Origin of the sequence: Nonomuraea roseola, from assembly GCF_039535395.1 — a bacterium.
Classification (GTDB): Bacteria; Actinomycetota; Actinomycetes; order Streptosporangiales; family Streptosporangiaceae; genus Nonomuraea; species Nonomuraea roseola.
Genome location: NZ_BAAAXC010000015.1, coordinates 3,808,218 through 3,855,209, shown reverse-complemented (window position 1 = coordinate 3,855,209; position 46,992 = coordinate 3,808,218). Strand labels below are relative to the sequence as shown.

General features: G+C 62.3%; 58 protein-coding genes, 7 tRNA genes and 1 pseudogene (1 of these 66 cut by a window edge). 29 read left to right on the top strand and 37 right to left on the bottom strand.

The genetic code is table 11. The annotated features are described in order from the left end of the window. Positions 1-125: 125 nt before the first annotated feature. A complete protein-coding gene (locus tag ABFX55_RS41745) occupies positions 126-1,673 on the top strand; it encodes a recombinase family protein (protein ID WP_346128989.1) in 1,548 nt (515 codons plus the stop codon). A 155-nt stretch (positions 1,674-1,828) separates the two neighbouring features. On the opposite strand, the gene ABFX55_RS41740 is transcribed toward ABFX55_RS41745, so the two are convergent. Both ABFX55_RS41740 and ABFX55_RS41735 read right to left on the bottom strand, forming a co-directional pair. Further along, positions 1,829-2,098 carry a hypothetical protein gene (locus ABFX55_RS41740; protein WP_346128987.1) on the bottom strand — a complete coding sequence of 90 codons (270 nt, stop codon included), beginning with the start codon at positions 2,096-2,098 and terminating at the stop codon, positions 1,829-1,831. After that, positions 2,095-2,640: a hypothetical protein gene (locus tag ABFX55_RS41735; RefSeq protein ID WP_346128985.1), complete on the bottom strand. Its 546-nt coding sequence runs from the start codon at positions 2,638-2,640 to the stop codon at positions 2,095-2,097. The genes ABFX55_RS41740 and ABFX55_RS41735 overlap by 4 nt, the downstream gene beginning before the upstream one ends. Positions 2,641-3,033: 393 nt before the next feature. Here ABFX55_RS41735 and ABFX55_RS41730 point away from each other — a divergent pair, with 393 nt between their 5' ends. Next, the gene (locus tag ABFX55_RS41730) at positions 3,034-3,354 is read left to right on the top strand and encodes an HNH endonuclease (RefSeq protein WP_346128983.1); all 321 of its coding nucleotides are present in this window, start codon (positions 3,034-3,036) and stop codon (positions 3,352-3,354) included. A gap of 42 nt (positions 3,355-3,396) precedes the next feature. Here ABFX55_RS41730 and ABFX55_RS41725 read toward each other — a convergent pair whose 3' ends face one another. Next, on the bottom strand, positions 3,397-3,642 hold the full coding sequence (locus tag ABFX55_RS41725; RefSeq protein WP_346128982.1) for a hypothetical protein: 246 nt from the start codon (positions 3,640-3,642) through the stop codon (positions 3,397-3,399). Between the two features lie 557 nt (positions 3,643-4,199). Here ABFX55_RS41725 and ABFX55_RS41720 point away from each other — a divergent pair. The 25 genes from ABFX55_RS41720 to ABFX55_RS41600 all read left to right on the top strand — a co-directional run bounded on the left by ABFX55_RS41720 (position 4,200) and on the right by ABFX55_RS41600 (position 24,382). Then, a tRNA-Leu gene (locus tag ABFX55_RS41720) sits at positions 4,200-4,272 on the top strand. Positions 4,273-4,322: 50 nt separating this feature from the next. Further along, positions 4,323-4,410, top strand: a tRNA-OTHER gene (locus ABFX55_RS41715). Between the two features lie 4 nt (positions 4,411-4,414). Further along, positions 4,415-4,487, top strand: a tRNA-Asn gene (locus ABFX55_RS41710). A gap of 99 nt (positions 4,488-4,586) precedes the next feature. Next, positions 4,587-4,666: transfer RNA gene (locus ABFX55_RS41705), tRNA-Ala, on the top strand. Positions 4,667-4,895: 229 nt separating this feature from the next. Next, positions 4,896-4,969, top strand: a tRNA-Met gene (locus ABFX55_RS41700). A gap of 74 nt (positions 4,970-5,043) precedes the next feature. Further along, positions 5,044-5,117 (top strand) — tRNA-Asp (locus ABFX55_RS41695). Then, positions 5,111-6,286: a hypothetical protein gene (locus ABFX55_RS41690; RefSeq protein WP_346128981.1), complete on the top strand. Its 1,176-nt coding sequence runs from the start codon at positions 5,111-5,113 to the stop codon at positions 6,284-6,286. Before ABFX55_RS41695 ends, ABFX55_RS41690 begins: the two co-directional genes overlap by 7 nt. Positions 6,287-6,326: 40 nt before the next feature. Continuing rightward, positions 6,327-6,400: transfer RNA gene (locus ABFX55_RS41685), tRNA-Ala, on the top strand. Positions 6,401-6,535: 135 nt separating this feature from the next. Continuing rightward, entirely contained in the window at positions 6,536-6,949 is a 414-nt protein-coding gene (locus ABFX55_RS41680; protein ID WP_346128979.1) for a phage terminase small subunit, read from the top strand. A 215-nt stretch (positions 6,950-7,164) separates the two neighbouring features. After that, positions 7,165-8,718, top strand: a complete 1,554-nt coding sequence (locus ABFX55_RS41675; RefSeq protein WP_346128977.1) for a terminase TerL endonuclease subunit — start codon at positions 7,165-7,167, stop codon at positions 8,716-8,718. A gap of 13 nt (positions 8,719-8,731) precedes the next feature. After that, on the top strand, positions 8,732-10,156 hold the full coding sequence (locus ABFX55_RS41670; protein ID WP_346128975.1) for a phage portal protein: 1,425 nt from the start codon (positions 8,732-8,734) through the stop codon (positions 10,154-10,156). Beyond that, positions 10,156-10,890 (top strand): hypothetical protein, encoded by a 735-nt coding sequence (locus ABFX55_RS41665; protein ID WP_346128973.1) that lies wholly within the window; start codon positions 10,156-10,158, stop codon positions 10,888-10,890. The genes ABFX55_RS41670 and ABFX55_RS41665 overlap by 1 nt, the downstream gene beginning before the upstream one ends. A 53-nt stretch (positions 10,891-10,943) precedes the next feature. Then, a complete protein-coding gene (locus ABFX55_RS41660) occupies positions 10,944-11,525 on the top strand; it encodes a hypothetical protein (protein WP_346128971.1) in 582 nt (193 codons plus the stop codon). Between the two features lie 19 nt (positions 11,526-11,544). After that, positions 11,545-12,435 (top strand): hypothetical protein, encoded by an 891-nt coding sequence (locus ABFX55_RS41655; RefSeq protein ID WP_346128970.1) that lies wholly within the window; start codon positions 11,545-11,547, stop codon positions 12,433-12,435. A gap of 973 nt (positions 12,436-13,408) precedes the next feature. Then, positions 13,409-13,714: a hypothetical protein gene (locus ABFX55_RS41650; RefSeq protein ID WP_346128969.1), complete on the top strand. Its 306-nt coding sequence runs from the start codon at positions 13,409-13,411 to the stop codon at positions 13,712-13,714. Then, the gene (locus ABFX55_RS41645) at positions 13,711-14,094 is read left to right on the top strand and encodes a hypothetical protein (protein ID WP_346128967.1); all 384 of its coding nucleotides are present in this window, start codon (positions 13,711-13,713) and stop codon (positions 14,092-14,094) included. Before ABFX55_RS41650 ends, ABFX55_RS41645 begins: the two co-directional genes overlap by 4 nt. Position 14,095: 1 nt before the next feature. Next, a complete protein-coding gene (locus ABFX55_RS41640) occupies positions 14,096-14,674 on the top strand; it encodes a phage tail tube protein (RefSeq protein WP_346128965.1) in 579 nt (192 codons plus the stop codon). A 145-nt stretch (positions 14,675-14,819) separates the two neighbouring features. Beyond that, positions 14,820-15,095 (top strand): hypothetical protein, encoded by a 276-nt coding sequence (locus tag ABFX55_RS41635; protein WP_346128963.1) that lies wholly within the window; start codon positions 14,820-14,822, stop codon positions 15,093-15,095. Between the two features lie 406 nt (positions 15,096-15,501). After that, positions 15,502-18,483, top strand: a complete 2,982-nt coding sequence (locus tag ABFX55_RS41630; RefSeq protein WP_346128962.1) for a phage tail protein — start codon at positions 15,502-15,504, stop codon at positions 18,481-18,483. 84 nt (positions 18,484-18,567) lie between these two features. Further along, positions 18,568-19,437 (top strand): phage tail family protein, encoded by an 870-nt coding sequence (locus ABFX55_RS41625; protein WP_346128960.1) that lies wholly within the window; start codon positions 18,568-18,570, stop codon positions 19,435-19,437. Continuing rightward, the gene (locus ABFX55_RS41620) at positions 19,430-20,644 is read left to right on the top strand and encodes a siphovirus ReqiPepy6 Gp37-like family protein (protein WP_487047406.1); all 1,215 of its coding nucleotides are present in this window, start codon (positions 19,430-19,432) and stop codon (positions 20,642-20,644) included. The genes ABFX55_RS41625 and ABFX55_RS41620 overlap by 8 nt, the downstream gene beginning before the upstream one ends. Before the next feature lie 2 nt (positions 20,645-20,646). Further along, on the top strand, positions 20,647-21,858 hold the full coding sequence (locus ABFX55_RS41615; protein ID WP_346128956.1) for a hypothetical protein: 1,212 nt from the start codon (positions 20,647-20,649) through the stop codon (positions 21,856-21,858). Positions 21,859-21,865: 7 nt separating this feature from the next. Further along, a complete protein-coding gene (locus ABFX55_RS41610) occupies positions 21,866-22,921 on the top strand; it encodes a hypothetical protein (RefSeq protein ID WP_346128954.1) in 1,056 nt (351 codons plus the stop codon). A gap of 231 nt (positions 22,922-23,152) precedes the next feature. Continuing rightward, a complete protein-coding gene (locus ABFX55_RS41605) occupies positions 23,153-23,872 on the top strand; it encodes a C40 family peptidase (protein WP_346128952.1) in 720 nt (239 codons plus the stop codon). A 285-nt stretch (positions 23,873-24,157) separates the two neighbouring features. Then, positions 24,158-24,382, top strand: coding sequence for a hypothetical protein (locus ABFX55_RS41600; RefSeq protein WP_346128951.1), 225 nt, complete (start codon positions 24,158-24,160; stop codon positions 24,380-24,382). A gap of 69 nt (positions 24,383-24,451) precedes the next feature. On the opposite strand, the gene ABFX55_RS41595 is transcribed toward ABFX55_RS41600, so the two are convergent. Together ABFX55_RS41595 and ABFX55_RS41590 are read right to left on the bottom strand one after the other, a co-directional pair. Next, positions 24,452-24,724: a hypothetical protein gene (locus ABFX55_RS41595; protein WP_346128949.1), complete on the bottom strand. Its 273-nt coding sequence runs from the start codon at positions 24,722-24,724 to the stop codon at positions 24,452-24,454. A 4-nt stretch (positions 24,725-24,728) separates the two neighbouring features. Further along, positions 24,729-24,917: a hypothetical protein gene (locus ABFX55_RS41590; RefSeq protein WP_346128947.1), complete on the bottom strand. Its 189-nt coding sequence runs from the start codon at positions 24,915-24,917 to the stop codon at positions 24,729-24,731. Between the two features lie 385 nt (positions 24,918-25,302). Here ABFX55_RS41590 and ABFX55_RS41585 point away from each other — a divergent pair, with 385 nt between their 5' ends. Then, a complete protein-coding gene (locus ABFX55_RS41585) occupies positions 25,303-25,554 on the top strand; it encodes a GntR family transcriptional regulator (protein ID WP_346128945.1) in 252 nt (83 codons plus the stop codon). Between the two features lie 577 nt (positions 25,555-26,131). On the opposite strand, the gene ABFX55_RS41580 is transcribed toward ABFX55_RS41585, so the two are convergent. From ABFX55_RS41580 to ABFX55_RS41435, 31 genes are all read right to left on the bottom strand, one after another. After that, positions 26,132-26,644 carry a hypothetical protein gene (locus tag ABFX55_RS41580; protein ID WP_346128943.1) on the bottom strand — a complete coding sequence of 171 codons (513 nt, stop codon included), beginning with the start codon at positions 26,642-26,644 and terminating at the stop codon, positions 26,132-26,134. Between the two features lie 127 nt (positions 26,645-26,771). Beyond that, positions 26,772-27,191, bottom strand: coding sequence for a hypothetical protein (locus tag ABFX55_RS41575; protein WP_346128941.1), 420 nt, complete (start codon positions 27,189-27,191; stop codon positions 26,772-26,774). 123 nt (positions 27,192-27,314) lie between these two features. Then, positions 27,315-27,788 (bottom strand): DUF6011 domain-containing protein, encoded by a 474-nt coding sequence (locus ABFX55_RS41570; RefSeq protein WP_346128939.1) that lies wholly within the window; start codon positions 27,786-27,788, stop codon positions 27,315-27,317. Between the two features lie 124 nt (positions 27,789-27,912). Further along, positions 27,913-28,557 (bottom strand): hypothetical protein, encoded by a 645-nt coding sequence (locus tag ABFX55_RS41565; RefSeq protein ID WP_346128938.1) that lies wholly within the window; start codon positions 28,555-28,557, stop codon positions 27,913-27,915. Positions 28,558-28,690: 133 nt separating this feature from the next. Continuing rightward, the gene (locus tag ABFX55_RS41560) at positions 28,691-29,455 is read right to left on the bottom strand and encodes a DUF2637 domain-containing protein (RefSeq protein WP_346128936.1); all 765 of its coding nucleotides are present in this window, start codon (positions 29,453-29,455) and stop codon (positions 28,691-28,693) included. 139 nt (positions 29,456-29,594) lie between these two features. Then, on the bottom strand, positions 29,595-29,981 hold the full coding sequence (locus ABFX55_RS41555) for a hypothetical protein (RefSeq protein WP_346128934.1): 387 nt from the start codon (positions 29,979-29,981) through the stop codon (positions 29,595-29,597). A 103-nt stretch (positions 29,982-30,084) separates the two neighbouring features. Continuing rightward, entirely contained in the window at positions 30,085-30,768 is a 684-nt protein-coding gene (locus ABFX55_RS41550; RefSeq protein WP_346128932.1) for a hypothetical protein, read from the bottom strand. A 298-nt stretch (positions 30,769-31,066) separates the two neighbouring features. Next, positions 31,067-31,330 (bottom strand): hypothetical protein, encoded by a 264-nt coding sequence (locus tag ABFX55_RS41545; RefSeq protein ID WP_346128930.1) that lies wholly within the window; start codon positions 31,328-31,330, stop codon positions 31,067-31,069. A gap of 407 nt (positions 31,331-31,737) precedes the next feature. Beyond that, positions 31,738-31,923, bottom strand: coding sequence for a hypothetical protein (locus ABFX55_RS41540; RefSeq protein WP_346128928.1), 186 nt, complete (start codon positions 31,921-31,923; stop codon positions 31,738-31,740). Positions 31,924-31,940: 17 nt separating this feature from the next. Then, positions 31,941-32,195: a hypothetical protein gene (locus ABFX55_RS41535; protein ID WP_346128926.1), complete on the bottom strand. Its 255-nt coding sequence runs from the start codon at positions 32,193-32,195 to the stop codon at positions 31,941-31,943. A 119-nt stretch (positions 32,196-32,314) separates the two neighbouring features. Beyond that, positions 32,315-32,491 carry a hypothetical protein gene (locus tag ABFX55_RS41530; protein WP_346128924.1) on the bottom strand — a complete coding sequence of 59 codons (177 nt, stop codon included), beginning with the start codon at positions 32,489-32,491 and terminating at the stop codon, positions 32,315-32,317. After that, positions 32,488-32,688 (bottom strand): hypothetical protein, encoded by a 201-nt coding sequence (locus ABFX55_RS41525; RefSeq protein WP_346128922.1) that lies wholly within the window; start codon positions 32,686-32,688, stop codon positions 32,488-32,490. The genes ABFX55_RS41530 and ABFX55_RS41525 overlap by 4 nt, the downstream gene beginning before the upstream one ends. Positions 32,689-33,050: 362 nt before the next feature. Further along, positions 33,051-33,302 carry a hypothetical protein gene (locus ABFX55_RS41520; protein ID WP_346128920.1) on the bottom strand — a complete coding sequence of 84 codons (252 nt, stop codon included), beginning with the start codon at positions 33,300-33,302 and terminating at the stop codon, positions 33,051-33,053. 100 nt (positions 33,303-33,402) lie between these two features. Next, positions 33,403-33,993: a hypothetical protein gene (locus ABFX55_RS41515; RefSeq protein WP_346128919.1), complete on the bottom strand. Its 591-nt coding sequence runs from the start codon at positions 33,991-33,993 to the stop codon at positions 33,403-33,405. 65 nt (positions 33,994-34,058) lie between these two features. Beyond that, the gene (locus ABFX55_RS41510) at positions 34,059-34,784 is read right to left on the bottom strand and encodes a metallophosphoesterase (protein ID WP_346131401.1); all 726 of its coding nucleotides are present in this window, start codon (positions 34,782-34,784) and stop codon (positions 34,059-34,061) included. Positions 34,785-34,876: 92 nt separating this feature from the next. Continuing rightward, on the bottom strand, positions 34,877-35,161 hold the full coding sequence (locus ABFX55_RS41505) for a hypothetical protein (protein WP_346128917.1): 285 nt from the start codon (positions 35,159-35,161) through the stop codon (positions 34,877-34,879). Beyond that, positions 35,158-35,340: a hypothetical protein gene (locus ABFX55_RS41500; protein ID WP_346128915.1), complete on the bottom strand. Its 183-nt coding sequence runs from the start codon at positions 35,338-35,340 to the stop codon at positions 35,158-35,160. The genes ABFX55_RS41505 and ABFX55_RS41500 overlap by 4 nt, the downstream gene beginning before the upstream one ends. Positions 35,341-35,389: 49 nt before the next feature. Next, entirely contained in the window at positions 35,390-35,560 is a 171-nt protein-coding gene (locus ABFX55_RS41495) for a hypothetical protein (protein WP_346128913.1), read from the bottom strand. Positions 35,561-35,671: 111 nt separating this feature from the next. Then, positions 35,672-36,001, bottom strand: a complete 330-nt coding sequence (locus ABFX55_RS41490) for a toprim domain-containing protein (protein ID WP_346128911.1) — start codon at positions 35,999-36,001, stop codon at positions 35,672-35,674. A gap of 142 nt (positions 36,002-36,143) precedes the next feature. After that, the gene (locus tag ABFX55_RS41485) at positions 36,144-36,527 is read right to left on the bottom strand and encodes a CHC2 zinc finger domain-containing protein (protein ID WP_346128910.1); all 384 of its coding nucleotides are present in this window, start codon (positions 36,525-36,527) and stop codon (positions 36,144-36,146) included. Positions 36,528-36,534: 7 nt separating this feature from the next. Beyond that, positions 36,535-36,882, bottom strand: coding sequence for a hypothetical protein (locus ABFX55_RS41480; protein ID WP_346128909.1), 348 nt, complete (start codon positions 36,880-36,882; stop codon positions 36,535-36,537). After that, entirely contained in the window at positions 36,882-37,658 is a 777-nt protein-coding gene (locus tag ABFX55_RS41475; protein ID WP_346128907.1) for a DUF7275 domain-containing protein, read from the bottom strand. Before ABFX55_RS41475 ends, ABFX55_RS41480 begins: the two co-directional genes overlap by 1 nt. Before the next feature lie 6 nt (positions 37,659-37,664). Further along, positions 37,665-38,042, bottom strand: coding sequence for a hypothetical protein (locus ABFX55_RS41470; RefSeq protein ID WP_346128905.1), 378 nt, complete (start codon positions 38,040-38,042; stop codon positions 37,665-37,667). A gap of 104 nt (positions 38,043-38,146) precedes the next feature. Continuing rightward, positions 38,147-38,512 (bottom strand): hypothetical protein, encoded by a 366-nt coding sequence (locus tag ABFX55_RS41465; RefSeq protein ID WP_346128903.1) that lies wholly within the window; start codon positions 38,510-38,512, stop codon positions 38,147-38,149. A gap of 6 nt (positions 38,513-38,518) precedes the next feature. Then, the gene (locus ABFX55_RS41460) at positions 38,519-38,701 is read right to left on the bottom strand and encodes a hypothetical protein (RefSeq protein WP_346128901.1); all 183 of its coding nucleotides are present in this window, start codon (positions 38,699-38,701) and stop codon (positions 38,519-38,521) included. A gap of 267 nt (positions 38,702-38,968) precedes the next feature. Next, positions 38,969-39,748, bottom strand: a complete 780-nt coding sequence (locus ABFX55_RS41455) for a DnaB-like helicase C-terminal domain-containing protein (RefSeq protein ID WP_346128899.1) — start codon at positions 39,746-39,748, stop codon at positions 38,969-38,971. Next, entirely contained in the window at positions 39,748-40,227 is a 480-nt protein-coding gene (locus ABFX55_RS41450) for a hypothetical protein (RefSeq protein WP_346128898.1), read from the bottom strand. The genes ABFX55_RS41455 and ABFX55_RS41450 overlap by 1 nt, the downstream gene beginning before the upstream one ends. A 27-nt stretch (positions 40,228-40,254) precedes the next feature. After that, the gene (locus ABFX55_RS41445; protein WP_346131399.1) at positions 40,255-41,097 is read right to left on the bottom strand and encodes a RecB family exonuclease; all 843 of its coding nucleotides are present in this window, start codon (positions 41,095-41,097) and stop codon (positions 40,255-40,257) included. Between the two features lie 67 nt (positions 41,098-41,164). Then, on the bottom strand, positions 41,165-41,443 hold the full coding sequence (locus ABFX55_RS41440; RefSeq protein ID WP_346128897.1) for a hypothetical protein: 279 nt from the start codon (positions 41,441-41,443) through the stop codon (positions 41,165-41,167). A gap of 250 nt (positions 41,444-41,693) precedes the next feature. After that, positions 41,694-42,164, bottom strand: a complete 471-nt coding sequence (locus ABFX55_RS50080) for a winged helix-turn-helix domain-containing protein (protein WP_428834782.1) — start codon at positions 42,162-42,164, stop codon at positions 41,694-41,696. A 147-nt stretch (positions 42,165-42,311) separates the two neighbouring features. Next, positions 42,312-43,247 carry a hypothetical protein gene (locus ABFX55_RS41435; protein WP_346128895.1) on the bottom strand — a complete coding sequence of 312 codons (936 nt, stop codon included), beginning with the start codon at positions 43,245-43,247 and terminating at the stop codon, positions 42,312-42,314. Between the two features lie 199 nt (positions 43,248-43,446). Here ABFX55_RS41435 and ABFX55_RS41430 point away from each other — a divergent pair. Then, positions 43,447-45,472 (top strand): annotated as a pseudogene (locus ABFX55_RS41430) (thioredoxin domain-containing protein). Here ABFX55_RS41430 and ABFX55_RS41425 read toward each other — a convergent pair. Continuing rightward, positions 45,452-46,992 carry the 3' portion of a transglycosylase domain-containing protein gene (locus ABFX55_RS41425; protein WP_346128893.1) on the bottom strand. It continues 628 nt past the right edge of the window, so only the last 1,541 of its 2,169 coding nucleotides appear in the window; its start codon lies off the right edge, out of view; the stop codon is at positions 45,452-45,454. The pseudogene ABFX55_RS41430 and the gene ABFX55_RS41425 overlap by 21 nt on opposite strands.

Genomic DNA, 46,992 nt, shown 5'->3' with positions numbered 1-46,992 from the left:
GTGTCAGCCTATTCACTAATGCGTGTACTATCCACTTTGCAAGTTGGTGGAAGGAATCACGCATGTCACCTGCCGAAACTCTGGCCGATCTAGCCGAGAGAGGCACCCCCGCAGGACTCCCACGCGTGGCCGAGGTGATCGAGCGAGGCTTAGTCTGCCTCATCGCCTACGCCCGCATCTCAGACACCAGAGCAGGCAAGAACGAGACAACCGGCGTCACCACCCAGCACGCCAGCAATCGCGCCAGAGCGCGGCGCCTAGGGCCGCAATACCTGATCGTTCGCCGGTACACCGATAACGACCTGTCCAGCGCGAAGGACGAATACCGGCCTGACTATGAGTCGATGCTGAAGGACCTTCAGCGCGGGCAGACGGAAGACGGCTATCCGGTGCACGGCGTCATCTGTACCGAAGAGGACCGCATCTACCGCCTACCTGTGCAGTGGCAACGGTTCGTCTCGGCGTTCCGGTCACGCCCTGGGCGCCACTTCTCCGACTCTGCCGGGTATCAAGACCTGTACGCCGAGGGCGCCGAGGTTCGCGGCCTGGTCAATGTCGCTATCAGCATGGGCGAGATCCGTAAGAAGAAATCGCGGGCTCGACTCTGGCACGAGGGGCTAGCCATGCGGGGAATCCCGCACACGGGCGGGCGCCCCTTCGGCTACTCAGCAGACGGGCGGACCCTCGACCCCGAGGAAGCCCCCATTCTTCGCCATGGAATAGACATGTGCGTGGCTGGGGCGGCCTGGGCGACGATCACCGGCATGTTCCAGGCGTCCGGCATCAGCACACGCCGGGGCGGCCCCTGGCAGGTTCAGACCGTCAAGCAGATCATCTCGAACCCTCGAAACGCGGGCCTGCGCGTGATCGATGGGGAGGTCTACCGCGATCCCGAGACCGGCGAATACAAGGTCGGCGACTGGGACACGGTCTGTTCCGTCGAGGAACTGGAACTCGTGTGGAAGCGTTACCGGCCACGCATTCGCAAGCCGAACCGGGACGTGCTGCCGATCGAGGGCGAGGCGAAGGAACCGCGACGGCGGAAGACCGATGGCAGCGTAGACAAGGCATACAAGTACCTTCTGAGCGGCCTGCTTCGGTGCGGAAGGATCGACCCTGAGACGGGGGCGCCGTGCGGCGGGAAGCTGCGCGGCTCGACGAACACGCGGGGGCGCAAGCTTCACGTATACGTCTGCCCTCCGCCTAGTCAGGGCGGATGTAGCGGGCTGGGAAGGTCCGGCCCACCGATAGACGAACTGATCGAACGTCTCGCGATAGCCAAGCTGAAGGAACGCGCCGCGAGGGCCGTCCCGGAAGGGGAATGGCCTAAGAAGGCGATCCTCAAAGAGATCAAGGACAAGCTGGACACTCTCGGCGCACGATGGGTCAAAAGCGAGATCACCGATGAGCGATACTTCGCCCTGTCCGCGACGCTAGAAGCGCATCTCAAGGAACTTCAGGCCGAGTATGACGCGTGGTCCAAGGCTCGTGCCGTCAGGCGGGAGAGCGCGACTGACATCGAGTTCCGGTGGCACAACATCATGGATCTTCGGCAGAAGCGGAAGACTATCGACGAGATGTTCTCAGCCATCATCGTGTCTCCCGTAGGCAAGGGAAAGCAGGGGAACAAGATGCATGCGATTCGTCCCGTGTGGCGCCCCGAGATGGGCTGAAAAGCCCGTAGGGGCTCAGTCCGAGAACTGAACCCCTACGATCTTCCCTAAGCGCTCCCACTTCGCTTCTGTCCACTGCGGGGAGCGCGCTAGCTGTTCTGTGACCCACTCGTCTACGGGCGTGGTTGGCGCCGGGGGCGCCTGTGTGGCTACCGTCACGCGGCTTCCCTGGCGCTCAGCACAGCGAACGCGATGTCATCACGCGAATACTGCTCAACCTCGCGATGAAGAACCGTCGTCACCACCGCGCCCTTAAGGGCGAGAGCGATACGGCCAGCCTGGCGAATCTCGCATTGCTCGCCCTTGTCCATGCGGTTGTAAACCACTTCGGGAGACAAGAGCGCGGCGCGAACTTCATCGGCCGTAACCAGCATGTCAAGAGCGCGGCCCGCCGCGTGCTTCGTCATGACGTAGTCGCCGATCACCACAAGCCACCTTCCCCAAGCGCCTCTTCGTTGCGCTTCTCATCGAGCGTCATAACCAGGCCCTTGAAGTTGGGGCCAACCTTCCCGAACACGGCGCCGAACTCAGGCACCGCGACAAGGTGCGCGCCGCGCCCCGTAGCATCGGGCCGAACCTTGTTGAACAGAGTCATGAACGACGGGTTGAGCAGTAGCCACGGTTCATGCTTCTCGGCGATGACGAACAGATCAGCGAGCATCGCCCATTCAGGCCGGAACGGCTTGTTGACCGCGAGCGCGGTAGCCGACGCCGGGTTGTTCTCGTCAATGGCGCCGTGCAGGATCACGCCCTTACCGGACTCCACCGTGATACGGGAGAACGTCTTACGCGTGCCGTCCTTACGGGCGCGCTTCGCCAACAGAATCAGGTCTTCGCGAGTGATCTCAACGGATTCGACAGCGCCCCCCTCGGGGACGTCCACCGCGCACCGGGCGACACCGGCCGTGTACGTGTCCGTGACAGTGATCGTGAGCGCTTCGAAAGGGTCAGCCTCGACCAGCGCCACGGGGACAGGGCTCTTGTTCGGAAGCCACGCTTCCGCGTTGCTCAGAGCCTTAGACAAGTCCCCAGAGGGGACCGTGAGTGTTGCCATGCCGATCAACCTAGCGCGACAACCAACTTGCAAACAACTTGCAAAGCTGTGACGAAGGTCACACGCCTCTAGTGTGTACCGAACGGCCGATGTAACACGTATACAAGGATAGGAAAACCCCTTGGGGGGGTAGGGGGGGCAGCTAATAAGAACGCTGCCCCTTCAAGGGCAGCTAGCTAACAAGCCAAACCAAAGAGCGTCATTCGCCCCAAAAGCGAATGACAGCTAACAGAAAACAACTAGCTTGCTAGCTGCTCGCATAACAAACATGCTCGCTTTTAAGTACGCGCGTAGGCGCGCGAGGACATGCCGAGAGCAAAGCAGATCTGTTCCACCGCGAGATGCCTTAAGCCCGTTACCTTCCGAGGTAAGTGCGAGATCCATGCCCCGCCGTCATGGGACGGCTGGACTAGACGGCACGATCTTCCATCGAACTGGACAACCCTTCGCCTAAGGATTCTCCGTCGAGACAAGTGGACTTGCTACGTATGCGGTAACGACGCCAACGAGGTTGACCACATCGAACGCGGTAGCAATCACGACCCGTCGAACCTGGCTGCTATCTGCAGCCGATGCCACAAGGCAAAGACCGCTAGAGAGTCACAGGAAGCCCGTAGACGCAAATAAGCCCTCGCCTTTCGGCGAGGGCTTAGCGCTTTGGTTCTACGGCTAGAGCACAACCAGCGAAACCAGGTCTCGGTAAGAGACAAGCATTCGCCACCCGTGCGGGTGCATGAAGTCAAGCTCACCCGTGTACCTGTCCACCTTGGTCGGACCCTCAAAGGTCCGCTCGTGGAACTTGCCCACGCGCCACGTGTCAGCGACACGGTAGGTGATGGCGACACGGGCGCCGCCCTTCACCAGCTCGACCACATCGGTACGCGTCCACTTGCGCTCGCCCTGAACGATGCTCACTGTCTCGCCCCTCTCGTTGCTTCCTGCTGACACGGCATAGCTAACCATGCCGTGTACACGCTTTGCAAGTTGGTTCTCTCCTCGTCTCGACGCTAGCTCACTCACAGTGATTGCTAGTTGGTTGCCATACCGGGGGTACCCCCATGGTTCAGTTAATGGAGAACAGTGGAGGGGCTGGCACTCGCAAGGTGTACGGGTCTGGGACATCGCGCCGTTGCTTTGCTGTCACCGTGTGTGACATGCAGTTTCGTGCTGATTCTGACTGTCGAGAAGTGCGTGTTTTTCGGTCCGGGGTTACAAGCTGGTTTGCAAGTTGGTAGACCGGTAGATTGATTGATGTGCGGGGGCGACGGCCCCCGGCCTGAAGGGCGACGGTCCTAGGGTCCGGACGGGAGTCCGGCATAGTCGCCTAGTTCAACGGTAGAACGCTCCTCCGGGAGCAATCCCCGGTTCGACTCCGGGGGGCGACTCAGAGAGAGATGGTAAATCCGCCATGCGATGGCGGTCCCTTGATGCAACGTCTGATCATCGTCCGGCCGGACGGGGGCATCTCTCAAGCCGTTCTAGCCCAATGGTAGAGGCACCAGTCTTAGGAACTGGACAGTCAGGGTTCGAATCCCTGGGACGGTACAAGAGGTTTCGTCGCTGGCATGACAGGCCGGTTGGCGAGACTTCAGGGATGGGGTGTATCTGCATTCCGGCCCCAACTGGCGGCCTTGTCAGCCGCAAAGAGGGCGGGTGGTGACGGTTCAAATCCGTCCATCCCAATCAATGGCCTATAGCTCAATTGGTTGAGCGCCGGATTGTTAAACCGGGGGTTCTAGGTTCGAGTCCTAGTGGGCCAGCGCAAGAGGGAAAGGCCCGGTCCATTCCGGGGGAAGCCTAGCGGCGGCGCCGCTTAGCTAGGCGGCTGGTGTACGGCTGCACGTCCCTCATTGCAGCATTGGCGATTAGCTCAGTCAGGTAGAGCGCCGGTCGGGTCGCGCCCGGACGGAGGTCCTAGGTTCAAATCCCTGATCGCCAGCGAGAGCCGTAGTTCGGGTTCAAATCCCGACGCGTGGGCTTTCATCCCCTCGCGTGGTGTAACGGAAGCACGCGGCTCGTACTTATCTAGCGCCTGGAGGGTCCGGGCACAGGGCTCCGCTAGAGGCAGAAGATGCACGCTCCGTAGTGGCCGGCTCTTTGGCCGCGGTTCGAGGAACCGCAGGTCAGAGCCTTGTGGCACTTTGCCGGCTGCTGCGGAGAGTGATCAAAGCGGGATGGTGTAGCGGCCGATCACAGCGGCCTCATAAGCCGCCAATCGCGGGTTCGAATCCCGCTCCCGCCACAAAGCGGGTTCGCCTGCGTCGGCCTTGCTAGCCGACGTGGCCGATAGAGCGTGTACACGCTTCCCGCCTACATGCTCACGTAGCTCAGTGGGTTAGAGCGCCGCCCTGTCACGGCGGAAGTCGCCAGTTCAAATCTGGTCGTGAGCGCGCAAGGTTCCACAACGAGAGGCAGTTACTTGTCCGAGCGTAGTTTTCCCTTTGACGGCAGCGTTGGCTATCTCAGTGATGAGGATTGGAGCCAGCTAGCGCGTATCTGGCAGGAAGACGGCGTTATTGCCGCCACGCACGGCGGCACTGAACTAAAGGTTAAGAGCGGTTCGGTTCCTGACGAAATTATCGTCAGTGCTGGTCGCGCCCACATTCGCGGCTTCTACTACGTGAATGACGCTGACCTGGGCCTGGTGCTCAACCTGAACACCGGCACTTCGGCGCGCTACGACCTGGTTGTGCTGCGTCTAGACGTTTCCCTCAACACCGTTACTGCGGTGATCAAGGAAGGCGTTCCGGGCTCGCCCGAGCCTGTTCTTACGCAGAACGAGAGCGTGTTTGAGATTCCGCTGGCTCGCCTGACTGTTCCGGCGAACTCGGCTCCTGTCTCGACCTTCGTTGACCGGCGCCAGTTCATCGGCCGTCGCATCCAGGTCACCGACAACGGTTGGTATCTCGCGCCTGGCAACATCTACTACCAGCCTGTTTCCGGCCGGTTCTACATGAACGACGGCGTTGGCAACGGTCAGCCGATCGCCCGCGTTTCGGATACGCGCGTTCACTTCTGCACGTCTACTACGCGCCCCAATGACCTCGCCGATGGCCAGCTCATTTATGAGACCGACACCGGCAACATGCTGGTATTCCGTTTTGGTGCTTTCCAGCTCGTCAACGGTAAGCCGCCTATGGCGGTTCTGAGGCATTCTATCGAGCAGGGCGCAGCGGCGAACGTTGGCGCGATTGTGTCGTGGGATACCGAAGACGTGGACAACGTTTCTGGTCACACGCCCATTGGCAGCGCCAATTCCAAGTACACGGTCCAGCGTGCTGGCTGGTACCGGGTGACCATCAACGCGTCTTGCTCTCCCGTCTCGGGTGGTTACCGTCAGCTTGCGGTTCGCAGGAACGGCAACATGAACGGGAACGTTATCGCGCAGGCGTTCCCCACGAGTTCGACTGTTGTGCCGCTTAGCGCTTCGGGTCTGATGAAGCTCGCCGTTGGTGATTACCTCGACGTCGAGTTCTTCCACACGGGCTCTGGCGTGTGCAACCTGTACGGCGGCGCCGCGACTCGGTTTGAAATCGAGTGGGTTTCCCCTCTCGTCTAATCAGTAGAAGGGGTAGGGCCAACGCCCTGCCCCTTTTATCGTCGCCGTAGTGCTAACTGGCATAACACGCCCCTCGCGAGGGGGAAACGGGAGTTCGATTCTCCCCGGCTGACGCTCAACCGAAGGGCAAAACATGGTGTGGCAGATGCTCGGGTTCCTTGCTGCGCAAGCTGCTGGAGTTGTCGTCTTCTGGTGGCTACCCGGTAAATACGGGAACCATCATTGGCGCTGATCTGAAAGGAGGTGGGTGTGGCTGGACAGGGGCCAGCACCGAAGGACAACCGCGTAAGGCGTAATGCGGATTCCGTCGATACCATCACGCTCGCCGAGTCGCCAACGGATGTTCCTCGACTTCGCGGATACGCGAGGTACAGCGCAGCCACGCGCGCATGGTGGGACACGTGGGCGAACTCGCCGCAGGCTGCGGTGTTCGCGCCTACGGATTGGATGCGGCTTTCCATGCTTGCTCCGCTGGTTGAGCAGTACCACGAGGAGCCCAAGACTGCGCTATTGGCCGAGATCCGGCTTAACGAGGAGCGGCTAGGCGCGACCGTGGCTGATCGCCAGAGATTGCGCATGAAGATCGAGGGTCCGAAGGAAAACAAGCCCAAGCTTGCGCCTGTCCGGGATATCGCCGATAGGCGTAAGAGCTTGGAGGACTAATGCCTGCTGCGAAGTTCGCGAGTGTCATCAACGTAACCCGTCTACCGGACGGGTTTTTTAGTTTCACGATCGACGGCCACGCGTTCCCGTACGCGGTTCAGCGTTTCGAGACTGGCCTTGAGCCTGGCACGGACGGCCCTTACCTGATCGTTCGGATTCCCGCTGATCGGGTGGAGATCATTCACCAGGCATACGACTACGACTAGGAGGGCAGGGTGCCGTACGCCCCTGACGGGCGGTGGACGGCCCCTGAATTCTCACTCGGCTATCAGGTCATTGACTGGATAGAGGCTTACCTCGTCCATGGCCCTGGCGACGTTCAGGGCCAGCCGATCGTCATGGATCGCGAGTATTCACGGTTCATCGTTGACGCGTACGAGGTGGATAGGCGGGGCCGTAGGCGCGTCACACGGGCGTTCCTGTCCCGCCCTAAGGGCAGGGCTAAGTCCGAGCTTGCGGGCATGCTCGTGTGCGCTGAGGCGCTAGGGCCGGTCCGGTCTGACGGGCTCGACGCGAACGGCCAGCCGGTAGGCCGACCGGTCACGTACCCATTCATTCGCTGCCTCGCGACCGAGGAAAGCCAGGCCGGTAACACATACGACAACGTTCACTTCATGCTGTCCGAGGGGCCCGTCTATGACGCGTATCCCGGCCTTGATGTGAACCTGGCAAAGGTCAATATCCCCGGTGGTGGAGAGATCGTCCCCTCGACCGCGTCCAGCGCATCAAAAGACGGAGGCAAAGAGAGTTTCGGGGTGTTCGACGAGACGCACCTTTACGTAAGCCCCGAGCTTCACAGCATGCACAAGACGGTGTCCCGAAACCTTCTCAAGCGGAAGATCGCGGAACCGTGGGCGCTCGAAACCTCAACCATGTACGCGCCCGGTGAGGGCAGCATTGCTGAGCAGATGCACGGGGACTTCATGAAGGTTCTTGAGGGTCTGCTAGAACACCCCGGTTTGCTGTTCGATCACCGCGAGGCTCCGCAGGTTTCCATCAAGAACAAGGCCGAGCTTAAGAAGGCTCTGCGCTATGTGTACGGCCCTGCGGCCGAATGGATGGACCTTGACCGGATGGTCATCGAGCTTCAGACCATGCAAGAGCACGAGGCGCGACGCTACTTCCTTAACCAGCCTACGGCTACGGCTGATCAGGCGGTGGATAAGGACGCGTGGGACGCGATCGAGGTAGAGAACGACATTAAGCCTGGCGATCAGATCGCTATTGGCTTTGACGGCTCGCTTCGGTACGACGCGACTTCGATCGTAGGCATTCGCCTTTCTGACGGCCTGATCTTCCCCATCCGGATCTGGGAGAACCCGCACACTTCCGAAGACTGGGAAGTCGATGTGCTGGAAGTCGATGCCGCGATGGCTAAGGCTTTCGCGGAATACAGAGTCGAGTGGGTCTATGCGGACCCTGCTTACTGGCAAGACATTGTCGGCCGGTGGGCCGTCGAGCATGGCGACAAGACGGTGTTCGAGTTTTGGACTCACCGCGATACCCCGATGGCGAACGCCGTCGAGCGGTTCCGTACCGGTATCCAAACGCGGCAGATCTTTCACGTTGGTGACAAGACGCTAACGCGCCATGTGATGAACGCCAGGACGCGCGAGGTACGCGCGGGCGCCGTTCTCCGTAAGGAATCCAAAAAGTCTAAGAACCACATTGACGCTTGCATGGCCGCTGTTCTGGCGGTTGAAGCGCGAGCCGACGCGATAGCGGATGGGCGGCTGCGTAAGAAGCGCTACCGCGCCATGAGCTATTGATTAGGGGAACCCTTTGACCTTCATTGATCCAGCGCCGAGAACGCCCATGGAATGGGTGTTCCACCTAGAACGCGAACTAGCCGTGCAGTCCTCCAGAGCACAGCGGTTTGACGACTACTACGAAGGTCGTCAGCAGCTTTCGTTTGTGCAGGCAAAGTTTCGCGAGGCGTTCGGCGCGATGTTCGATGGCTATTGGGCTGACAACTTCTCAAGCCTGATCGTGGACTCTGTCGCTGAGCGCCTGGGCATCGACGGCTTCAGGTTCACGGAAGACCCGGAAGCGGATGCCGATGCCCTCGACATCTGGCAGCGCAACGGCCTCGACGCCGACTCCGACGCAGCGCACACGGATGCGCTAGTCCATGGCGCCTCTTTCGTGACCGTGTGGGGCGATGCTGACGGCGAGCCGGTCATCATTCCTGAGAACTCTCACGAGATGGTTGTTTCGTATGTTCCGGGTTCCCGCCGTCTGATCAGGGCCGCGCTTAAGCGGACCCTCGACGAATGGGGCGACGTTCACGCAACCCTCTATCTCCCCGACCGCGCCTACATGACGACGTACGCCGAGGGACACGAAAACTGGGGCACTCCCCGCGAGGCGGCCAATCCGCTAGGGCGTGTTCCTGTCGTGCCTCTACTCAACCGGCCGAGGTTGAACGGTAAGGCTCACTCTGAACTAGCGCGGACTATCCCCCTTCAGGACGCCGTGAACAAGGTGATGGTTGATGCCTTGATCGCTAGCGAGATGGGCGCCTTCCCTATGAGGTGGGCGACAGGTCTCCCGATGGAGGAGGACGAGAACGGCAAGCCGGTGCCGCCGCCGTTCCAAGTCGCGCTAGACAAGATGATTCACAGTGAGAACCCCGACACGAAGTTCGGTCAGTTCTCTGTTGCCGACTTGAGCAACTATGTGCGCCTGGTTGAGGCGCTTATCCAGCACATTGCTTCGGTGTCGAGACTGCCTGTGCATTACATGCTTGTGCAGTCTGGTCAGCCGCCGTCTGGGGCGAACATCAAGTCGGCGGAAGCCGGGTTGGTGGCGAAGGTGCGGCAGCGTCAGCGCACGTACGGCGAAGCGTGGGAGAACGTGATGCGCCTGGCGTTCGCGGTCAAGGGTGACCCCCGCCAGAAGGCGCACAAGGCGGAAACGATCTGGCGTGACGCGGAGTACCGCAGCGAGGCCGAGCACGTTGACGCTCTCGTCAAGCTCCGTTCCCTGGGTGTGCCACAGCGGCAGCTCTGGGAAGACGCGGGCTATAGCCCTTCGCAGATCGAGCGCTTTGAGGCGCTTCAGGCGCAGGAGTTGCTTGATGCGTCCATGCGCTCTGAGCTGGGGATTCTCCCCTCTGGGGAAGAGCCGGCCGATTCCGCGGGCGACGACTCGAACACTCTGCGTGAGAGCGGCGAGTCGCGTAAGGCCATAGCCGAGGCGGCCTAATGACACTCGTCGCTGACCTCGACCAGGCGCGGCGGGCACAGTCCCGAACGCGTCAGCAGCTCCGCTCAAACCTGGTGCGGACGGTCCTCGCCATGTGGCGGGGACTCGGCTCATGGGACCGCAAGGACATCCCCCGCTTTGCCCCTCGCGCCGCGCGCCTGGTGCGTGCGGGGCAGCTCCAAGAGGCGCGTCTAACTCTCGGCTACCTCGACAGGGTCTCCCGCATCCGTACGGGGCGCCCGTCCCCCACGGTGCGACTCGACAGGGTGCCCGGTAGGGCGAACGGCATCGACCTTCAGGACGTGTACACGCGCCCGTTCGTGTGGACATGGACAGAGATGGGCCAGGGCAAGCCGATGGCGGACGCCGTCGATCTGGCCGCGTACCGGCTACAGAGATCCGTTGAAACGGATCTCGAGTTGGTGGGCAGGAACACCGCTCACACCGTGATCGAGGCCGACAGGCGCGTAATCGGATATAAGCGGGTTCTGTCCGACAAGCCGAACCATTGCGATCTGTGCGTGCTTGCTTCAACGAACACGTACAAGCGCGGTGATCTCATGCCGATTCATCCGGCCTGCGGTTGCACGGTTGAACCCCTCTACCTAGACGGCAGCAACGCCGAAGCGTCTATCGATCGACGGATCGAAGAGGCGTACGAGCGCGCCGCTAGGAACACACGAATTGCCGTGTCTGATCACGGCGAGTACGGCCCCTATCTACAGGCGGCCTAACCTTCCCTCCCCCGACATGGGGGTTTCTTTTTCCGACATGGAGTCATCTTTTCATGGGTGAGCAGAACAACCCCGGTATTGAGCAGCCGAACGCCGACGCCAACAAGCCCGACACGGGCGCGGAGACGGTTGATGTTGCTGCACTGACGGCAGAGCGGGACAAGTGGCTTCACTTTGCCCGGCAGCATGAGGACAAGTGGAAGGCACTTTCGGCCGAGCTGGACGCGGTTAAGCAGTCTCAGATGTCCGACACGGACAGGGCTATTGAGGCGGCTAAGGCGGAAGCCCGAAAGGCGACCCTTTCTGAGGTGGGCGGAAAGCTCACCGTTGCCGAGTTGACCGCACGCGCCGCTAAGGCGGGCGTGACTCTGCCTGATCCGAAGTTCATCAACCTTGCCGCCTTGATGGGCGGGGACGGCGAGCCTGACGGCGACGCTATCGACGGGTTTATCGGCACTCTTCCGAAGCCCTCAACCGCGCCTGCCTTTGCTCAGGAAGTGCTGAACAACGCCGGGAACCGCGAGGCGAATAAGCCTCGACAGCTCACCCGCGCCGATCTCCAGACCATGAGTTACGACGAGATCGAGAAGGCTCGCAAGGCGGGCCAGCTGAACGACCTACTTGGAATTATGTAACCCTTAGGAGGGTTCCCCTTTGGCTATTTTCCCCGAGCCTGGTAACCGCGAGTCTCGCTTTATCCCCGAGGTCTGGACCGCTGGTGTCTGGACTGAGATGCGAGACAAGCTCGTTGTTGGTTCAGACCTGGTTTGTAACCGCGACTATGAGGGCGAGATTCGGGATGCTGGCGACTCTGTCCGCATTCCGACTGTGACCGATCCCAGCATTGAGGACTATGATCCCGCGCTGGGCTTCTCCGGTGATCCGCAGGAGATGACCGGTGGTAAGCGGACCTTCGAGATTGAAGAGTCCAAGGCTTTCCGTATCCGGGTTGACGACATTCACAAGGTTCAGTCGCTCATTGGCGGCAAGTACATGCACGAGGGCACCTCGCGCGCTGGCCGCAAGCTAGCTGAGGCTTCTGACGCCTACGTTGCCGCGAAGCTTGTTGCTGCCGCTACCGCTGAGGCTGCCAAGCCTGGTCGCGGTAACCACCTTATCGACATTAACCTCACTGCCGCTCCCGACGTCCTTTACGGCCAGTTCGTAGACGTTAAGGTCGCTCTCGATGAGACCGAGACGCCGCTTGATGGTCGGTATGCGATTGCGTCGCCTGCCCTGCACGGTCGCCTACTTCGCGATGAGCGGTTCATTGACGTTTCTAAGTTCGGCAGCAATGAGCCGATCTCGAACGGTGTCGTTGGCAAGTTCCTTGGCTTCTACATCCACCTAACGAACGCGCTTCCGACCGATGTTCACCTGATCGCCGGTCACCGAATCGCGACCACGTTTGCCGACCAGATCGTTAAGACCGAGACCTATCGTAGCGAGAAGTATTTCGCCGACGTGGTTCGTGGTCTGCACGTCTACGGCGCGAAGGTGATGCGCGCCGAGCACATCGCAGTGGGCAAGGTCATCCTTCCGTAAGCCGCAAGCCCGCCCCTTCGGGGGCGGGCTTTCTGTCTCCCCAGGGAGGTTTCATTTTGCTTGCTGAGCTTGCCGATATTGAGGCAAGGCTAGGACGGACGCTTACGCCTGATGAGGCGAGGGCGGTTACCGAACTAATTGGGGACGTGTCGGGCCTAGTGACGGCGTACTGCCGTAGGGACTTCACGGCGCATATCAACGACGTGATCGAGCTTGAGGGCAACGCGGAACGTGAGCTTGCGCTACCAGGCTCGCCCATCACCGAGGTGTTCCGGGTTGAAGTTGACGGCACCGAGATCACTGAGTTTAAGCGTGTGCGTAATTCGCTGTGGCGCCGTTGGGGCTGGCAGAAGTGTCTAGGCGACCCTGAGCCTTCCCGAGTGGTTGTCACCTACTCGCACGGAGAGAACAAGGTCCCAAGTGACGTTAAGGCGATCGTGTGCAACGAGGTGATGCGCGTCCTGGGAAGTACTCCCGGACAGACGTCCGAAACTCTCGGCGATCACGCTATTACCTGGTCTTCCGATGGCGGCTCTGTGTCGCTCTCTAAGGGCGCGAAGATTAGCCTTAGCCGCTTCCGTCGCCAGACGGGTACCGCGCCGCTTAGACGGTCCTAGGGGGCCGTCCGTGCGGCTCTACAGGGACGCGGTTACGGTGCTTCGCGCCGAGCTGGTCACGTCAGGCTATGGACAGGGACGGGACTGGGCTAACGCCCAAACCGTGTACACGGCTCTTACCGCGAGTGTGCAGCCTGCCGGAGCGCGCGACGCGACCGGCCGGAAGCCTGACGAAGATCTCAGCCGCGAGACGGCTATCCACACGCATCGCGTGTACACGCCTGGTCAGGCGGACATCCGCGCAAGCGACAGAGTGCAGTACGGCGGACAGCTCTACGAGGTGGTTGGTTCCCCGTGGGTGTGGGCGCCGGTTACCGGCTCCCCTGCGTACACGCTCGCACTGATCAGGCGCGTTGATGGCTGACGTAGAAATCAACCTCGACAAGGCGGCACTAGAGGCCCTGGTCTTCGATAAGCGGGTGGCGAAAGAGCTACTTGTAACCGCGAAACAGGTTGGCCTTACCGCCTACAACATCGCGCCTAAGCGGTATCCCCTCCACGAGTATGCGGCTTCCATCAAGGAAGAGATCGAGATCACGGACAAGGGTCCTGTTGCGTACGTTCACGCCGACACGGACGCCGTAAAGATCGAGTTCGGTACCGAGGACACGCCGCGATTCCGCCCTCTGGGCAAGGCGCTGGAACGGAACCGAATCAAGTGATCTATGACCCCCTACAGGTGGGGCTAGACCTTCTGCGTTCTGAGATTGCCAACGTGCCGGTTACTGCTGACCTGGTCGGCCACAAGACGGGCAACCCCCGCCTAGTGGTTTCCCTAGTCGGCATAACCGTCGCGTTCAAGCATCGCCTCGACCGCGTGTCATTCGACATTGACGCGTACGGGCCTAACAGGAATGCCGCGCTCATGCTCGCCATGCGGGCGCGCCATGTCCTGCTACAGGTCGGCCCTAAGTCGAGTTTCAACGGCGTTGCGATCAGCGACGCGGAAGAGAACCTAGGCCCGCAGGACCTAGCGGACGGCGTTAGCCGCGAATACCGCTTCGTGTTCTCAGTCTCCCTGTACATGTTTCTAAGGAGTTAGCTTGTCCGCTGTCGATGGCGACCTAATTAAGTTTGCACCTAACGGCCGTGTCCTGACGGCTGCTGCGAAGACGCCTCTACCGACCATTCCCGCCACGGTTGCCACCGCGTTTGATGACTCAACCCCTATCGCTGGTTGGACTGATCTCGGCTATGTGACCGAGGAGGGGGTTACCATCACGCCGACGCTCACCACGTCGGCGTTTAACGTGTGGCAGTCGCAGGCCGCAGCTAAGGTCACCGTTACCGCTGCTGGCCTTAACTTCCAGTTTGCTCTAGCGCAGTTCGACAAGGAATCGACGGAGCTGTTTTTCGGTGGCACGTGGGGCGCACCTACGGCCGGTATCACGAAGATGTCGCTTCCGTCTAACCCCGCTCTGCGTGAGAAGGCGTTCCTAATTCTGTGGGGCGACCTTGACGACGTGAACGGCCTCTATGTTCCGCGAGCGATGATCTCTGACCGCGACGGCCTGTCGATCGGTAAGACCGATCCCTCGATTCTGAACATGACGTTCGAGTCCCTAGACCACTCGGGGAACCTGGCGGACATCATCACGACTGCCGACATGGGCACCGCTTAAGCAACCCCCCTTCCCGTCACTCTCCGCGCTGGCCGGCAACATGCCGCATCGCGTTGACCTGCGGTTCCTTCAACCGTGGCCAAGCAGCCGGCGACTGCGGAGGGTGATCACTGAGATTCCAACACGGCTGTAAGGAGTTCCACGCATGACTAAGGCTAGGGCCGCAAAGGCGGAAGCGACGGGCGAGAGTGTTCCTGTCGAGTACGACGGCGCCGTGTACACGGTTCCGACTCCGATGGATTGGCCGCTTGACGTTCTAGACCTACTTGAGGTCAACAAGATTATTGGCGCTCTCAAGCTCGTCATGGGTGCCGACCAGTACGAGGAGTTTCGTACGTCGAAGCCTCGCACGCTTTCGGACGCCACGAAGCTTTGGGAGTCGGTTGCAGCGGCCAGCGGTTTCGGTAACGCGGGAAACTAGTGTGGCTCGCCCGGACACTGGGCGAGCACTTCGACGCGGTCGAAGCTGACCTTCACCGCTATTACCAGATAGACCTATTGGACTTGTACCGGGGGAAGCTTTCCGTACGGAAGCTGATAGCGCTCCTTTCAGGGCTCCCCCGAGGGTCTGCCCTGCACATCGCCACTGAAGGCGACGCAGCTACGTGGAGCACATCCGATTACCTCCTAGCTAACGCCGTTGATTACCTCGCTATCGGCAACTGGCTGTTCGTCTCCGCGAACTCTAAGAAGGGCGCCCGTAACCCGCGCCCCGAACCCGTGCCCCGTCCGGGTTCGCAGAAGAAAACCCAAGAAGAACCTAGGCGCTTCGCTTCCGCAAAGGAGGTGAGCGCCTTTTTGGCGCGCGTCACAGGAAGGTAAGCGGCTTGGCACAGACGAGAGTTGGTGAAGCATATGTAGAGATCCATCCCCGCCTGGCTCGGAACTTCGCTTCCCAGCTTCGTAAGCAGCTCGAAAAGCAACTCAAGCCGCTTGCTTCCGATGTCGGCCGGAACATCGGTGCTGGCATCAGTGACCAGCTAGGAAAGACGCTCGGCAAGGAACTCGGGAACCACCTCGATACGGCCCTTGAGGGCATCGGCGACAAGCTCGGCGAGTCCGTGGGCGAGTCCTTCGGGCGGCGCTTTCAGAAGCAGCTCAACGACTCCATGCGCGGGGTTCGCATCGAGGGCGGCCCGCAGGTTGGGCAGCAGCTCGGCGAGCAGGTGGGCAAGAGCTTCAACGAGTCCACCAGGCGGCATTTCGCGCAGGCTGGCCGAGACGTCGAGGGCACCCTAGGCAAGAGTCTGCTTAGCGCTGCGGGCGGCGCCGCTGGCCTGGCGGCGAACCTGGGCAAGGCTGCTGCTGGCGCTGTGGGGATGGCTGGCGCCGCGAGCGTGGCTGCTGGCGCGCTCGGCGTTGCCGTGCATCAGACGCTCCTACTGACGGCGGCTCTTGCCCCGGCTGCTGGCGCGCTCCTGGCGCTGCCTGCCGTCCTGGTCGGCGCCGCTGGCGGCATCGCTGTTCTCAAGCTCGCGCTCGGCGGTTTGGGCGAGGCTTGGAAGGCCGCGCTTGCCGGTAATGACGAGGCGTTCGCTAAGGCCCTAACGGGCATGGCGCCCGCCGCCGTCGAGGTTGCGTTCGCGCTTCGTGACCAGCTTGTACCGGCAGTGAACGGCCTTAAGCAGGTTGTCTCTGGCGCGTTCCTGGGACCGCTAGTGGACGACATTCCGAAGCTTGCGGAAGTGCTTCGGGGGCCGCTCAAGGATTCGCTCGCTGGCCTGGCAGCAACGTTCGGCGAGATCGGTTCGAGCGTCGCGGACTTCGTTACCCGCAGCTCTACCGTTGCCGCGCTCGCGGGCATGTACGACCAGCTTCGAGGGGCGATCGAAACCGTTCACCCCGCCATCGTTCCGCTACTAGACGCGTTCCTTGGGCTGTCTGTTGTTGGTGGCGGGTTCCTGGCGAGTTTCGCCCCGTCCGTGAGGGACGGCGTTCTTCGCCTAGCCGAACTGACAACGGCTTTCGTGGACTCTGGCCGTGCCCTTGAGGCAATGCAGGCAGGGTTCCGGGTCTTCGGTCAGCTCTGGCAGCTACTCAAGGACGTCTTCGGGATTGTCTCTGCCGTTCTCGATGCGGTGGAAAAGGCCGGTGGAAACGCGCTAGGCGTTCTCGGCGGACTCGTCGGGCGGCTCCGTGATTTCGTGGAGTCCGCCAAGGGTCAGGACATCCTTGTCGAGATTTTCACGGCGCTAGGCCGTATCGGTTCTGCCCTGCTTCCGGTTATTGAGGCGCTTGCTGGTGGTATCGCTTCGCTCGCTCCGACTATTGCTCAGCTCGCGGAACTAATCGGCCCGATCCTGACGACCGCCGTTAACGCCCTGGCGCCCGCGCTCGCCGAGCTAGGTCCCGGCCTGGTTGCCGTGTTCGTCGAACTCGGTAAGGCTGTCACGACCCTTGCGAATTCCGGCGCGCTAACGCTTATCGCGCAGTCGCTCGCAGCGATCCTAATTGCTGTGGCGCCGATTCTGCCGCCGCTCGCGCAGCTTATCGCGCTACTGGTGCAGGGTCTCGCTTACGTCATCGTGAACTACGTTGCTCCCGCCCTTTCTCAGTTGGTCACGTGGATTTCCGAGGCGGTCACCTGGCTTCAGGGCGAGGGGCTTTCCGAAGATTCATGGCTATCGCGCACGCTAATGTTTTTGTACGAGACGGTAGCTCCTCTGTTCCAAGAGGCTGGCGACCTCATTAGCAAGGTCTTCGCTGACATTCTTGCGTGGTTTCAGGAAAACCAGGCGACCGTGCAGGGCTGGGGCGAAAAGATCCAGTCCATCGTTTCCACTTTGGGCGAGATAATCAGTGGCGCTTTTGAGCTGATCTCGATTGCTTGGGGCGTTTTCGGCGAGCCGCTGCTTGACGCGGTCGGGGCTGTCTTTTCCGGCATTCTCGGCGTCGTAGACGGCGCACTAACCGGCATTCACGGGATTATCGAAGCCGTCCTAGGCGTCATTACGGGCGACTGGGATCGAGCCTGGGAAGGCGTGAAGACGCTTTTTGAGGGCGTCTGGGACATTATCGTTTCCATTCAGGAAACCGTGGGCGAGCTGATCAAGAGCATCATTTCGGTTTTCCTCGGCGACATCGACGCCGAATGGGAATCCCTGTGGAGTTCCGTGCGCTCATTTTTTCAGAGCACTTGGAACTCAATTGTTTCTTGGGTGCAGGCCGCTGTCCGCAACGTGATCGCAGCCGTTGGTTGGCTAGCGGAACTGCCAGGCAAGATCGGCCAATGGTTCGGCCAGGCGGCAAGTGCTGGAGTTGCGCAATTCAACGCGCTACTGAATTGGTTCAACCAAATTCCAGGCTGGTTCGGTCAGCTATTCGCTAACGCGGGATCGTGGCTGTACAACGCTGGCCGCGAAATCGTGAACGGTCTTTGGAACGGCATTGTTTCCCTCTGGAACTGGGTGGTTTCCCAGTGGAATTCCATGGTGGACGGCCTAATCAAGATCGTGAAGGACATCCTTGGAATCAAGTCGCCGTCGAGGGTCATGCACGAAATGGGCGTGTTCCTTGGGCAGGGCCTCGCGGGCGGCATTGAGGCTTCGAGCAAGCTAGTCAACGACGCCGCTACCGCTATGGCGGATGGCGTGGTGGACGCGTGGGGAAACCCCGAGCTTTCTATCGCCGCATGGGATGCCCCGTCTATTGCCGGTACGGCTCCCCCGAGGGGGAGTTTCCCCAGTGATGGCGATTGGGGCCCCGGCACGACTGTCTATGACGTGACCGTTAACGCGGCGCCCACGATTCCCACGGAACGAACGATTGTCAACGCGTTGGGTATGGCCGACGCACTATATGGAGTATAGGAGGGGTGGCAAGCTTTGACTGATTGGCCTCGCACCATTGTTGAGCTAGCCACCCCTGCCGATGTAGCGGCAGGAGTAGGGGGCGTGTACACGTCCTCGTTCAACCTGACGTCTGGCGATGACGGCATCTCTGTGCTTCCGGGGATGAAGGGCTTTGACGCACCTTCATACACGCTCAGCTATGACGAGATGCCCGCCCTTGACGGCGGGTACGCCCGCCATACGCGGGCGACGTCACGGGAACTGTTCGTGCCGATCTACCTTGAGGGCGACGACCGGCAAACCCTGCTCACGCGGAAGCGCGCCCTTCTAGCCGCGCTGAATCCGACCCTTGGGGCTTGTCGTCTCACCTTCACCGAGGGCGATGGGTCTAAGCGTTTCATTAACGCCTATTACGTTGATGGCGCGCAGGGTTCCGAGGGCCAGGACGAAGCGGGGTTCGTGTGGACCAAATATGGCCTCATCTTCCGAGCCCTCGATCCCTACTTCTATTCGGGTACTGCGCAATCAATCAGGTTCTCTGCCGGGAACGTCGAGGTGAATCCGTTCTTTGGTGATCCGTTCCTGGGGCGCCCGTTCATTAACAGGGCGCATAGTCTCAACGGCTCGTCAAACATCACTGTTACGGGCGATGTAGATATGTGGCCTACGTGGACGATTCACGGCCCCGCGTCCACTATGACGTTTACCCGGAAGGTGCCAGGCCAGCCTGACAGGGCGTTCACTCTGAACGCGAACCTAACTGCTACTCAGGCTTTGGTGGTGGATACGCGACCGCGCTCTAAGTCTGTGAGGGACGCGGCGACGGGCGAAAACCGGTGGGGGCTGCTAGGCCCTTCCCCGCACTTGTGGCCCATCTCCCCCGGCCCTAATGAGGTGGTTATCGCTGTCGCCGATGTCGGCGCTGAGACGTCGGTGAACCTTACATACATGCCGAGGTATCTAAGTGCCTAAGTTTCTAGTGGAAGCGCGTGACAGCTTCTATGGACGCGTGGGCGTGGTCGAGCAATACACGTCCCTCGACGTTATTAGCCGCTTCAACGCGGTTGGCGCTTGGAGCCTCACCGTCCCGGCTGACTCAAACGAGGCAGTGATCCTGCGCGCAGGCGGCGGCATCATCGTGTGGATTGACGGCGTTCCCCGGCCGGTCATGTCCGGCCCTGTCACGAGCATCACGCACACATGGTCAGCAGAGCAGCCCGGCAAGGGCCAAGTCGTGTACACGGGCGTCTCTGACGAAACGCTCCTGTGGTCGCGCATCACGCTCCCTGTGCCAGGCGCCACGGTGGAGAACCAGACTGCCGACCGGTACACCTTCACCGGCACGGCGGCGGCTGCGCTCCGGCAGCTCGTGGACGTCAACGCTGGCCCTTCGGCCCGTGCGGACAGGGTCATTGACGGCCTGGACGTCCCGGCCTACTCGTTCGGGCGTTCGCTGACCATTGGCACGCGCTTCGATGTGCTCGGGGTTGCGCTTCAGGACATCGCCGCGTCTGCGGGCATCGGCTGGAAGCTTCGCCAGGGGACGTCTGACCGGCTCGTGTTCGAGCCGTACACGCCTCGCGTCCACGATGACGGCGGGGTGGTGTTCAGCCCCGAGGCGGGCACGCTGGCCGCCTACACGTACCGGCTGACGGCGCCTACCGCGAGTCGTCTGGTGCTCGCCGCTCAGGGCGAGGGACGCAATAGGTGGCTCAAGCAGTACGACGACACGTCTAGCACGCCTACAGAGTGGTTTAGAACGCCGCTGGAACGGTTCGTGGATCGGCGTGACGTGCCCGTGGCTCGTGGCGCCAACGGCTCGCCCGTGAACCCCGATGATCCGGCGCAACCCGCAGACCCCGCCGCGCTCGCCCAGCTCGACCAGGCGGCGGCAGAAGCGCTCGCAGAGTCACAAGCGCTCGGCGAGCTGTCGGTTACCCCGATCGACTCGGAGCACTTCCGATACGGCGTGCATTACGAAGTTGGCGACGTCGTTTCTGTCGATGTGCGCGGCGACATCATCACGGATGTTCTCCGCGAGGTTCGCCTGTCTGACGGCGGCGACGGGCCGCGCGTTTCCCCTGTCATCGGAACCGCTGGGGCATCGGCAACCCCTGGCTTGTATCGGGAGGTTCGGCGTATCTGGAATTCGATCAGGAAGCTTGAGGCTAGAAGGTAACCATGGCAGAGCGTTCTTACCCGTTCGACGGCGGCGACGGGGCATTCATCAGCGAAGCTGATTGGGAAGCGATGGCTTCCGTTTGGCAGGATGACGGCATTATCGGAGACCCTTCCGGCGCTCAGCTTTCGATCACGTCGCAGGGTGTTGCCGGGACTTTGACGGCGGTTGCTGGTAGGGCCGTGATTCGCGGTTTCCACTACTCGCTAGATGCGAATATGGGAGTCAGTTATACGCTGAACACGCACGCTAGCCTCTCGCGCCCTGATCTGGTTGTGCTGCGTTTGGACAGGGGCCTGAACAAGGTTGCCGTCGCTGTTAAGGAAGGCGTTCCGGGCGGTTCGACGCCGACGCCGACGACGTCGGAAACCGTGTATGAGATGCCGCTAGCGTCGGTGTCAGTTCCGCCGAACTCGGCGCCGGTTGTCCAGTCGGGCATCACTGATGTACGCGGGTTCGTGTCGCGCGGGGTTCGTGTCGTGCGGAACGGCGCCGTTCCTACGGAGCCGGGAAGCCTCTACTACAGCAGCTCTAGCGGTCGGGTGCGTGTCGTCACGCCTAAGGCCGGTACGCCTGGCGTGATGGAGGACTACGCGCTGCCTCGTGGCGGCGAGGTGGCGCCCCTGTCTGCTGCCGGGTCTGAGCAGTACCCCATCGGCGCCCCCCAAGGCACGATGGTTTGGGACAGCGTCGCTCAATCCCTCATGGTGCTGAACGGCTCTGGCGCATGGGTTGCGGTTGGCGCTGGCGGCGGCGGCCCTGCTCCCGGTACCCCGTATAGCGCGTTCAAGCGGCGTGGTACGGACCTCGTTGTTACTGGTTCGACCGCTGTAGAAGATCCCCTTCTGAAGATCAGCATTCAGAAGAACGATGTCTTCCATTTCGAGGGGGCTCTCTTCTACCGTGGCGCGGCTAACAACGCGGCCTCAACTCTTCAGTTGAATCACCCTGACGTTGGTGCGGGTTCGATCACTACCGGGTTCGATTACCACGATGGAACGACCACGACCCCTCGACGTCAGGTTCATACCACTGCCGTTCCGGCGCTGGGGGCATATGGCGCCCCGGTGGCTGGAACCCTTTACCTGTGCCGCGTGTTTGGGACGTTCTCTAACACGACCGGGTCGTTTGGCGACCTTTCCTTCACGTACACGCTCACGTCGGGAACTATCACGATCCTGAAGGGCAGCTACCTCAAGGTATCAACCGCTTAGGAGACTGATGGCTGAGAAGAGTTACCCGTTTGATTCGGGTGAAGGCGCGACCCTCAATGAAGATCAGTGGTCGTATATGGCTTCGGGTTGGCAGGATGACGGCGTAGACGCGCCGACGCCTGCGAACACGTCTCTGAAGGTCGTGACGACTGGCCAGCCGTTCACCCTTCTGGTGAAGGCCGGTCATGCGAAGGTGGCGGGCTTCCACTACCACCTAGACGCGGATAAGACGGTTCTCTTCGAGGAGAACACGTCAGCCAACCTGCGCGTTGATCGCCTGGTGTTGAGGCTTAACCGCGACTCCAACACTGTGACGCTCGCGGTTAAGAAGGGGCCAGGCACGGGCACTACCGTGCCCCCTGCCGTCGATCGCTCGTGGGCGTCACCCGAGGTGCCGCTAGCGAACTTCATCGTTCGTGCGAACTCTGACACGGTTGCCCCGGCCGACCTGACGGACGCTCGGGAGTTTGTTTCGTCAGGCGTTCAGATGCTTTCTCCGGCGAATGCCGCGTCGGGTTCGCGGCAGCTTTCAGAGGGGCAGATCGGGTATGACCCGACTGCTAGGAAGTTCTATGCGCAGGCGAGCGCGAGCAAGATTGAGATCGGCGCTCAGCCTGATCTGTCGCCGTACCTGACGGCGAGTTCGGCTCAGACTACGTATGTCGCTAAGTCGGCTCTGAGCGGGCTTGTGCGCGCGGAGTCTGCGATTCGGATTAGTAATGTCACGCTGGCGTCGCCCTGGAAGGCGGTCAACTTTCAGGTTTCCGCATGGGCTCGCGGGCCTATGGCCATGATTTCGGGCGGCGTCTGGTGGGATCAGGGCGGCGCCCTGGCAAAGGGCCAATCTGCCCGCATAGGAACGATCGCTGACACGTGGGCTCGACCGTGGCAGGGTTTCCCGATCACGGGAATCATCTACGACTCTAACGATACGTATTCCGGCGTTGCGATCCTTCAGGTACTCAGCAACGGCGAGTTGTGGTTTAACAGTGGCAGCGTTCCGTTGCGGTCTACTTGGCAGACTGTCTATTTCAACGGCTCTTACATATTGGATCAGTACTAATGGATGATGAGCCGGGTTTCAAGGTAACGGTTCGCGAAGTTTTCGAAGAGATGCGGGAGCTAACCCGAGGGGTTCAAGAGCTAACGCAAGAGCTGAAGGAATCCCGCAAGACTGACGCCGACCACGAGGGGCGTCTACGCGTAGTAGAGCGTTGGATGTGGGGTTTGCCTGTGGCAATCGTCGGGATGGTCGTTGCGAACATCGCAGCATTCATGAAGTAAGGAGTTCGAGATGGCTACCGCTTCCGGTATCCGAAGCGTTGCCCGTGCCGAGATCGGCTATCGGGAAAGCGGACGCAATCACACGAAGTACGCCGACCAGGTGAGCGCCCTGCGTTGGGCGCAGAATCAGCCTTGGTGTCACACGTTCGTGTCGTGGGTGTTCCAGAAGGCTGGCGCCGCGAACCTGGCGCCGGTTACCGCGTCGTGCCTCGCGGGCGTGGCCTGGTTCAAGAACCGTGGCCGGTGGCACTCGACGCCGAGGGTCGGCGACATCGTGTATTACGGCCCCAGTGGCGGAACGCACGTGGAGATCGTGACTGGCGTCACGGACACGCACATCAAGACCGTTGGCGGGAACACTTCGGGTTCCTTGGACGGCACCTATTTCAACGGCGATGGCGTCTATGAGAAGGACGTCCCCCGCTCGTCGCCCCGCATCTACGGCTATGGGCGTCCGGCCTACAGCGCGCCCGTGAAGCCCGGCGAGAAGCCGTCAGGCGTGAAGGTGCCGACGTTCCCCGGTGTCCTCAAGCCCGGCTCTGTCGGCTCGGCTGTGCGCGTGCTTCAGAAGCGGCTACGCGATCGAGGCTGGCGCATCGAGGTGGACGGCATCTATGGCGACGACACAGAAAGGGTTGTGGAGATGTTCCAGCGAGAGAAGGGCCTAGATCGTGACGGCGTGGTTGACCGCGACACGTGGCGCGCGGCCTGGCTGCGCGAGGTGACGTGATGATTCATCGCGCGCCTAAGGGGCGCGTGCGGCAGCTCGGCGCTGTGGCTGTCGCCCTGGGCGTCGTTGTCGGCGCCGTTGTGGGGCTTCTGGCGCTGGGGCTCATGTGGCTGGCAAGCCTCTAGCTCGCGCCGTGTACACGCCCTGACGTGACGATCTGTGACTAACTTGCAAAGTCCGCGAGTCGCGTCGTTGCAGGTCACCGCGTTCCGCGGAACTGCCGGCGACTCCGCGCAGTAACCAATTGGGGCGGCTTGCCCCCTTGCTATGAGAGGTTGGAAAGACATGACTGAGGACAACAAGCGAGCGCTACGCACTGCCCTACAGACTCTTGTGGGTGTGGCGGTTGCGCTGCCGTTCATCGTGGACGCGTCCGGCGTTCCCGAGACGCTGCCCGCCGTCGCGGGCGCCCTGGCGGTTGCCGGTGGTTTCGCTCGTGTGATGGCGCTTCCGGCCGTGCAGGCGCTTCTACCGAAGTGGCTGCGCACTGACGCGAGCGCGTCTGAGTGAGCTTGTGAGCGCATAAGAGAAGCCCCCTAAGGTCATTGGACCTTAGGGGGCATTTCGTCGTTCCAGGGCCTATGCGCGCCTCTCGAAAGCGCGGCGTCGTGGCACGGCTGACGACCGGTTGCGTTCCCAATAGTCATCCATGGGTTTATGGGCTCGCGCGGCCTGCTCGTCCAATTGCGGTATCAGGTCATTGAGATCCCACGCGAGGATGACCGGCAGTACGCCACGCTCGTACTCGCCCACAGAGGGGACCGTCCAGCGTGCCGCCGCGACCCCGATTGCAAGATCGGGGAAGAACTCCCATTGAGCGCCGTACTTCGCTTTCATTTCGTCAAGCGTCATCGGGCTAGCTCACCGCCTTGAGGTGCGCCCGCTTGCGGGCTTGGCGGGTAGCCAGTTGGACGGGCGTAAGGCCCTCGATACGGGCAATTCGCCGACGCAGCGCCGGAGCATCGAGGCCGCACACAAGGTTGTCTTTGTTCGTTTGGGGGTTGATCCGCATCGCGATGTAGCCGCCGCCCGCGCCGTCCATCACGACCCATCCCTCTATCAGGAACGGCTGGGGGAGGTCCCAACGCACTTTGGATCACCGCCTTTCGCGGTCGTCCGTCCATAGGGGTTGATCACGGGTGAACTCCATGTGCTTCCTCGTACTCGAGAACCTTCCGGCGAAGCAGCTCTAGGGATCGGTGCTGCATGACGACCCCGCTCCGCTTCGTGCGCGCCTGCCAGGCGCCCCGCCCTGTCTCGTCGATCGCTACGTGCCAGCGCTTCAGCAGTTCACCCCACTTGCGGGGGGCCGTCGTCTCTGTCAGGCGATGCATTACCGCAGCATACGACAACCTTCCTAGTCCTTCCTAGTCCTTCCCATGGGTACCTGTGGGTAGGACTGCGAACCTTTGCGTTCCTAGCGTGGTCATGTGGACTTTGAGCCTGACCAACTGCGATGGGAAGCCGTGCGCGATGAGGTGCGGCGCCGCATCGCTGCGGGCATCTACAAGCCCCGTCATCCCATCCCTGGGGAACCGCGTCTCGCCGAGGAGTTCGGCATGGCCAAGGGGACGGCCCGTAAGGCGATTAACGCCTTGCTTGAGGCGGGGGACGTGTACACGGTCCTAGGAAAGGGCACGTTCGTCAGCCCCCGGCCTGACCTCGTCGACGAACCCGAGTGACCCGGTTTTGATCACTCTCCGCGCTGGCCGGCAACATGCCGCATCGCGTTGACCTGGGGTTCCTTCAACCGCGGCCAATCAGCCGGCCGCTACGTTGCGTGATCTAGCCCCCCGGCTTGGCTCCCGGCTGCTAGGTTCGGCTCCTCTTCTGATGTACCCGTTTCACCTCGTGAGCCGTGCGTGATGCTGCACGACGGCTACAGGCCCGCCCTCATGCCAGTGAGGGCGGGCTCTCTGCTGTCAGCCCCTTGAATGGTCGGCTTGGACCGATACAGTTCCCCGCCATGAGCCATCCGCAGCATCCCCAGCACGGCCAGCAGCCGCACGGCTACGGCCCTCCACAGCATCCCCACTACCCTCCCCCGGCCTACGCACAGCCCCCGATGCCGTACCAGGCGCGGCAGGCCGTCACAAAGCCCGCGTGGACTATCGGCCAGATTCTTCTAGTGCTCTGCACGTGCGGGTTCGCTCTGCCGTTCGTGTGGTTAGCTCGGCGGCGCAAGACAACGATCACGCGTTACCGGTGAAACACAAAAGCCCCCGCCGTAGCGGGGGCTTTCTGCGTTCTAGCGGAGGATCACCAGCCGGGGCCGTAGTGGCTCGGACCCTCGCAAAGCCATTCGCTCAGCCCGTGAACGCACGTCGGGTAGAGCACTTCCAGGATGCGCCCGTACTCTGCACGGATCGGGGCCTGGTCGATCTGGTGGAAGGCGCAGTAGGAGCCCTTCCGCTCCATGAAGTTGAGGGCCTGGTCCTCCGTGGCGAACCCCACGAGGAAGCTACGGCGAAGCTCGCAGACATGAACGTCAAGCCAAATGCGGGCTTCCGGCTCCCCCGCGATCCTCGCGAATACCGGGTCATTGACGACGGTTCCCGCGATCTCCCATGCAACGCTCTCCGCGTCGCGGAAGTCGTGCGGCAGCTCGGCGCCGAGAGCGCGATACATCGCCTCCGTGAGACGCCCGATACGGACTGGGACGAAGCTCTTACCCGCCTGGTAGAACTCTTCCCAAGCGTCATTGAGAAGCGGCGCGATCTCCATAACCTTGGCGTAGTCGGCGTGCGGGTAATTGCCCCATTCGATGCTCACTGTTGGTTCCCTTTCGTGTTTCCCTGCTGACACGGGAAACACTACAGGCCGTGTACACGCTTTGCAAGTTAGTTGTCCTCGGCAAAAGGAAAGCCCCCGCCGTAGCGGGGGCTTCTCTGCGTTGGGGTTACGCCTTCAACTCCTGTCGGTAGTCCACCCAGAAGGAGAACGGGGCGCGGCGCTCGCCCTTCGACTTGAACAGTGCCACAAGCGCCTCACATGCTTCAGGGCGAGTGTTCGCGGTAATGCCGTACTTCTGGACGGCCCACGCGGTGAACTCGCGGTCTTCGGCCTCGTGGCGCTCCCTGCGCTTGCGCTCCCCTTCGCGGCGGGCTTCCGCCTGCACGGCCTTGATGTCCGCCTTGACCTTCCCCTGAGTCCAACCGGCAGCCTTAGCGGCGCAGTCAACACCGAAGTACTCGGCGTCAAGGTCGTTTCCTTCAGCGTCGAGGGCAATCATGATGACCGTCATCTTGAGTTCGACGCGCCCGCAAAGGTCGCACGTGGTGACGTCATCAGTGGTTCCGTGAACCCGGTAAGCCTTCATGGTTTCTCCCTGGACTGCGCTTCCTGCTGACCCCCTGAAGGTAGCAAAGCGTGTACACGCTTTGCAAGTTGGTTGTCAGACAGAGAGAAAGCCCCGCCGTAGCGGGGGCTCCCTTGTCGAGGGCTAGAACTTGTCGGCGCAGACGGGGCCGATACCCGCGTCAATGCTGTCTTGCTTCGTCAGCTCGCGACGACAGACGCAGCACGAGCCGGTTTCCCGGCCGAACGCCTTAGCTTCGTCGAGCGTCAGAAGGTTTTCCGGCTTCAGGCGACCGGCAATGCCGGGCGCGTAGTCGGAAGTGACCTTTCCCGATTCGGTCTGGTAGATCTCGACGGCGTAGAGCCGTCCGCCCTTCGACTCCCGGACCTCATAGAACTTGCCGTCGAGCTTGTAGAAACCGGGCTCGACAGTGGCCCTGATCGGCTTCGCGGCGGCGGGAACGTCCATCGCCTTAAGCCACGTAATGAGATCGCTGGCGAGCGCCTTAGTCAGGTCATCAAAGCTGGCCTCGATCACCTCCGCGTCAAGGCCGCGCTCGGCGGCGAGCTTCCGAATGAACACCTTCTGAGGCTCGGTAACCGCGTTCTTAACCGGCATCGCTGTCTCCCTTGGCCGTGCTTTCCTGCTGACGAGGGAAACGTTAGCCCGTGTACACGCACTTTGCAAGTTGGTTGCTGTAGGCAAAGAGAAAGCCCCCGCCGTTCTGACGGGGGCTTGTCTATCAGGCGTCGAGGAACAACCAGCGAAGGAACGCCTTCCTGTCGTCGATCGCGCCCCTCCCATAAAGCTCGTCCGCCATTTGGAAACCGATGTTCATGATGACGCTGTGCTCTGTGCTGCCCTTGCCGTGAACGGCTTCCGCGAACTCGGCGCGGGGACGAAGGACGTTCCGAAAGGCCGTCAGCGTCACGTCTTCGGTGGTGAAGGTGGCGGGCGCGGGCGCCTCGACGGCAGGGGCCGCGTCACGCCACTGGACGGCGGCAGGCGCCTCGACGGGCGCGGCCTCGACCACGGCGACCGGGGCGACCGGCCTAGCGGGCTTCCCGCTCGTGGCGGTCTTGCGGAAGACAACCTTCGTGATCGCTGCCTTGCGGGCGCCGTACTGGTGGGCCGTCATGGTCGAGTCTTCGGCGAAGTACTCGTCATCAAGAGCCTCAATCGCAACCAGGTAGTAGGCCGCGAGGGTTCCGCCCGTGGTCGGGGTTTCGCCCTTGCGAACGTCGAGCACGAACCCCCGAAACTCGTCGTCGATGTCGTCGATTTCCAGGAGCCGCGTAAGGCCACGGGCCTTGAGGGCGTTAACGGCTTCCTGAAGGGTCCAACCGCCCGTGCTGTTCGGAATCGTCATGCTGAGGCTGGTTTCCATTGTGTTCCCTTCCTTGTTCCTGCTGACGAGAGAAACCATACAGACCGTGTACACGCTTTGCAAGTTGGTTGCTGTAGGCAAAGAGAAAGCCCCCGCTGTAGTGCGGGGGCTGTAGTTGCTTCTAAGGCCGTTTCTATGCGGTGGCGAGGGTCATGCCCGGAAGGGTCTCTTCGACCGCGTCAGCGGCGACCTGAGGGGCGTTCTTAGCCATCTCCTGCCGCGCCTTCCGAAGAACCTCGCGCCTGGTGCGGGCAACCATGTTCGGAAGGATGTCCGCGAGGTGCTTACCAGTGACCTTGCCGGGGTTCTCGACCGTGGCGAGGAACGCGATAGCAGCCTCCACGTGCTCGGCTCGAACCCGGATGGTTCCGGTCTCGGCGGGCGCGGGCTTCTCTTCCGGGTTCTCTTCCACGATAGGCGCCGGAACCTCTTCGGCGACGACTTCCGCGACCAGCTCGGCAACCTCTTCCGCCACCAGCTCGACGGCGCCAGTCCTCCCCGCCGTGTCGGCGGCTGCACGCCGCACCAGGCCCATAAGAAGCTCAAACGCGATCGTGAGCGTTCCTGCCGGGATGGCGGCGCCGATGGCTCCGATAGCGCCGTCTTCGATGCCGTAAAGGACGTTCGCCGAGAGGGTCAGGAAGATGCCAATCCCAAGCGCCCACTTCGCGAGCGCCCCCGAGGCAACGCCCCTTCTAGCCGCGTCTAGCAGCATCATGGACGCGACGATGATTAGGCCGTCGATCGTGAGCGGGATCAGGTAGGCAACCCATCCGGTCTCGCCGTACGAGGTGACGACGGCATGGATGTGGCTGTAGGAGACGACGGCGGCGACGGCCGCCAGGACGGCGACGACGGCAACCGTTACGCCCCTGATCCACTTGTCTGCCTTGCTCATGGTGTTCCCCTTCGTTTCCTGCGTTTCCTGCTGACGGGGGAAACCATAATGCGTGTACACACGGTTTGCAAGTTGGTCGTTTTTTCGGGCATAAAAATACCCCCGCCCTTGTACGGGGCAGGGGTATGGTCGGCGGCGTTTACGAGATGCCGTGAGCCGCCTTGTAAGCGTCGATGACTACCGCGCGTAGCTTGCCGGTTTCAGACACTACATAGATCGTTTCGCCCGCCTTATCGTTTTCCTCGCGCGCCCACGCGCGGATCACATCGCCTGACGGCAGCTCGCTGGCTGCGGCGGCGGGCTTGGAGCGACGGCGACCAGGCGTAACGGGGCGCTGCCCCTCCGCTTGCGTGATGGGGGCTGCCACTGCCTCGAACTCGACAAGCACCTTGCGAACGGGCGCCCCGTGGCGGTCGCACACAAGGGCTTCCTTGCCGTTGATCTTTATCGTGTCTGTTGCCTCAACTTCTTTATCTTCTGACGCGCAATAGTCACAGTAATCCACTGTGAACGTCTTTCTAGGCATGGCCCCTACCTCTTAACCCGTCGCTCGCGGTTGGAGCGAATCGTATAGCAAAAACGCGCTAACGATCCCCCAATACGGGCAGGACCGTTAGCGCGATCACGGCTTACTGGAGTTGCATCTCACTCCCGCAAGGGCAGAACGGCAATCCGATCTCAACCCACTTACGGGACGTCCGAACCTGGTAGCCCTCGCAGTCACAGCCATCCGCAACGCACTTCAAGAGAACGTGCCGGTTGGTCTGCGCCTTGGGGCCGCTCGACGCCGGAGGGATACGCCTCGCGGGCGGCAGCTCCTCGCTGGGAGCGTCGCCGCCCTTCGGCGTGGCGGGCGTCTGGGTGTAGGCGCGCGGCGTGAGAACGCCGTGAGGGTACTCCCCCAGGTCTTGCGCCATCTTCTTAAGCTCTAGCGCCAGGTCCTCACCGGCAACGGTGGCAGTCATCGGACCGACCAGGCCGAGCGCCTTAGCGGCGTCAGCGAACGGCCCCTGATGACCGTTCCGGCAGTCGTCGGCAGCGTGGCACAGCTCGTGCATCAGGACATCGAGCACGCGCGCCGTGTCGCCAATCTCGGGACTGATGTAGATGTGGTTGGCTCCGTCGTTCGAGACGAAGGAAGCGAAACACACGCCGAGAATGGTTCCGTTCTCCGTTCCGCGTCCGTCCGAACCGTAGCCAACGCTGACGTGAACCTTCTTCGGAAGGGGGAAACCAATCTCTTTGAAGCGAGGGCGAAACGTCTCCATCGCCTTGATAAGCCAAGCTTCCCGAGTCTTCGTAAGGTCCTTCATGTCCGCTCCCTGTTTCCGTTTCCTGCTGACGAAGGAAACGTTAGCGGAACGTGTACACGCTTTGCAAGTTGGTTGATGAGCGGACATGAAAAAGCCCCCGCCGTAGCGGGGGCAAGGTGCTGGCCCTACCTGCTGGCCAACCTGTCGTACATGGCGGCGCACGCCGGACACATCGGGACAGGGTTAGCCATCGTTGGAATCTCCCTTTGGGTGACGGCCTCGACGCCCCGGATGGTGTGTGCTGCCGAGTATTCACAGACCTTGTTCACTTGGCGCCCTTCCTTGGCTTCCTGCCGCCCTAGCTCGCGTACATGTTCATGAACGTGATGCCCTGAAGGATCGCCCAACGCCGGTAGTGGTCAGGGTCTTCATGGGTGTCGGCTACGTCGAAGTTATCGACCAGGAACTTGCACGCGTCCTTCCAGCGCTCGGTACGTCCGAGGTGGATTCCGCGCTCTGCCACGAAGTCACGGACTTCCTTCAGCTTGCCCTCTAGGTACAGGTCTGAGAGGTCTGTGCATGCCGTGCGGCGACCTTCTAGGTTCTTTTCGTAGGTCATCATCGCTCGTGCCCTTCGCTCGTTCCTGCTGACCGTGTACACGCTACAGGACAACCAACTTGCAAAGCAACCGGTTCGCCAGCAACCAACTGTCAATAGGGCTGCGGGCCTGTGACCTGGGGGAACGTCGGTCCGCGGAAGGGCCGGCGGCTGTGGCACACACATTCTGACCTGCGGGGACGCTTACTGACACGGGAAAGCAGAAAGCCCCTGGGCGAATGAATGGACCAGGGGCTTTCCGTGTTGCGGTTGTCAGCAGGAACACCCCAAGGGAGCACCTTCCGCAACGTCTAAAGGCTATCAGAGCAGGCAGGACGTGTAAGCCCTGCCTGCTCATGGCTAGATGCGGTGATCGGGGGCGACTAGCACGGCGTTCACCGTGCGCCGTGTGCAGCCTTCCCGTGAAGATGTCAGGGCGTGTACACGACTTGTACGGGGCTGTAGGAGCGCGTCAGCGCCTCCCAGTCCCACCCGACTACAGATTCGCCCGCCATCCTCCACAGCCCGTCATACGATCGCTGCCACGCGTCGCCGTCACAGTCCACCACGACGGCGCGGGCGCTCGGCTCCTCCGGAAGGGTCTCTTGCTTGCACATGGGGCACTTCTCCATGGTCACTCCCCTTCCGGCCGGTAGATCATGCCCACCAGGCCGTCATCGTGAATCAGTCCAGCGAGGGTCACAGCCCTTCCACCGTGAAGGGTGGGGATGTGCTCGCCTGCCATGCGGCAGTTCAGCGGGCTAGCCCCGATCGCACGGAAGGAAGTCCATTCAGTCATGCCATCGGAATAGGTGGTGCGCTCGACGCGGACCGTTCCATCCTTGGCGACATAGAGGGTTTCTTCCGTCACGACTTCAACAACGATCACTCTGTGACTTCCTTGTCTTGGATCATCGGGGGGAAGCGCCGAGGTGTTGGACCGTCTTGCGGAACGGTCGGACTGGCCAGCATAGAACACGTGTTCTATCGCTGCTAGGGGGGAGTCGATCATGCTTCGACCGGCTTCCACACGGAGCGCGTCACTTCGCGCGCCACGAGGGCCAGGCCGTAGCGGCGACAGTAGGCCGCTATGGCTTCCTCGCTGTCATTGACGGCGAGGATGATGCCGCCAGGGTTGGCGGCGCCGTACTCCGTGAACTGCTCGTAGGCCGTGAACGCGCTCACACGCCCGCCTCGTCGGCGATCTCCGTAAGCTCGTCGATCAGCCGCCGCAGCGCGGCAAGCCTCATGACTTCCTGGTTGGTGTTAACCCACCTGCCGCCGTCCTGGCGGCTGGTGAAGCGGACCACGACCACATGCGTTCCGTCCTTGTGGCGGTCCGCCCTGGCGGTTACTTCGTCCGATGGCATACCGATGTGCATGTTTAGGCCACACGCCTTTCTGGGGAGAAGGGCAAGCAGGAGCGGCAGGCCGTAGCCCGCCGCTCAACCAACTTGCAATTACAGGCTAGCAGAAACCCCCGACAGGACACAGCCTTAACCCTGGCGGGGCAAGCGCTGTCGAGCACTCTTCGCCGATGCTGTCGGCCGCGTGTTAGCCCCGGTCAGGGTCACCCGTGGCGTCCTCCTGGTCGCGCCCTTCAGCCGAGGCAGGGCGGCGCCCGCCTAGTGAACGACTAGGCAGGCAAGGCCGTACAGCGCCAGGAAGCCAACGCCCATAACCATGGTGAGAATCAGGCATCCAGCAAGCGCGTGCGGGTCGTCATCATGAGGGTATCGACCAGTCATTTGGTTCCCTTCACGTACTCGTGTGTGACGTCTTCCCAAACGGTCCTAGCGCGGTAAACCTTGATACGCATTACTTCCCAGGGGTTAGAGCGCCGATAGGCGACAGCCCTTCGAACGCTGGCAACGTCGTCATAGACGTTGCGATGGTTGACCGCGTTCGGGAAGACACGAAACGTCTCGTCCGGCAGATCGTGATCCATTACATGCGCCTTCCCTTCTTTTCCCAAAAGGTGTTCCACTTCTCCCACACGTAAAAGACTGGGGGCATGACGAAGAACGCGATTCCAATCGGTACCGCAGCCATAACTATGACGCCGACAGCGACCCCAAGCCCCGCAAGCAACTGACTCATTTGCCGTCCCTGTCGTCGTGCGTCGTCGCCAAAGCGCGAGCGTTCGATACCGCCTTACGCGCGCCAGGCCCGTCGTGGTCGCCAGGCGGTCGGTTCACGGTTCGGTTGAGGATCTGCGTTAGCCGTTCCAGCGCCCTTGAGTGCTTCATGTGCTCGCCCCTGGCGACCGGCCGCCAGCCGCGCGCCTGCGCCTCCTCGCGCTGCGCGGCGCTGTACGTCTCGCCTTCCGCACGGCGCACAAGGACGTCTCTCCAGTCGGGCCGCAGCTCGTCTAGCGCCGCACGTAGGTCCCACAGGGACACGACGACGTTCCCCGCGTCAGGGGCGGCTACATAGCCGTCCTTCGTGGGAGCGTCCCATTCCGCCCCTAGCGTCTCGACAGCGATCGACAGGAGCGCGCGAGCCTCGTCGGGCGTGTAGATGTATCGGGCGGTTCGGGTGACGTAGTCGGCGCGCTCTCGTGCGCAGTAGGCGACAGCCTCGCGGGAGAGCGACACGTACAGTTCGCCGTCCGACATTCCGTTGTAGACGTCAGCCCGTGTACACGCCTTAACAAGAATCTCTTGCGTGATGTCGTCGGCGTCCATGTGCGGCCAGTCGCGAGCGACCTTCCGCCCGACTGATTCCGCCGTCCGCATGACTAGCTCTGTGATCAACTCCAAACCTTCCCGTCCGCGATGAACGAACCGTTGTCGTCCATCGGAATCAATTCCGGCCTAACCCGCTTGCCGTCCACGTGGAGCATTCCGAAACCCGACTGCCAGTTCGCTGTGACGTGTCCGAGGTATTGCGCCTTGCGCATGTCCATCACGTTGCCAACTTCCATTCCCCAGCGAACGGAATGCTTGGCGGTTGTGCCCTTCGTCTGTGGCATGAGCCCTAGCCGGTGAACGTGACCGATCGCGACGGACTTCTCTAGCTTGTCCACGAGCTTCACTGCAGACATGCCGGGCTGTGTGACGGTACGAATTCCGGTTGCGTGACCGTGCATCGCGACCCAGCCGGGGGCGATGTCGAGGCTTCCCCGGATGATGTTGATTCCGTGGGAGTCGAAGTCAAGTAGCGTCTCGACGTTGAAGGCGTTCGATTCCGCTAGCGCGGGCGCGTGCTTGGTGAGGTATCGACGTGGGTTCGCGTCGTGATTCCCCTCGATGAAGTCTGTCGGTCCGTCGTAGCCGCGCCGTAGGTCGCCGAGGATGCGCTTACCTAGCTCGCTTTCCTTGAACACGTTGTTTTCGAATTCCGCGCGGGTGTCCTTGTTCCAGCGCGACGGCCCCGCGTAGTCCATGAAATCGCCGATGATGACAAGGCCGTCAGGCTTGGTCGCATGGATGTAGCCGTGTAGGGCCTTCACCTGTCGGGGGTTGTGGTACGGAATCTGCGCGTCCGGGTAGATCAGGATTCGCTTAATGGTGTCTCCTTGGGGGGAATGCCGGGGGCGCCCGAAGGCGCCCGCACCGGCGTAGGGGTCTAGTACTTCGGGAAGTGGTTGTTCGGGTCGGCGAGGTCGGGGCTGCTCCGCATCTCACTCATCGCGGTCATGGAGATCATCAGGAGAATCAGCACGACCATGCCGTCTAGCGCCGCGTCGTCCGCCTCGTCCCACTTATCGACGGCAAGACTCACGAGGGAATCAACCTCGGGGGGCAGGTCCTTCAGATCGACCACGCCGATAGCGTCGGCAATGATCGCGTTCCGAATGAACCTGGCGAGCGTCGCCGAGCTGCCGCCGAGCTTGTCGAAAGTGTCACTCACAGGTCGAAGCCCTTCTTGAGTTCACGCTGTATGCGCTTGATGCGGATGCGAGCCATGACGCCGTACACAATGAGGTCTTCAGCCTCTTCGCTCGCCCATTCGAGGAGTTCGCGAATGGTCATGCTTTCGAATCGCTGCGTATCGCCCTCGTCGTACTGCTCTTTACCGACCCCGACCACGCGCGCCTTTGCGGCTCTGATTGCGTCTTCTACGGCTTCTGCTAGCTGGTCAGAGGTAATGCCTACTGCCCTCCCCATTCGTTGCTCTCACGTGGCCTAGAGCGGTGTTCCATCCGGCCTTGAATGCTTCGGTCCAGAATTCCTCTTGCGTGTACACGCGGTTGACGTCGGTGGCGCGTAGCCAAGCCTCATAGTCCTTGCGGATGTCCTCGTCACTCATCCCCGCTCCTCCACCAAACGCGCCTCATATCCGGCGTCGTGACCAGCGCTGTAACCGGCCTTGAATCCGACGCACCATTCGCAATTGTCGTCGCGACAGGTCGAGTCTCCGTCAGACATGCTGCATTCCAACCTTCCTAAGCAGGGCTTCCGGCCCTTCCGCCTTAACGAGGCTGTTCACGTCGTGGCCTTCCGGCATAAGGATGATGCGGACGTTTCCGCAGTCGCGCGCGATGCGCTCGCCTAGCTCTTGCCCCTGGCCCTTATCGTCGGCATCCGCTAGGTGGTAGACGACGTCATATTGCTTGAGCGCTAGCGCCCATTCCGGGCGCCACGAGGACACGCCAGGGAATCCGATAGCGGGCAAGCCGCACTGTGTTGCAATCCACGTGTCAGGTTCGCCCTCAACCGTGAACATCACGTTGTGGTCCTCTTCCAACACGCGTGTGTTGTACGGCCTGGGAATGTCGCCAGGGACGGACAGGAACTTTGGTCCGTCGCCGTCGCCTACTCGGCGGAATCGAATCTGTAGCGTCATTGCGTCCGGGGAAAGGTACGGGATCGCTATGCGTCCGACGTACTTCTCATGACCCGGCATTGAACTTGCGACGTAGCCCAATCGAAAGGATCGAATGCTGTCCGGCGTTAGCCCCCGCTGCGTCAAATACTCTTCTGCGGGGCTTCCTCGCATTGCCCTTTGATAGTGCCTTGTGCTCTGCGCCAAGAATTCCAGTGAGGATTTCGACGGCACCAACAAAATCGCAGCCCTCCTTCCATTGGACGATTGAGAACGTGTCGCCGTGCGCTTCGCAGGCGTGGCATTTGAACGCGCCGCGCTCGGTTGATACCGACGCGGACGCGCTACGGTCGTCATGGAATGGGCATTTCATGGGCGCCCACTTGTACCCTTCGGGCACGTATTCGGCGCCGTAGTGCATGAGCACTTCGGCTATGGCCTGCTCAGCCACAGCGCAATCATTCGTAGACAGTGACTGTCTTAGTGGTCGGCCAGACTGAACGAATCTCGCCGTCCCAGGTCGTGCCACCATAGGAGGAGTAATAGCCGGTCTTCTTGAAGTACCGAGTCACATCGCCCTGAGTCACCTTGATAACAACGTGCGTGTGCTCGCCCTCACCCTCGCCGCCGCCTTCCGTCTGAACGGTGGCCACGTTCCCGAGGCCCTCAACCTCAGTGCCGCTCTCGTTGTTCTCGTCTCGCCAGAACCACCACGAGCCGTCATAGAACTGGGCGCCCCGGTGGCCGAGAACGGCCTCTTCCACCTCGCGGGGCGAAGCGTCGGCAAGGTTAATGTTGTACGTCATTACTTTCCCTCCAGAGGAATCAGCCGATCGGCGCGGCTTAGGTGCCGCGCCACATAGTTCATATCGGGACGGTAGAACACGTCATAGTTGGCCACTATGAAGCGGGCCGACCAGCCTTTTGTCAGTGATGTAATGGTGCGTCGAAGCGCCCAGGCGTAGGCCCATCGCGGCGAGCATGTGTAGTCGCTCGGGATGACCTGCCGTTCAAGCGCGGTCGCATAGATTTCTTCACGAAAGAGCCGTACCTGATCGTCGTATGACAGCGCGCGAACCTTGGACATATCGACCTGCACGGTAGCGCCGTCTTTCAGGACGCTTTCGTATAGCGGCCTTTCGCCATAGGCCACGCTGTCATGAATGCTGTCGTGGTCGTAGATGCGCCTGACGGCGTCGTTGAAGAAGTCGGCAGCCTCTAGGGTTAGGTTGACCTGTTTGACCCCGTGGCGACGTTCCCAAACCCGATACAGCATGTCGTGAAGTTCGGGGATGATGCGCGCTCCGCGTTTCTTCAGAAAGAGCAGATCGCCCATGTGTTTGTGCCATGACCCGTTGCGCAGGTCCCAATAGGCATGTGACGCCTTAATGGTGATTAGCTCGTCTGGGGTTGCGTAGGCAGTCCCCCGCCTCTCCGCGAGCCACGGTGTAAAGTCGTCATCCCAGAAGACATCGGCGCCGGTTGCGTCGGTGGCGCTGAAGACGTCTAGGTCTTTTGGCTCTATGGCCGTGTCGCCATACCAGTGTGCGAGGGCTGTAGAGCCGACTACCAGCATGTTCATTTGGCCCTAGCCCTTACGGGCTTCGACATATGCGAGCGCTTCGCCCCACGTCGCGCCGTTGTCCTGCCGAATCTGCAGGAGATGCGCGAACTCTAGCGCCACGTCGGAAATGCCCTCGACTACCCTGCCGATCACACAAAAGGCGTTGTCGGCCTCGTGCTTCTGGAGCGTTTCGAGCGGAACGCCCAGACGGTTAAGGGCAACGCCAACCAGGCAGCCGGGAGCAAGCTTTTCCTCGTTCTCTGCGTCCGTGTGGACGTAATAGCACTGGCCCGTTCCGTCCGCCATGTGCTCGGGGGCCCCGTAGACGTAATCGGGCTTCTCGGCGACGACCGCCTTAAGAGTGTCGATCATCTCGGCGTCGGTCACCTTGGGGAGGGTCATGAGGGGGTCTCCTGTCTCTAGGTTGGTTACTCTCCGCGCTGGCCGGCAACATGCCGCGTCGCGTTGACCTGCGGTTCCTTCAACCGCGACCGAAGGGCCGGCCGCTACTCAGCGTGTAGGCGAGCCTCGATCTCGTCGAGGTGTTCCGCGATCGTTGGCAGCATCGCGCGCCATTCCTCAAGGGTGTGGAACACATACGCCTGGCCTACCGGCTTGCGTGGCGCCTTGACGATTACGGCGCCGAGTGAGGCGCCGAGGCGTTCCTTAATCGCCTTGATCTGCTTGGCGTACTCGGAAAGCGTGATCTTCTTTTCCGCCTTGCATTCGTGGGGGATCGGGAAAGGCGACTTGAGATCGCCTGCCCCGAAATCCACGCTACCGATGCGGTCGAAACCGGGGATGGTTTCCGCTAGGTAGTCGGCGGATAGCCGCTCGAAAGCGGTTCCCTTCTGCTTACTGGGGTTACTCACTCGTCACTACGCAGCCTCAACCACAATCGGGCGCACGGCGGACGCAATGACGCGCTCCTGGTCCACGTTGACCTGATCGCCGTCAGCGTCCACGAAAGCAATCATGTTCGCGTTAAGGATGGTGAGCGTTCCAGGAGTGACGGCCTCCCACCCCATCCCCTCGATATTCAGGGAGATAACGTCACTCATGCTGTATTCTCGGTTGATCTTAAACAACGGCGGTTGCCTTCCTCTTTCGGTAGTCCGCGATGTAGCACCGGCCACACAAGCCGTTGCCCTTATGAACCCCGTTACAGCCGGGGGTATCGCAACCGCGCCATTCCTTCACCTTGCCGTACGAGCGCGTAGGGAAGCATCGGCCGTACTTCTCCATGTGCTCGCGGTGGGTCGTGCAGTAGCCGTCCCATTTCCGCGTGTTCATGCAATCGCCGTACCCGCAAAGCTTCATGACGCCTCTTAGTCTGTGATTAGCATTCGCGCCAGGTCGCTATTCAGCGTGACCCTGTACTGGTTTCCAACGTCGGGGCGTCCGTGTCGGTTCTTCCCGATCACGACCCCGAGCTTTCCGACGTCCGGCCGGAACAGATTCAAGACAAGCGCCGGTTTCTTGCTGATCTTGCCCTTGAGGGCAGACAGGGGCGGCGGCTGTGTGCCGTCGTCGTATTCGCCTGTCAGGTGATGCAACGCGCAAACGTGGGCGGTTGTCTGTCTAGCTAGGTCGGCTAGATACGACATGACGTTCTCTAGGCCGATGTGCCCGCCATCCTCGACGTCTGGCGAGACGTCGCCGACGTTATCGACGACAATCAACTCCGGATAGTTGCCGTAAACGTACGCCCAGCTTTTGACGTTCGCTTCGATCAGGTCGAGGGACGGTGAAGAGTCGAAGTTCCAGCGGAGTTTCCTTAGCCCCGCAAGCTTGCTATCGAGATAGCGCGTATCGCCTGACTCGACCATCGCGGCTATCTCGTGCATCTCCCTGCCGGACAGCATCGCTGCCGCGCGCTCGTATTGAATGGCAGCGTCACTGTCTGCGGAGAAATAGAGCGTGGAGACCTTTGCCTCGACTGCGAGCCGAAGCGCGATAGCGCTCTTGCCAACGCCAGGCCCCGCCGCGATAAGCGACAGCTCACCGCGACGGAACCCGACGCCTTCCCGCGCCAGACGGCGGAACGGGTTGGGCAGCTCGGCGCCCGCGTCTCCAGCTTTCGCCCTAGCGCGCTGGAGCGTGAACACTAGGCAGTGACGCTCTTGCAGCGGTTCGGGTCGTTACGGTCCGCCGTGCAGGCCCAAAACGCCTTGTACGGCTTACCCGTGGCCTTGCTCGTGCCAGCCGCCACGTACTTCATGGGGCCGTGATCGCAATACGGCTCCTCCTCGCCGGGAGGGGCCTCATCCGGCCAAGGTGCGTCTTGGCCCTCAGGGGCGCGCTGCGGTCGCTGCGTCTGGCGGGGTGCGGCCTGGCGGGGCTGAGCTGCTGGCCTAGCGGCCTGGCCCTGCGCAACCGGCTCAACGCCTAGGGCGTCCTTCAGCAGGCCGTACACGCGGACCGTCTTGACGGCCTCGCCGAGGGCAAGCCCGAAATCCTCGTCGATCTCGCGAAGCTCCGCGAGGAAGTCCGGCGCACTCTGGGCGCGCACGTGAAACAGGCCGGTCTTGCGGCCCTGGCTGTCGGTCAGCTCAAGGTCGAGCGCATAGGGGTAGTCCTCTGCCATGTGATCCCTCCTCAACCAACTTGCAATCTAAGGGCGAAAAAAAGACCGGTCACTGCCCATGACTGAGCAGTACCGGCGTACGCCACACGTCTTACAGGATTCGCCTGGATTCGAAAGGTAGCGCCCTTCCTTCTCCGAGGCGTCCATGTCCCGGAACCACCGGGAGACCTCTCGCCTGTCGAAGCGCGTCAGGTCATACGGTTGTGTCGGTGCGTTGTTCTTTGCCATGTAGTAGTCACCCCAACTAGGGGCGTCCCCTAGCAGCTCCTCAACGGCCAGCCGGTACACGGCTAGCTGGATAGGGCTTGACGGTAGGCGACTACCTGTCTTGATGTCTCGCACCCGCAGGCGCCCGCGAGAGTCCACGAGGATCAGGTCTATAGACCCGATGACGCGAACGCCCTCAAGGTCCAGCTCGAAGGGCACTTCGGCGCCGGGCTCTCCCGGTAGGTACTCAACGGGGAGTAGCTGAGTGTTCGTTAGGGAGTACTCGATGTATCCGGCGACCTGGTCCGCCCCACGCTCTAGCCGGTTGGCTAGGTCGGTTGCGGGTTTGGTTCGGCCTGGGGCCTGCCACCTGGATACGTCGGGCTCTCGCTCGCGAAACGCCTCGATCTCTCGCACCCACGCTTCGTAGTACCACTCTTGGGCCTGTTCGGTGCTGTGTGCTCTGTAGGTGCGTTCCCAGCGCTCTACGGCCTCGTGTACTGCGGTGCCCTGCGCGAACCACGCTGCGGGCGTTTGGGGCGCTTTCGCGACCCTTTCGAGGCGGTAAGCCTCACCGCAGGCGGCGAAGCTCGTTAGCTGGGATACGGACCGGTGTTTGGCCGTAGTTGCCTCCTTAGATGAGGCGTGTTCATCTCTATGCAGTTCTCAAGGACCGGCCTGCCGGGAGCCTTCCCCTTCGGGGCGCGCCCCCGGCTGGACATGTCCCAGCTTAGACGGCAACCAACTTGCAATGCGAGCCTGTAACCCCGGATGCGCATTTGCAGGCGCCACAGCCCACCTGGGCAGGAATCCAAAACGAGCTGTACGTGTACACGCGCCCGTCGTCCTCGGTGTCGGTGTAGGAGCCGATCAGGTGGGCGTTCCGGGGAACCTCGTTGACGGTTTCCGCCAGCACTTCCGGCCCTGCCGGGTGCGGAATCCTAAGCTCTACCTCGACCCCGTCCCGGTAGACGATCTCTACCCGCCTCACACCCCGTGCCAGGTCCACGCGTGCCACCTCCACGATCTCAAACGCGTTTGCAGGTCCCATCCCCATAGCGCCTAACTCTTCGTGATCCCTCGTTTGAGATCACACCATAAGGGGTTTGAGTGACCAGGCGAAACCTGGGCAGTCAAGGTTTCAACTAGGTAACGGCGGTAACCCTTCGTGAGGGTTCGAGCGTCCAGGGCGCCCGCCCTGATACTCCCCGGACATGCGAAAGGCCAGAGCCTAAGCCCTGGCCTTAAACGCTCCCCAACTAGTTGCCCTTGTACCCATCCATTGCCGCTTGAAGAACCCGCCCGATGTGCGTTTCGCGCGGGTCGGCGCTCGCCGCTGCAACGGTGTAAAACCCGCCATCAAGGGAGAACTCCGAAGGGGGCGCGTCCACTTCGTAAGCGACATCCAAACCCTTTGCGACTAGATCCTGTGCCCATCTAATGGCGCCTGCGCGCTTGTAAGCGTCTACATCAAGACCTTGAGAAAGCCGGGATAGGTCGCGTAGACGCTGTGCGGGCATGCACAGCTTGTGTCGTGGGGCCAGAGTCCAGGGCAGCGCAGCCTTATGGCTTGGCTGTCGTCGCCCAAAACCCGCGTTCCTGGCGTGATGCGCTACAGAGCTATAGGAAATGCCGAGTTCGCTTGCAATGTCGGCGTAATTAACTCCCTGCCTAAGTAGGTCAAGCATCCGGGCGCGCTTGTCGTTATCAATGTAGGTGTACGTTCGCACGGGTTTAAGCCTCTCTCGTTTCGACGTGAACCCCCGCAGTAGCGGGGGATTGTTACCGATCACCCAACATGATCGCTGCTGATCGCTGGCACGTCTACTAACTTGCAAGAGATGCTACCCCTACTTGCAAAGTCGATGCATATCGGGCTAGCTAGCCATCCGCCATCCCATCCGGCGACGAAGGTCAGCGGCGATGCTGTGGTGAGCGGAATCGTCGGCCTGGTCGAGGTTTTCGACACTCGCGGCGGCACGGCAGGGAGCGCACAGGCCATCACCACGGAACGGCTTGTCACAGCCGGGGCAGTCAACCAGCGGCGGCAGAGCGGCGACCGTGGGCGCGTCGAGGCGGATGGGCATCTTGTCGGTGAGCCTGTGAGCGATCAGCTTCGCCGCGCTGCGGATCTCGGAAGGAAGGCCAGCGGTGACAGCGGCGATGATCTCGCGGTCACTAGCGCCCCTGTCGCGCCAGTCAGCCATGAGGGCGAGGATCGGACCCGCCTCGCGCAGACCGACCCTCAGGCGCGGCTCTGCCTGCCCCACGCGGACCAGGAGCGGCATGCACGCCGCCCGCTTGTCTTCCAGGGACTCGCTACCCTCCCCCTCCCTTGTCGTTGCCTCTACGGCGATCACAGCCGCCCTAGCGGGCGTCTCCTCGACGACGGGAAGGGGGTTGGTTTCTTTTGCAGGAGTTTCTTTTACGGGGTTCACGGCCGAGAAACCGGCGTGCGGCTCACCGACTGGCGGATGACCCACTGGCGGAATGTCGGCGGTCGGTACGACCTGCGAAAACGTCTGGGGAAGGTCGTAGACGGCACTCCAGCCGCGAACACGCCCCTTGTCGTCCTGGCGGTCTTCCTTGATGTAGTAGCCAGCCGCGCGCAGCTCGGCGACGGCAGCGCGGACGATCGCCTTACCCTCCTTGCGCGACTTCTCAAGCTTGGCAACCGTCATGTCATTGGCGTCAGGGAGCGACAGGAGGTAGGCCAAGATGCCGAGTGCGGCGAACGACAGGTCGTGACGCTGCAACATCGCGTTGGGAAGCACCGTGAAGTGGGTGACGTGCTCGGTACGATAGACGCGCATGCGGGGTTAGCCCTCCGGGTGTGGGAGAGCCCCGGTAGGCCGTCCAAAGCGCCGGGGCTCTCTGCTGTGGTACGTCGAGCAACCTACTTGCAATCTGCGAGGGTTTGCAAGTTGGTCGAAGGGCTGTCACTGCGACCACGTGTACACGCATGACTCACACGTCTTGCTCCCGTACGTGTAGACGCGAGACAGTGGAGTCATGAACCGTCTGGTAGGCGAGACGTCTCCCTACCTCCTCCAACACGCCAGCAATCCTGTGGATTGGTGGCCATGGGGAGAGGGGGCGATGCAAGAAGCTGCCAGGCGTGACGTGCCCCTGTTGATCTCAGTTGGGTATTCGTCATGCCATTGGTTACACGCTTCTTGACATTCACTGGTGTCATGTCATGGCGCACGAGAGCTTCGAGGACGACGAGACCGCGCGGCTCATGAACGCGCGCTTCGTCAACGTGAAGGTGGACCGCGAGGAGCGGCCCGACGTCGACGCCGTCTACATGAGCGCCACGCAGGCCATGACCCAGCACGGCGGCTGGCCGATGACGGTCTTCGCCACCCCCGAGGGCCACCCCTTCTACTGCGGCACCTACTTCCCCAGGCCGCAGTTCCAGCGGCTGCTCGTCGGCGTGCACAACGCCTGGACGGGCGACAGGGAGCAGGTGCTCGAACAGGGGTCGAAGGTCGTCGAGGCGCTCAACAGCGGCACGGCCCTGCCCGGCGGCGCGCTGCCGACCGAGGAGACGCTCGAACTGGCCGTCGCGAACCTGGAGAGCTCCTTCGACCCGGCGCGCGGCGGCTTCGGCGGCGCGCCGAAGTTCCCCCCGTCGATGGTGCTGGAGTTCCTGCTGAGAAGCGGCGAGCGCGCCATGTCGGACAGGACGCTCGAAGCGATGGCGAGGGGCGGGATCTACGACCAGCTCGGCGGCGGCTTCGCGCGCTACAGCGTCGACGCGGAGTGGGTCGTGCCGCACTTCGAGAAGATGCTCTACGACAACGCGCTGCTGCTGAGGGTCTACACGCACTGGTGGAAGGCCACGGGAGCGCCGCTGGCTCGCCGGGTGGCGCTGGAGACGGCCGACTGGCTGCTGCGCGAGATGCGCACCCCCGAGGGCGGGTTCGCCTCTGCGCTCGACGCCGACAGCGAGGGCGAGGAGGGCAGGTTCTACGTCTGGACCCCCGCGCAACTGCACGAGGCGCTGGGCGAGGACGCGCAGTGGGCCGTCGAGCTGTTCGAGGTGAAGGGCACCTTCGAGCACGGCGCCTCGGTGCTGCAGCTGCTGGAGGACCCCGACGACACCGGCAGGTACGAGCGGGTGCGGGCCAGGCTGATGGCCGCCAGGGACCTGCGCGTACGGCCTGGCCGCGACGACAAGGTGGTCGCCTCGTGGAACGGCCTGGTCATCGCCGCCCTCGCCGAGACGGGAACGGTCTTCGAACGTCCCGACCTGGTCGAGGCGGCGAGCGCGGCCGCGGCTCTCCTGGCAGGCACGCACGTCACGGACGGCAGGCTGCTCAGGACCTCCCGTGACGGGCGGCCTGGGCACAACGCCGGGGTGCTCGAGGACTACGCGAACCTGGCGGAGGGCCTGATCACGCTCTACGGCGTGACAGGCGAGACGCGCTGGTTCGAGCTGGCAGGCCGGCTGCTCGACGTGGTGCTCGACCGCTTCGCCGACGGCCGCGGCGGCTTCTTCGACACCGCGGACGACGCCGAGCGGCTCTTCCAGCGTCCGCAGGACCCCGCGGACAACGCCACGCCGTCGGGCCAGTTCGCCGCGGCGGGAGCGCTGCTGTCCTACGCCGCGCTCACCGGCTCCTCGCGACACAGGCAGGCGGCTGAGGCGGCGCTGGGCACGGTCTCGGTGCTGGCCACAGGGCACGCCAGGTTCGCGGGATGGGGGCTCGCGGTGGCGCGCGCGGCGCTGACGGGGCCCGTCGAGGTGGCCGTCGTCGGGCCTCCCGACGACCCTCGCACCGCCCAGCTGCACAGGGCGGCGCTCCTGGCGGACGTCCCCGGCCTGGTCGTGGCCCTCGGGCCCGAAGGCGCGTGGGGAACGGCGGACACGCGGGGAGCCCAGGACGGCTCCGGAGGGATCGTGCCGCTGCTGGAAGGGCGCGGACTCGTCGACGGCGCTCCCGCCGCCTACGTCTGCAGGGGCTTCACCTGCCGTCTACCGGTGACCACGCCCGCCGACCTGCGCGCGGAGCTAGCGGTCGCCGGGAGTTGAGGCGTCTTCCAGCTCGCCAGGCCCCGTCGTGGGGTTCGGATCGGGGCTGTCGGGTCGGGCGGGCCGGTTCGACTGCTGGTCGGACTGCTGGTCGTCGGTGTTGGCATCGCCCCTGTCGGTCTCCTCGGGAATGACAGGGGTGTCAGGGGTCTCAGGCGTCGAGGAGTCGGGCGGCGAGGCAGGCGGCGAGGTGACCTGCTGGTCGTCGCCGCCGTCGCCGTTCCATCGCTCGTTCCAGTCGCCGTTGTCGCGCTGGTCGTAGCCGTCGCCGACGTCGTCACCCTCGCCGCGGTAGTCCCAGGAGTCCGCGCCGTACTCGGAGGGCTCGAGGAACTGCTCGACCGGCTTGCCGGCCATGGCCTCCGTCATGAACGCCTTCCAGATCCGCGCGGGGAACTGGCCGCCGAACTGCACGCCGTACCCGGGGATCTCGACGGTCTTGTTGTCGTCGCGGAACATGTTGACCGCGGTGGCCAGCTGCGGGGTGAAACCGTTGAACCAGACGGCGCCCGAGCTGTCGGTGGTGCCGGTCTTGCCCGCGACGGGCCTGTCGTAGAGGCGGGCGCCGGTGCCGGTGCCGTACTTGACGACCTGCTCCATGGCGTAGATCGCGTCGGCGGCGGCCTGCTTGCCGACCACGGTCGTCGACTTGGGCTTGACGACGGACCTCTTGCCGTAGGAGTCGGTCACCGACTTGATGACGTGGGTCTCCATGTGGACCCCGCCGTTGGCGAGGCTGGCGAAGCCCGAGGCGTTCTGCACGGCGCTGACCGAGGCCACGCCCAGCGGGAAGGAGGCGGCCGCCTTGTGCGGTTCGAGCTGGCCGGCGGGGATGCCGGCCGCCTCGGCGACCTTGGCCACCTTGTCCAGGCCGACCTTCTGGCCGAGGTCGACGAAGGCGGTGTTGACGGAGTTCTGCGTGGCGCTCACCAGGTTGATGTGACCGTAGGAGCGTCCGCTGTCGTTGGGGATGGGCTGGGAGGCGCCCGGCACGGTGATGGGCGAGTTACCGTCGACCGTGGTGGACAGGCTGAGGCCGTTCTCGAGCGCGGCGGCCAGCGTGTACGGCTTGAACGTCGAGCCCGCCTGCACCTTGGCGGAGAAGGCGTTGTCCCACGACTGGTCCTTGGGCCCCCCGTAGAAGGCGACGACCTCGCCCGTCGCGGGGTCGACGGCGGCCAGGCCGGTGCGGACCTTCTTGGACGTGCCGGACGGCACGACGGCCTTCACCGCGCGCTCGGCCGCCGCCATGAGGTTCTTGTCGAAGGTCGTGACGATCTTCAGGCCGCCGCCGTTGATGTCCTCGTCGGTGTAGCCGCGGGCGTGGAGCTCCTCGCGGACCCTGTCGACCATGACCTGGGCCTGGCCCTTCAGGCTGAAGGCGGCCTTGGGCGCGGCCAGCTTGGGGAGGACCTGGGCCGCCGCCTGCTCGGGGGTGATCGCCTTGGTCTGCGCCATGGCGTCGACGATCGCCTTCCACCTGGTCCTGGCCGCGTCGAGGTCGGCGCCCTGGGGGTCGG

Bases quoted from the DNA above. Each gene is read 5' to 3' on its own strand.
- ABFX55_RS41730 (WP_346128983.1), top strand. From the start codon at position 3,034: ATGCCGAGAGCAAAGCAGATCTGTTCCACCGCGAGATGCCTTAAGCCC.
- ABFX55_RS41665 (WP_346128973.1), top strand. From the start codon at position 10,156: ATGACACTCGTCGCTGACCTCGACCAGGCGCGGCGGGCACAGTCCCGA.
- ABFX55_RS41660 (WP_346128971.1), top strand. From the start codon at position 10,944: ATGGGTGAGCAGAACAACCCCGGTATTGAGCAGCCGAACGCCGACGCC.
- ABFX55_RS41650 (WP_346128969.1), top strand. From the start codon at position 13,409: ATGGCTGACGTAGAAATCAACCTCGACAAGGCGGCACTAGAGGCCCTG.
- ABFX55_RS41635 (WP_346128963.1), top strand. From the start codon at position 14,820: ATGACTAAGGCTAGGGCCGCAAAGGCGGAAGCGACGGGCGAGAGTGTT.
- ABFX55_RS41615 (WP_346128956.1), top strand. From the start codon at position 20,647: ATGGCAGAGCGTTCTTACCCGTTCGACGGCGGCGACGGGGCATTCATC.
- ABFX55_RS41610 (WP_346128954.1), top strand. From the start codon at position 21,866: ATGGCTGAGAAGAGTTACCCGTTTGATTCGGGTGAAGGCGCGACCCTC.
- ABFX55_RS41605 (WP_346128952.1), top strand. From the start codon at position 23,153: ATGGCTACCGCTTCCGGTATCCGAAGCGTTGCCCGTGCCGAGATCGGC.
- ABFX55_RS41600 (WP_346128951.1), top strand. From the start codon at position 24,158: ATGACTGAGGACAACAAGCGAGCGCTACGCACTGCCCTACAGACTCTT.
- ABFX55_RS41595 (WP_346128949.1), bottom strand. From the start codon at position 24,724: ATGACGCTTGACGAAATGAAAGCGAAGTACGGCGCTCAATGGGAGTTC.
- ABFX55_RS41575 (WP_346128941.1), bottom strand. From the start codon at position 27,191: ATGAAGGCTTACCGGGTTCACGGAACCACTGATGACGTCACCACGTGC.
- ABFX55_RS41570 (WP_346128939.1), bottom strand. From the start codon at position 27,788: ATGCCGGTTAAGAACGCGGTTACCGAGCCTCAGAAGGTGTTCATTCGG.
- ABFX55_RS41565 (WP_346128938.1), bottom strand. From the start codon at position 28,557: ATGGAAACCAGCCTCAGCATGACGATTCCGAACAGCACGGGCGGTTGG.
- ABFX55_RS41560 (WP_346128936.1), bottom strand. From the start codon at position 29,455: ATGAGCAAGGCAGACAAGTGGATCAGGGGCGTAACGGTTGCCGTCGTC.
- ABFX55_RS41555 (WP_346128934.1), bottom strand. From the start codon at position 29,981: ATGCCTAGAAAGACGTTCACAGTGGATTACTGTGACTATTGCGCGTCA.
- ABFX55_RS41550 (WP_346128932.1), bottom strand. From the start codon at position 30,768: ATGAAGGACCTTACGAAGACTCGGGAAGCTTGGCTTATCAAGGCGATG.
- ABFX55_RS41545 (WP_346128930.1), bottom strand. From the start codon at position 31,330: ATGATGACCTACGAAAAGAACCTAGAAGGTCGCCGCACGGCATGCACA.
- ABFX55_RS41540 (WP_346128928.1), bottom strand. From the start codon at position 31,923: ATGTGCAAGCAAGAGACCCTTCCGGAGGAGCCGAGCGCCCGCGCCGTC.
- ABFX55_RS41525 (WP_346128922.1), bottom strand. From the start codon at position 32,688: ATGCACATCGGTATGCCATCGGACGAAGTAACCGCCAGGGCGGACCGC.
- ABFX55_RS41515 (WP_346128919.1), bottom strand. From the start codon at position 33,993: ATGGACGCCGACGACATCACGCAAGAGATTCTTGTTAAGGCGTGTACA.
- ABFX55_RS41495 (WP_346128913.1), bottom strand. From the start codon at position 35,560: ATGAGTGACGAGGACATCCGCAAGGACTATGAGGCTTGGCTACGCGCC.
- ABFX55_RS41480 (WP_346128909.1), bottom strand. From the start codon at position 36,882: ATGACGTACAACATTAACCTTGCCGACGCTTCGCCCCGCGAGGTGGAA.
- ABFX55_RS41475 (WP_346128907.1), bottom strand. From the start codon at position 37,658: ATGAACATGCTGGTAGTCGGCTCTACAGCCCTCGCACACTGGTATGGC.
- ABFX55_RS41470 (WP_346128905.1), bottom strand. From the start codon at position 38,042: ATGACCCTCCCCAAGGTGACCGACGCCGAGATGATCGACACTCTTAAG.
- ABFX55_RS41460 (WP_346128901.1), bottom strand. From the start codon at position 38,701: ATGAGTGACGTTATCTCCCTGAATATCGAGGGGATGGGGTGGGAGGCC.
- ABFX55_RS41450 (WP_346128898.1), bottom strand. From the start codon at position 40,227: ATGGCAGAGGACTACCCCTATGCGCTCGACCTTGAGCTGACCGACAGC.
- ABFX55_RS41435 (WP_346128895.1), bottom strand. From the start codon at position 43,247: ATGCGCGTCTATCGTACCGAGCACGTCACCCACTTCACGGTGCTTCCC.